The organism is Chitinophaga sp. W2I13 (assembly GCF_050434005.1).
Lineage (GTDB): Bacteria > Bacteroidota > Bacteroidia > Chitinophagales > Chitinophagaceae > Chitinophaga.
The window spans coordinates 1,901,935-1,959,605 of sequence record NZ_JBNPWD010000001.1; the positions used below are offsets into that span (position 1 = coordinate 1,901,935).

Annotated in this window: 46 protein-coding genes; 27 read left to right on the plus strand and 19 right to left on the minus strand. The window is 47.0% G+C overall.

Annotated features, from left to right (window positions below):
• Nucleotides 1-104: 104 nt before the first annotated feature.
• Nucleotides 105-2,093, plus strand: coding sequence for a tetratricopeptide repeat protein (locus QFZ48_RS07610; RefSeq protein ID WP_429061809.1), 1,989 nt, complete (start codon nucleotides 105-107; stop codon nucleotides 2,091-2,093).
• 12 nt (nucleotides 2,094-2,105) lie between these two features.
• Nucleotides 2,106-2,744 (plus strand): response regulator, encoded by a 639-nt coding sequence (locus tag QFZ48_RS07615; protein ID WP_429061811.1) that lies wholly within the window; start codon nucleotides 2,106-2,108, stop codon nucleotides 2,742-2,744.
• A gap of 57 nt (nucleotides 2,745-2,801) precedes the next feature.
• On the opposite strand, the gene eboC is transcribed toward QFZ48_RS07615, so the two are convergent.
• The 6 genes from eboC to QFZ48_RS07645 all read right to left on the minus strand — a co-directional run bounded on the left by eboC (nucleotide 2,802) and on the right by QFZ48_RS07645 (nucleotide 12,815).
• Nucleotides 2,802-3,680, minus strand: coding sequence for a UbiA-like protein EboC (eboC, locus tag QFZ48_RS07620; protein WP_429061813.1), 879 nt, complete (start codon nucleotides 3,678-3,680; stop codon nucleotides 2,802-2,804).
• 96 nt (nucleotides 3,681-3,776) lie between these two features.
• Complete coding sequence (locus tag QFZ48_RS07625; protein WP_089892383.1) at nucleotides 3,777-4,763, minus strand: TatD family hydrolase; 987 nt, start codon at nucleotides 4,761-4,763, stop codon at nucleotides 3,777-3,779.
• Between the two features lie 21 nt (nucleotides 4,764-4,784).
• A complete protein-coding gene (locus QFZ48_RS07630) occupies nucleotides 4,785-5,684 on the minus strand; it encodes an EboA domain-containing protein (RefSeq protein ID WP_429061815.1) in 900 nt (299 codons plus the stop codon).
• A 436-nt stretch (nucleotides 5,685-6,120) separates the two neighbouring features.
• Nucleotides 6,121-7,656: an FG-GAP-like repeat-containing protein gene (locus QFZ48_RS07635; protein WP_429061816.1), complete on the minus strand. Its 1,536-nt coding sequence runs from the start codon at nucleotides 7,654-7,656 to the stop codon at nucleotides 6,121-6,123.
• Between the two features lie 111 nt (nucleotides 7,657-7,767).
• Nucleotides 7,768-9,546 carry a RagB/SusD family nutrient uptake outer membrane protein gene (locus tag QFZ48_RS07640; RefSeq protein WP_429044398.1) on the minus strand — a complete coding sequence of 593 codons (1,779 nt, stop codon included), beginning with the start codon at nucleotides 9,544-9,546 and terminating at the stop codon, nucleotides 7,768-7,770.
• Nucleotides 9,547-9,578: 32 nt separating this feature from the next.
• A complete protein-coding gene (locus QFZ48_RS07645; RefSeq protein WP_429044395.1) occupies nucleotides 9,579-12,815 on the minus strand; it encodes a SusC/RagA family TonB-linked outer membrane protein in 3,237 nt (1,078 codons plus the stop codon).
• A gap of 602 nt (nucleotides 12,816-13,417) precedes the next feature.
• Between QFZ48_RS07645 and QFZ48_RS07650 the strand changes: the two genes are divergently transcribed.
• A complete protein-coding gene (locus tag QFZ48_RS07650) occupies nucleotides 13,418-13,786 on the plus strand; it encodes a transmembrane 220 family protein (RefSeq protein ID WP_429044392.1) in 369 nt (122 codons plus the stop codon).
• Between the two features lie 199 nt (nucleotides 13,787-13,985).
• On the opposite strand, the gene QFZ48_RS07655 is transcribed toward QFZ48_RS07650, so the two are convergent.
• Complete coding sequence (locus tag QFZ48_RS07655; RefSeq protein ID WP_429061817.1) at nucleotides 13,986-16,223, minus strand: alpha-L-rhamnosidase C-terminal domain-containing protein; 2,238 nt, start codon at nucleotides 16,221-16,223, stop codon at nucleotides 13,986-13,988.
• 136 nt (nucleotides 16,224-16,359) lie between these two features.
• On the opposite strand from QFZ48_RS07655, the gene QFZ48_RS07660 reads away from it, so the two are divergent.
• The 5 genes from QFZ48_RS07660 to QFZ48_RS07680 all read left to right on the plus strand — a co-directional run bounded on the left by QFZ48_RS07660 (nucleotide 16,360) and on the right by QFZ48_RS07680 (nucleotide 19,564).
• Nucleotides 16,360-16,899, plus strand: a complete 540-nt coding sequence (locus tag QFZ48_RS07660) for a DinB family protein (RefSeq protein WP_429044387.1) — start codon at nucleotides 16,360-16,362, stop codon at nucleotides 16,897-16,899.
• A gap of 67 nt (nucleotides 16,900-16,966) precedes the next feature.
• The gene (locus tag QFZ48_RS07665; protein WP_429061818.1) at nucleotides 16,967-17,707 is read left to right on the plus strand and encodes a 3-oxoacyl-ACP reductase family protein; all 741 of its coding nucleotides are present in this window, start codon (nucleotides 16,967-16,969) and stop codon (nucleotides 17,705-17,707) included.
• Between the two features lie 290 nt (nucleotides 17,708-17,997).
• Nucleotides 17,998-18,450, plus strand: coding sequence for a MarR family winged helix-turn-helix transcriptional regulator (locus tag QFZ48_RS07670; RefSeq protein WP_429044384.1), 453 nt, complete (start codon nucleotides 17,998-18,000; stop codon nucleotides 18,448-18,450).
• Between the two features lie 61 nt (nucleotides 18,451-18,511).
• Entirely contained in the window at nucleotides 18,512-18,946 is a 435-nt protein-coding gene (locus QFZ48_RS07675; protein WP_370911025.1) for a DoxX family protein, read from the plus strand.
• A gap of 30 nt (nucleotides 18,947-18,976) precedes the next feature.
• Nucleotides 18,977-19,564 (plus strand): YceI family protein, encoded by a 588-nt coding sequence (locus QFZ48_RS07680; protein WP_429044381.1) that lies wholly within the window; start codon nucleotides 18,977-18,979, stop codon nucleotides 19,562-19,564.
• Nucleotides 19,565-19,634: 70 nt separating this feature from the next.
• Here the strand turns inward: QFZ48_RS07680 and QFZ48_RS07685 are convergent, their stop codons facing one another.
• The 4 genes from QFZ48_RS07685 to QFZ48_RS07700 all read right to left on the minus strand — a co-directional run bounded on the left by QFZ48_RS07685 (nucleotide 19,635) and on the right by QFZ48_RS07700 (nucleotide 22,649).
• Nucleotides 19,635-20,159 carry a hypothetical protein gene (locus QFZ48_RS07685; RefSeq protein WP_429044378.1) on the minus strand — a complete coding sequence of 175 codons (525 nt, stop codon included), beginning with the start codon at nucleotides 20,157-20,159 and terminating at the stop codon, nucleotides 19,635-19,637.
• On the minus strand, nucleotides 20,156-20,620 hold the full coding sequence (locus tag QFZ48_RS07690; protein WP_429061819.1) for a hypothetical protein: 465 nt from the start codon (nucleotides 20,618-20,620) through the stop codon (nucleotides 20,156-20,158). Before QFZ48_RS07690 ends, QFZ48_RS07685 begins: the two co-directional genes overlap by 4 nt.
• Before the next feature lie 100 nt (nucleotides 20,621-20,720).
• The gene (locus tag QFZ48_RS07695; RefSeq protein WP_429044374.1) at nucleotides 20,721-22,004 is read right to left on the minus strand and encodes a DEAD/DEAH box helicase; all 1,284 of its coding nucleotides are present in this window, start codon (nucleotides 22,002-22,004) and stop codon (nucleotides 20,721-20,723) included.
• A gap of 120 nt (nucleotides 22,005-22,124) precedes the next feature.
• The gene (locus QFZ48_RS07700; protein WP_429061820.1) at nucleotides 22,125-22,649 is read right to left on the minus strand and encodes a YceI family protein; all 525 of its coding nucleotides are present in this window, start codon (nucleotides 22,647-22,649) and stop codon (nucleotides 22,125-22,127) included.
• Nucleotides 22,650-22,809: 160 nt separating this feature from the next.
• On the opposite strand from QFZ48_RS07700, the gene QFZ48_RS07705 reads away from it, so the two are divergent.
• A complete protein-coding gene (locus QFZ48_RS07705) occupies nucleotides 22,810-23,565 on the plus strand; it encodes a DUF4184 family protein (RefSeq protein WP_429061821.1) in 756 nt (251 codons plus the stop codon).
• Here QFZ48_RS07705 and QFZ48_RS07710 read toward each other — a convergent pair.
• Nucleotides 23,541-24,215 (minus strand): SMI1/KNR4 family protein, encoded by a 675-nt coding sequence (locus QFZ48_RS07710; RefSeq protein WP_429061823.1) that lies wholly within the window; start codon nucleotides 24,213-24,215, stop codon nucleotides 23,541-23,543. The two genes, QFZ48_RS07705 and QFZ48_RS07710, sit on opposite strands and share 25 nt — an antisense overlap.
• Nucleotides 24,216-24,251: 36 nt before the next feature.
• Between QFZ48_RS07710 and QFZ48_RS07715 the strand changes: the two genes are divergently transcribed.
• The 9 genes from QFZ48_RS07715 to QFZ48_RS07755 all read left to right on the plus strand — a co-directional run bounded on the left by QFZ48_RS07715 (nucleotide 24,252) and on the right by QFZ48_RS07755 (nucleotide 39,253).
• Nucleotides 24,252-24,782, plus strand: a complete 531-nt coding sequence (locus tag QFZ48_RS07715; RefSeq protein ID WP_429061824.1) for a DUF1697 domain-containing protein — start codon at nucleotides 24,252-24,254, stop codon at nucleotides 24,780-24,782.
• Nucleotides 24,783-24,854: 72 nt separating this feature from the next.
• Nucleotides 24,855-25,331, plus strand: a complete 477-nt coding sequence (locus tag QFZ48_RS07720) for an RNA polymerase sigma factor (RefSeq protein ID WP_429044363.1) — start codon at nucleotides 24,855-24,857, stop codon at nucleotides 25,329-25,331.
• A gap of 4 nt (nucleotides 25,332-25,335) precedes the next feature.
• Nucleotides 25,336-25,866 (plus strand): hypothetical protein, encoded by a 531-nt coding sequence (locus QFZ48_RS07725; protein ID WP_429061826.1) that lies wholly within the window; start codon nucleotides 25,336-25,338, stop codon nucleotides 25,864-25,866.
• A 61-nt stretch (nucleotides 25,867-25,927) separates the two neighbouring features.
• The gene (locus QFZ48_RS07730; protein ID WP_429061827.1) at nucleotides 25,928-29,977 is read left to right on the plus strand and encodes a hybrid sensor histidine kinase/response regulator; all 4,050 of its coding nucleotides are present in this window, start codon (nucleotides 25,928-25,930) and stop codon (nucleotides 29,975-29,977) included.
• Between the two features lie 223 nt (nucleotides 29,978-30,200).
• Nucleotides 30,201-33,323: a SusC/RagA family TonB-linked outer membrane protein gene (locus tag QFZ48_RS07735; RefSeq protein ID WP_429061829.1), complete on the plus strand. Its 3,123-nt coding sequence runs from the start codon at nucleotides 30,201-30,203 to the stop codon at nucleotides 33,321-33,323.
• An 18-nt stretch (nucleotides 33,324-33,341) separates the two neighbouring features.
• The gene (locus QFZ48_RS07740; RefSeq protein WP_429044355.1) at nucleotides 33,342-35,015 is read left to right on the plus strand and encodes a RagB/SusD family nutrient uptake outer membrane protein; all 1,674 of its coding nucleotides are present in this window, start codon (nucleotides 33,342-33,344) and stop codon (nucleotides 35,013-35,015) included.
• 121 nt (nucleotides 35,016-35,136) lie between these two features.
• A complete protein-coding gene (locus tag QFZ48_RS07745; RefSeq protein ID WP_429044352.1) occupies nucleotides 35,137-36,663 on the plus strand; it encodes a glycoside hydrolase in 1,527 nt (508 codons plus the stop codon).
• A 3-nt stretch (nucleotides 36,664-36,666) separates the two neighbouring features.
• Nucleotides 36,667-38,472, plus strand: coding sequence for a beta-galactosidase (locus QFZ48_RS07750; protein WP_429061831.1), 1,806 nt, complete (start codon nucleotides 36,667-36,669; stop codon nucleotides 38,470-38,472).
• Between the two features lie 97 nt (nucleotides 38,473-38,569).
• Nucleotides 38,570-39,253, plus strand: coding sequence for a hypothetical protein (locus QFZ48_RS07755; RefSeq protein ID WP_429061832.1), 684 nt, complete (start codon nucleotides 38,570-38,572; stop codon nucleotides 39,251-39,253).
• On the opposite strand, the gene QFZ48_RS07760 is transcribed toward QFZ48_RS07755, so the two are convergent.
• Together QFZ48_RS07760 and QFZ48_RS07765 are read right to left on the minus strand one after the other, a co-directional pair.
• Nucleotides 39,231-41,753, minus strand: a complete 2,523-nt coding sequence (locus QFZ48_RS07760; RefSeq protein ID WP_429061834.1) for a TonB-dependent receptor plug domain-containing protein — start codon at nucleotides 41,751-41,753, stop codon at nucleotides 39,231-39,233. The two genes, QFZ48_RS07755 and QFZ48_RS07760, sit on opposite strands and share 23 nt — an antisense overlap.
• A 10-nt stretch (nucleotides 41,754-41,763) precedes the next feature.
• Nucleotides 41,764-42,678, minus strand: coding sequence for an SAM hydrolase/SAM-dependent halogenase family protein (locus QFZ48_RS07765; protein WP_429044342.1), 915 nt, complete (start codon nucleotides 42,676-42,678; stop codon nucleotides 41,764-41,766).
• An 88-nt stretch (nucleotides 42,679-42,766) separates the two neighbouring features.
• Between QFZ48_RS07765 and QFZ48_RS07770 the strand changes: the two genes are divergently transcribed.
• The 3 genes from QFZ48_RS07770 (at nucleotide 42,767) to QFZ48_RS07780 (ending at nucleotide 45,395) form a co-directional block, all read left to right on the plus strand.
• Entirely contained in the window at nucleotides 42,767-43,588 is an 822-nt protein-coding gene (locus QFZ48_RS07770) for a DUF6597 domain-containing transcriptional factor (RefSeq protein WP_429061836.1), read from the plus strand.
• Nucleotides 43,589-43,649: 61 nt separating this feature from the next.
• Nucleotides 43,650-44,192: a GNAT family N-acetyltransferase gene (locus QFZ48_RS07775; protein WP_429061837.1), complete on the plus strand. Its 543-nt coding sequence runs from the start codon at nucleotides 43,650-43,652 to the stop codon at nucleotides 44,190-44,192.
• A gap of 105 nt (nucleotides 44,193-44,297) precedes the next feature.
• Nucleotides 44,298-45,395 (plus strand): acyltransferase family protein, encoded by a 1,098-nt coding sequence (locus QFZ48_RS07780; RefSeq protein WP_429061839.1) that lies wholly within the window; start codon nucleotides 44,298-44,300, stop codon nucleotides 45,393-45,395.
• Nucleotides 45,396-45,407: 12 nt separating this feature from the next.
• On the opposite strand, the gene QFZ48_RS07785 is transcribed toward QFZ48_RS07780, so the two are convergent.
• On the minus strand, nucleotides 45,408-46,304 hold the full coding sequence (locus QFZ48_RS07785; protein ID WP_429061841.1) for an alpha/beta hydrolase: 897 nt from the start codon (nucleotides 46,302-46,304) through the stop codon (nucleotides 45,408-45,410).
• Nucleotides 46,305-46,595: 291 nt separating this feature from the next.
• Between QFZ48_RS07785 and QFZ48_RS07790 the strand changes: the two genes are divergently transcribed.
• The 6 genes from QFZ48_RS07790 to QFZ48_RS07815 all read left to right on the plus strand — a co-directional run bounded on the left by QFZ48_RS07790 (nucleotide 46,596) and on the right by QFZ48_RS07815 (nucleotide 50,121).
• Nucleotides 46,596-47,069 (plus strand): carboxymuconolactone decarboxylase family protein, encoded by a 474-nt coding sequence (locus QFZ48_RS07790; protein ID WP_429061842.1) that lies wholly within the window; start codon nucleotides 46,596-46,598, stop codon nucleotides 47,067-47,069.
• A gap of 36 nt (nucleotides 47,070-47,105) precedes the next feature.
• Nucleotides 47,106-47,444 (plus strand): YciI family protein, encoded by a 339-nt coding sequence (locus tag QFZ48_RS07795; protein ID WP_429044330.1) that lies wholly within the window; start codon nucleotides 47,106-47,108, stop codon nucleotides 47,442-47,444.
• A gap of 61 nt (nucleotides 47,445-47,505) precedes the next feature.
• Entirely contained in the window at nucleotides 47,506-48,756 is a 1,251-nt protein-coding gene (locus QFZ48_RS07800) for an RNA polymerase sigma factor (RefSeq protein WP_429061843.1), read from the plus strand.
• Entirely contained in the window at nucleotides 48,740-49,321 is a 582-nt protein-coding gene (locus tag QFZ48_RS07805; RefSeq protein WP_429044324.1) for a Crp/Fnr family transcriptional regulator, read from the plus strand. The genes QFZ48_RS07800 and QFZ48_RS07805 overlap by 17 nt, the downstream gene beginning before the upstream one ends.
• A 76-nt stretch (nucleotides 49,322-49,397) precedes the next feature.
• Entirely contained in the window at nucleotides 49,398-49,805 is a 408-nt protein-coding gene (locus tag QFZ48_RS07810) for a DUF4267 domain-containing protein (protein ID WP_429044321.1), read from the plus strand.
• Nucleotides 49,795-50,121 carry a hypothetical protein gene (locus tag QFZ48_RS07815; RefSeq protein ID WP_429044318.1) on the plus strand — a complete coding sequence of 109 codons (327 nt, stop codon included), beginning with the start codon at nucleotides 49,795-49,797 and terminating at the stop codon, nucleotides 50,119-50,121. Before QFZ48_RS07810 ends, QFZ48_RS07815 begins: the two co-directional genes overlap by 11 nt.
• Before the next feature lie 52 nt (nucleotides 50,122-50,173).
• Here QFZ48_RS07815 and QFZ48_RS07820 read toward each other — a convergent pair whose 3' ends face one another.
• From QFZ48_RS07820 to QFZ48_RS07835, 4 genes are all read right to left on the minus strand, one after another.
• Entirely contained in the window at nucleotides 50,174-51,928 is a 1,755-nt protein-coding gene (locus QFZ48_RS07820) for a SusD/RagB family nutrient-binding outer membrane lipoprotein (protein ID WP_429044315.1), read from the minus strand.
• A 17-nt stretch (nucleotides 51,929-51,945) separates the two neighbouring features.
• Nucleotides 51,946-55,494 (minus strand): SusC/RagA family TonB-linked outer membrane protein, encoded by a 3,549-nt coding sequence (locus QFZ48_RS07825; protein WP_429061844.1) that lies wholly within the window; start codon nucleotides 55,492-55,494, stop codon nucleotides 51,946-51,948.
• A 315-nt stretch (nucleotides 55,495-55,809) separates the two neighbouring features.
• Nucleotides 55,810-56,961, minus strand: coding sequence for a FecR family protein (locus tag QFZ48_RS07830; RefSeq protein ID WP_429044307.1), 1,152 nt, complete (start codon nucleotides 56,959-56,961; stop codon nucleotides 55,810-55,812).
• Between the two features lie 72 nt (nucleotides 56,962-57,033).
• The gene (locus tag QFZ48_RS07835) at nucleotides 57,034-57,621 is read right to left on the minus strand and encodes an RNA polymerase sigma-70 factor (protein ID WP_429044305.1); all 588 of its coding nucleotides are present in this window, start codon (nucleotides 57,619-57,621) and stop codon (nucleotides 57,034-57,036) included.
• Nucleotides 57,622-57,671: the final 50 nt, after the last annotated feature.

Sequence of the window (57,671 nt, forward strand, 5' to 3'; positions counted from 1 at the left end):
TAGCTTTCCGGCTGTTATCCGCCGGGGCATTCATTGTGCGTAATAACCGGTAACCTTGAATTATTAACAATAACAGCCTTCCGGGCTGTAAAAGTGAATCAGAAATGCTGAGAATATTACTTTTTGTTTGTTGTATTTCGATGGGCAGCGGCGGGGTGCTGCAGGCATCCCCGTTTCCTGCGGATGACAGTGTGTTGCAAACGATTAACCGGCAGCCGGCAGGTGCAAACCAGGTACAGGCGCTGATTGACTATGGCTGCCGGCTTTTTCCTTACCAGCTTGATAAGTCGGCTGCCGTCTTCATGCGTGCCTTGCGGATCAGCAGGCAATTGGGGTACCATAAAGGGGTAGCCGATTTTGCGTGTTACTATATGTATATCCAGGATATGCGGGGGCAGTATTTGCAGTCGCTGTACATGCTGAAGCAGGCGGTGATCATTTATGCTTCCCTAAAAGATACGCTTAGCCAGGTGAGGGCCATCAGCTATTGCGGGATGGAATACCAGCAGATGGCGAATTTCCCGGCAGCTGCGGCGGCTTACCTGGAAGCGCTGAAACTCGCCGATGCGGCGAAAGACAGCGCCAGCACGGGCATGATCATGAACTATTTATCGGATGTTTTTATTTCCCTGGGAGATTATAAGAAGGGGTTTAATTATGCGGTGCAGGCTTATAATCATGGGCGCCGGCTGGGCAGCAATTCGCGCATGGCGGCGGCCCTGCTCAACCTTGGAGAAAGTAAAAGCCGGGAGGGTAACTATACGGCTGCCGGCAGGTATTTCAACCGGGCGCTGGAGCTTGGTAAAAAAGCTGGCGACCAGCTGCTGGTACTGAATGCGCTTACTGCAACCGGGCGGGTATATACTGATCTTTCGCAACATGAGCAATCCTTGCGAACCTTTGAAAAAGCGCTGCTTATTTCCACTGATGATCCCGGGCTTGAAAACCGGATGCAGTTATACATGGGATATGCCAATGCCCTTTACCGGAGCGGGAAGCACCCCGCTGCCGGTATTTATCTACAGAAAACAATTACCCTGGCCAGGCAATATTATGCGGGCGATGAACTAAGGCGGGCTTACCTGGCGGCATCCGACAATGAAGCCGCGCAGCAGCATTACCAGCGGGCCTTTCACCTGCGGAAGGCTTATGAGCAGCTGAATGATTCACTGGTAGGGAATGCCACCAGGCTGAATGTACAGCAGCTGGAAATGCAGTACCAGTCTGAGAAAAAAGACAGGGACCTGGCGGAGAAAAAATTAGAGCTGATCCGGAAAGACCTGCTGTTACAGCGGAAAAACAGGTGGCTTGGTTTCATCTTTGCCGGCGTAATACTGATCCTGGTTGGTTCTTTCCTGATATGGCAGAAATTACTGCACCGGCACCGTTTACAAAAACAGCAGCTTCAAACGTTGGAAGTAGAAAAAACCGTACAGGTGCTGGAGGCAATGATGCAAGGCGAGGAAAAAGAGCGCACGCGCTTGTCGAAAGACCTGCACGACGGCGTTGGCGGGCTGTTATCCGCCGTGAAAATGCATTTCTGGGCGCTCAAATATGAACGTACTTTTCTGCAGCAGGACAAAGGTTTTAACCATGCGCTCAGCATGCTGGACGACGCCATTGGTGAAGTCCGGAAAACTGCCCATAACCTGATGCCTGAAATCCTTTCCAGGATGGGGCTTGCGGGTGCGCTGGAATTATTCTGCCATAATGTGAGTCACTCCCGGAAGCTGCAGATCACGTTCTATACTTCCGGCGACATGCAGCGGTTCAGGGGCAACTTTGAATTATCGGTATACCGGATTGTGCAGGAGCTGATCAATAATGTGATTAAGCATGCCCATGCTACCGAAGCCCTGGTTCAACTTACGCAACATGACCAGTTGCTTACCATTACCGTAGAGGACAATGGCGTTGGCTTTGAAGATATCGCGAAAAGCACGACCGGTATGGGATTAAAGAATCTTCATACGCGGATCAAATCATTAAACGGACACCTAACGCTGACGGCTATACCGGGTTGCGGCACAACGGCATATATAGAATTTAATATTGCCATTATGCAGCTGATGGAAGTGCAGTCATCGTTTTAATTTAAAAAGAAGATGAGTATCAAACTGGCTATCATGGATGATCACCTGCTGGTGATCAGCGGCATCAAGGCGATGCTGACGCCTTACCCGCACATTTGCGTTGTTTATGAAAGCAACCGGCCGGGCGCGCTGATGGAGGCTTTACCCGGTATACAACCCGACGTGTTATTACTGGATATCCAGATGCCTGAAATAGATGGCATAGCGCTTTGCAAGCAGGTGAAGAAAAAGCATCCGTCTGTAAAAGTGATTGCGATCAGCAGTTTTATGGAATCGCATTATGTGAAGCAAATGCTGCGTAATGGCGCCGCCGGCTACCTGTTAAAAGGCACTGATCCGGAAACGCTTATCCGCGCTATTGAGGAGGTGCATGCCGGCGGGCAGTTTCTCGACGACCTAATCAGGAATCAGATAGTGAATGAAGCCATTACCGGTCAAAAGCGCATTAATTACGAGATTCCACTTACGCGCAGGGAAAAGGAAATACTGAAACTGATTGCGGACGAATATTCCAACCAGGAGATTGCAGACCTGTTGTTTATCAGTTTGCGTACGGTGGAAACGCACCGGTTAAATCTTACGCAGAAGCTTGCGGTGAAGAACACCGCCGGGCTGGTAAAAGAAGCGATGAAGCGGGGAATAGCGGAATAGCTATCACCGGAATAATGGTGCCGGTACCCGGCTTGTGGCCGGACACCGGTAATGTGATCAGGTGACGGCAAATATTTTACCCAGTACCAGGGATATCGGTAACAATAATATTACGGCAATTGCGAATGGTATAGTAGCAAAAGCGGCCACCCAGGCGGCATTCATGGCAATCAGTGCGATGATTCCTCCTTTCACTGCCTTTCCTATATTTGGACCCGAAGGGTTTTTCATGGCTTTGAAAAGCGGCACATTGATCATAATAATAAACAGCGCGATAAAAGGCAGTGCCAGCCAGAAGCGGTGGTGCATATATGCCAGGATACCCATTGTAATATATACCAGTGCATAACATACAGCGGTAAAGCGCAGGCTTTTCACGCTTCCACCATGTACTTCTCCCCTGCTGATGTTGGTAACAGCGGCGATATAGAGAATGGGGATGAATCCCATCCACCAGTATATTTCCAGCATTTCCGGTACAATACTGATGCCCAGCAGGAGGTTAAGTCCGCGGCAAAGTCCCATGTTGAGGGGGCCGAGGAAGGAATGATGTTTCCCCCATTTATCATAAACGAGTGCGCTGGCAGCTACGCCGATGGCGAGCCAGCCGGCATAGCCGGTAAGGCGGCCTACGGAAAAAGCGGCCAGGATACCTACCAGGAGCAGGTAGCTACCGAGGATAATGGCCTGTGTTTTTGAGATTACCCCGCTCGGGATGGGCCTTTCCGGGCGTTCTGTACTATCCAGTGTGGCATCAAATACATCATTGAATACCACGCCACCACCATAGAGCCCCATGGTGGCGAGGCACAGGCATACCACCGGCAGCGTAAGATCCAGTGTAACAGTACTGAACGTAACATTTATAAAATAGGCCGACACAGCGACGCCTGCCAATATATCTGCTATTGCAGTTACGATGTTGGCTGGTCGCATCAGGCGTAGGTATCCAAATAATTTGCTAACAATATAACTCACCGCGTAATTAGGTTTTCATGGTTCATTGCCAGCAGGGACGAAGCTGTCAGGCCGTTACCGGATGATGGTTGTGTTTTTATCAATTCGAGGCTGCTGTCCTCCACGTAGTATAGAGCTTCCGTTAAATTTCTCACTTTGATCAATATTTGCTGCTACATCAAAATCTGCTTCATTAATCTGGCCGCTCTGCGCAAAGGCTTTTACAGCATTGGTGTAAGTTACCAAATGAATGTCATTCAAGTCAATACCACTTTCGTGCATTAAAGCGGCGGTTTTGGGAACTGCCAGGGGATCGCTGATTCCCCAGTCCGCAGCGGAATTCACCATAATACGTTCACTTCCATACTGTTTAACCACGGCTACCATGCGTTCATTCCCCATTTTAGTGAATGGATAGATGGTAAACGCAGCCCAGAAGCCACGATCGAGCACTTCTTTGACTGTTTCCTCGTTATTATGGTCTACAATGATCATGTGAGGCTCCAAACCATGTTCCAGTGCAATATCCATACTGCGCTGGGTTCCTTTTTTCTTATCGCGGTGGGGGGTGTGAATTTGTACGGGGAGCCCTGCTTCTTTGGCCAGTTCCAGCTGGGCGCGGTAATATTTTTCTTCCAGGGGGGTTTGGTCATCGAAACCGATTTCGCCCACGCCTACTACGCCTTCTTTATAAATAAACTGCGGTAGTATTTCCATTACTGCTTCTGCGAGCTTTTCGTTATTGGCTTCTTTGGAGTTGAGGCCAATGGTGCAATAGTGTTTGATGCCGAACTGGGAAGCGCGGAAACGCTCCCATCCCAGGAGGCTGCTGAAATAATCGCGGAAGGTATCTACGCCGGTGCGTGGTTGTCCTAACCAGAAAGCGGGTTCAATGATGGCTACTACGCCTGCATCGGCCATTGCCTGGTAGTCGTCGGTAGTACGGGCGGTCATGTGCACATGCGGATCAAAGAAGCGCATGCCTTTTATTTTATTAAGATAAGCGGGGCTATAGGTGAGTGGTTGAAGATCTTTTTCTGTTAAGTCATGAATTCCGCACATATCTGATCAGTTTTAATTTAATTATTTAATTATTTTTTGTGCCAGGGTATCCCAGGAGATAGTACCGGCGTGTATTTCTGCCTGCAGTGCCGGGTCTGTGGCCAGCAATGCTTTAGCGGGTTCGTAATGGCATTGGGCACAAACGAGTGCAGCGGCTTCTTTTTCAGCGCTGTTGACGGAGTGCCAGATGCGGGTAATGTCGGCAAAGTTACCTTCGTTTACAAAATTCACCAGCAGCCGCCACTGCATGGGATCGAGCGTTCTGCCGGCGGCCCATCTTTCATGGGCAAAGTCCACGAGAATGCCGGCCAGTGCAGCATTGGCTCTTTCATCCAGCCCGGTGATCCTGTGTAATGGTTTATCGGTAAAGATGGCTTTCATGACCAGCTGGTTCCAGGCGGGTTCCGGGAGATACTCGGCCGGGTAAGGATTGTGCAGCATAATGGCTTCCTGTACAATACCAATATTGGACCTGATCCCTTCCGACGTGCGGGCGATCCATTCTTCCGGCCAGGGCAACAGCGGGAGTGCGCTGTATAAAGCTGCCAGCTCATTCATTTCCGCGCCATTGAAGAGGTTTTCCAGCACCTCCAGGTACATGGCTTTGTTTGTTACCGGCAACCGGAGCAGCCACCATACCCGTACGAGGCGGTCTAACGTCCATCCATGTACGAATAATGACGGTCGCAGCGCTTGCAACTGTTCATTTTCCGTTGCGGAAAGATGGATCAATTCTTTACCTGTGAAGCGCGGAATAGCTGTGAAAGTTTGATTAAACTGCGGGATGGCACCGGTTTGCTGTTGTAGCTGCAAACGTTGTTGCAGCCAGGTATTCGCTTTTTCGTTTCCGTTGTTCCTGATGATCGTTCCAAGCAGCGTGCTCACTTTATCCTGATCGTATACATATTCAGCCACTGACATATCCTGTTTAAAATAATAATGCTGATTTCCCAATAAAATTAACCAGTAATAATGGGATTTTAAGAATCCGGCCACTTTTTTATGATAGATGGCAAAAAAAGAAGATTAAACCGTTCACATCAATGGTTGAACGATGGGATATGCCCCAAAATAAAAGAGAGGCATTACTGCCTCTCCTTCCGCCATTCTAAAACCTGATTATACATCAGGATATCTTTAGCCACGGTGCCTCTGACGACAGGCACAGCGCAATAAGGTATATGTTGGGAAAACGTTGATCAAGAACGATGGCACTTTAAAGATCTGTAATATATGAGTGCTCTTCCTATAAATTCAGATCCGGCAATAAAGCAAAAATCCATGCAGCAATAAATACGGCCGTAAGATACATATTTCTCCTTTCATTCCAAATAAACAAGTGATTTTTACGTTCCGTTTAATGCACAGCATTGTTCTGCAATACTATAAACGGCTGATACTCTTTCCAGTCAGGCTTATAATCATCAAGTATAATAAAACCCTGCGCATAGTTTCCTAGTACAATATCCTGATCGCCATCGTGATCATAATCTTTCACATCCATGCAGATCCACCTTCCTTCCTTCTCCAGTGGCGGTGAATGGGAAATAAACGTAAGTGGTTTATTTCCACCTTCAAAGAAAATAAATTTCTCTTCCGGGCGGTGTTTAAAATCAGCAAAAAAGGCGATGGAAGCAATATCCAGTTTACCATCACCATTAAAATCCGCTGCCACTGCCTTTGTACAGCCATTCACCGGGTAATGCCATGCTTCTGTATACTTGTTATTTCCGTCATTCAGGTAGACGAATAATCCGTGATAAGGTTTAAGCACCATAGAAAAATCTGCATTGTCACCGCAGGTATATAAAATATCCAGCCTTCCATCTCCGTTAAAATCTGCCAGTTGAAACCCGGTAGAACCATTAACAGGAGGGAATTTCAGCAGGTTGGTAGATACAAAGCCACCTTTCCTGTCGTTTTCAAATAACCAGATCCCTTCATCACCAGCGGCGAACAATACCATAAAGTCCGTATAGCCGTCGTGGTTAAAATCGCCGGTTTCTGCATGGATAGCGCCGGGCACTTCCCATATGGGAAATTGCTGGTACTTGTGGTCTGGTAACTGTTTCAGCCAGTAGAGGCCTCCCTGGTTATGTCCGAATGCGCACACCAGCAGGTCTGGCAGACCATCTTTATCAAAATCTGCCTGCAGGGTTTGTACCGGTCGTTTGAGGAAAGCCATGAGGTCGTGCTGCCTGCTTTCCGCGTCGTTGGGCCGGATGCTGGTAATAATGCCGGCAGGCGCGTCCAATGCGCGCATGTTGCCTATTTCTGTGAGTATGGCCTGTTGTTGTCCTGCAGTATCTTTTACAAAAAGTATATCAACAGCAGGGGAAGGTAAATTCCGGATGTTAACGACTTGTAAATTTTCGTCCCACTGTGTGAGTGTGTTGGTGAGACCATCGCTGGTCATGAGGTGGCCATTGTCCGGATTAAAGGCCACCATGGTGGTAGCTACGGGGACGGTATCTTTCAGTGCCGGGTGTTTCAGGGTAAAGAAGGACCAGTCGCGTTGCAACGGCTGCGGTATTTTTTCTGCCGGCAGTTTATCCGGGGCGGTATGTTCATAGTATGCCACCAGCAGTTCCCAATCCTGGATCGAAATAAGCCCTGGCTTTTCGCCGGGCATTGGCGGGTAATAAGAATGCTCTCCCCACACTTTAATGCCCAATTTGGGGGCCATAGCGGGCAATACATGCTTTGTCCAGGTTTCCTTATCCAAAAGGTCGGAAGACACCGGCAAATGGCAGCCGGAGCAATATTTATCTGCCAGGGCTTTTCCTTTTTCTTCCGGGGTAGGGGTATGACAGCTGATGATGATGACAAGGCAGGTGGTGATTAAAAATAAAGCGGCGAGACAATACCGGTTCCTCATTGGTTGGTTGGTCATCAGTGAATATTTTAACGGGCATTGTAAAGTACTAAAATGTTATATAAAAACGAATGCAGCGAAAAAGATCGCTGCATTCGTTTTGTTTAAAAAGGGCGACAGATATAGCTATTAATAATTCGGGTTCTGATCGAGTACTCTTACTCCGCCCACCATTGTCAGATCGATCTGGCGTTGCGGGATGGGGAAGTATTCATTTTTCCCTTTTGTAAAATGTCCACCTTTCAGGTCGTCGGTGATGGCTGATTCGTATTGAATAAACGCATTCAGCGCCACATCGGCAATGCCCCAGCGAACGAGATCGAAGAAGCGGTGGCCTTCTGTAGCCAGTTCCAGTTTACGTTCAAAATAGATGGCTTTTAATGCCTGGTCTTTACTTGAAAAAGTAGCGGTGTACCTGCCTATTTTATAATTAGCTGCCATTTGTGTTGGATCGAAACCTAACATGGGTTTCGTATTGTCTTTATATTTATGGAGCCAGTTTTCAGGGTGATTGATCATCCTGTCGCGGATCTGGTTTACCAGAGCAGTGGCTCCCGGGAGGTCACCGGTTTGGGCATGGCATTCAGCGGCCATGAGGATAACGTCGGCAAAGCGGATCAGCAGTACGTTGATGGCAGATCCTGGCGCCCAGGAGTGAGCATCTTTGTATTTGTCCTGGTTGAACTGCCAGTACACCATTTTCTTTGGTGCATAAGGGCCGGCATATTTCTGGTCCCTGATCCAGTTAGCACCGGGGTGATTGCCCCAATCGTGATAAGGCAGTCCGCGGCGACCAACGGTCCAGTCGAGGCGTGGATCCAGTGTACCTGTTTCCGGTGTGAATGCAGTGCTGGAAACAATGCCCTGATCGTTTTTCACGGGATTTGCGTTCCAGGTGTCGAGGTTAGGCAGCCCGGTGGCGGGGTCTGTACGGTATGAGTTTACGAGGTCCTGGGTAGGCTGATAGAATCCGCAGCAGCCGAAGGGGCTGTTGTAGGGGAAGTTCAGCATTTCTCCCTGGTTTGCGTTTGCGATGGTATTGGTACCATCGTTTGCGGTCATTTGAATAGCAAATACAGACTCTGAGTTATTCTTCTTGGCGGCATCGAAGTTGTCTTCGAATGCGTTGGTGAGTGCGTATTTAAGGCCATTGGAAGTAACGCCGGAGGCGATTGCCTGGTCGAACAGCGGCATTGCCTCTGTATATTTTTTCTCGTAGAGATAAGTTTTGGCCAGGTAGATCTGTGCAGCCCATTTATTTGCTCTTGCCACATCGCTTTGTGTTGGCGGCAGATTATCTGTTGCAAATTTAAAATCGGCTTCAATAAAAGGCCAGATATCTTTATCATTCTTGATGCGGACTTCCAACGTGGTATCTGTGATATAAGGTACTTTATTGAACAATTTTTTCAGTTCAAAATAATAGTGGCCACGAAGGAAGCGGGCTTCTGCTTCCACTTGTGTTTTTTCGGCGTCACTCATATCTGTTGCCTTTGGAAGTGCTGCCAGTACCGCATTGCAACGGATCACCCCTTCATACACGGCTCTCCATTTGGTGTTGAAGAAACCGTTGCTGGGATCTACCGTAAATTTTGCGATGGGATCGATACCTGGCTGGTCACCACTGAAGCTGCCTTTGTGTGCATCGCCACCGGCCACGCTGCCATAGATCCAGTTGGTAGGAGATGCTTCCCATGGGCCGCCGCCGCCGAGTGCTGCCTGGGCGGTTTGCTGTCCGTCGAGTGAGGCATAGGCGCCTACGAGTAAATAACCGATACCGGATTTATTCGCTACAATTTCATCACTGAGGGAGCCGAGTGGTCCCCGTTCGAGGAAGCTCTTTTTACAAGCACTGATTCCTACTGCTGCCAACGCAAGAATTACACTTAAATATCGTAATGTTTTCATTTTTCTCAATTTTACTTTTCAGGAAAAAATTATCAGAATGTTACATTCACACCAAGCAGGTACTGACGCTGATTAGGATATGCTCCTTCATCCACACCAAAATTGCTGGTACCACCGGTAATTTCAGGATCTATACCTGAGTATTTTGTAATGGTAAACAGGTTTGCAGCCTGGCCATATACCCTGAATTTTGTAATACCCACTCTCTGGAGTATGTTGCTGGGTATGGTGTATCCCAGCATGATATTTTTCGCACGCAGGTAAGAACCATTCTCAACAAAATAGGAGTTCGGCACATTGGAGGTACTGAAGGATGGAGATGTTTCCTGGATAGGTGCTGTTGCGTTCTGACGGGTTGGCAACCAGGAATCATACAGGGCGGTTTTGCTTTTCGCACCTTCGAAGGAAGGATAGAAGTCGGTCCACCATTTCACCTGGTTCCAGATTTTGTTGCCCTGTACTCCATACACGAACATGCTGAAATCCCATGCTTTATAAGTGAGGTTGATATTGAGGCCATAGCTGAACTTCGGATTAGGATTACCGAGGTAAGTACGGTCTGCTTCTGTGATCCTGCCGTCGCCATTCACATCTGCATATTTGAAACGGCCTGGTTTTGTATCTGTCTGGTATACCAGTGAATTATCGTTATACTGTTTCCTGGTAGCTTCGTTTGCAGCATCTATCTGTGCCTGGCTGTTCCAGAATCCATCTACTTTATAACCAAAAAATTCGCTGATGGATTGGCCCACAGCATTACGGATAATAAATGTACCGTTAAACCGGCGTTGTTCCTGGTCGAAGTAAGGAGCAGCGTCTGATATTTTAACGATTTCATTATTATAGGTAGTGATGTTACCGTTCACTTCCAACTTGAGGTCTTTAGTAAGATTCAGGTTGGCGGTAGCAGAAAAGTCGAATCCTTTATTTTTCATTTGTGCCACGTTCACATAAGGAGCGTTGGCTATACCATAAACACCGGGTAATTCGGGGTTATACAGCAGATCTTTTACATCTTTACGGTAGTAGTCTGCGGTAACTTCCAGTGCGCCTTTGAACAGGGTCGCATCGATACCGATGTTAGCGTTTACGTTACTTTCCCATTTTGCATTGGGGTTACCGATGCGTGTGCGGTAGAAGCCCTGCATGATGGAGTTACCGGTGCCTTTCAGGTCATAGAAGGAGTTTCCTTTTTCAAATCCGTAAGCGGTGAAGGAGTTCTGGGGATCTACGTTGATCTGGTTACCCATGATACCATAGCCTCCGCGGATTTTCAGATCTGAGATCCAGCTGACACCTTTCATAAATCCTTCCTGCGACATACGCCAGGCGGCGCTTACAGCGGGGAAGTTACCATACCTGTTGGATGAACCGAACCGGGAAGATCCGTCACGGCGAATCAGGGCGCCCAGGAGGTAACGGTCTTTATAGGAATAATCTACTCTTGCGAACAGTGAGAATAGTCCATCAGAGAAACGGCCGCTATAATTGGTTGGTGTACCGCTACCTGTGCTAAGGTTGGTGAAGTCGGGATCAAAAGTGAAATAATCGAGGTTGCTTCCACCAACGGTGCGTCCCTGGTTATCGAATGCCTCTGTACCCAGCAGTACTTTCAGGTCGTGTACCTGGTTAAAGTTCTGATGGTAAGTGAGGGTGTTGGTCCAGGTCCAGTCGTAACCATTTCCTGCGTTTTCTGTGTACGAGTTCACCTTATTGTTCTCGGCGTTTTCGTATTCAGGCAGCGTAAAGCTGTGGTTATTGAAAGAATAGATTTCACCGCCAAAGCTGGTGCGGAGGGTGAAATGTTTCAGGATGTCTGCTTCTGCAAACACGTTACCTAACAGGCGGTTAGCCAGTGTTTTGGTAGTACCGAAGCGGTCCTGGATGGCTACGGGGTTACGGGCATTACCCAAACCTTTACCGAAGCTGCCTGCATAGTTGCCCTTGATGTCGTGTACCGGGATGATAGGCATTTCGCGGAAAGCCATACCAATACCGCTACCTTCCGTAAGTGCGCCGATCTGTGGGTTATTGATCAGGGAGTATTCCATATTCTGTCCTACACGGATATGATCCGTAACGTTATAAGTGCTGTTAGCGCGAACTGCATAACGTTTGTTATAGGTATTGGTTAATGTACCCTGCTGATTAAAGTAATAGAAGGAGAAAAAGTAGCTGCCGATATCGCCGCCACCTGCTACTGATATATTGTGGCTGGTGATAGGCGCCGGGTTAAATATTTCGTGGAACCAGTCGGTACCTGACTTGTTGGCCTTTACAATGCGGTGAAAAGCATCCACATCACTGGCTACCTTGTAGTTTGGATTTACGAAATAAGTAGATGGATCTGTGCCGGGATCTCCTTCCATTGCGCCCTGCGGCGCGATATAATCCGGCAGGCGTGGTGTGGCGCCGGAGCCATATTGTTCATCATTATATACAGGGTTGGGCGTTGTATTGGCGATGGCCATCCATTTCAGGTTTGCTTGTTCCTGCGGGCTGAGGATATTCCATACATTTCCGCCTTTAGGACGCTGTGTACCATAATACCCATCATAAGAAACCTTTACTTTTCCGGTTCCTCTTTTGGTGGTGATGATGATAACGCCGTTGGCCGCACGGGCACCGTAGATAGAGGCAGCGCCTGCATCTTTCAGTACCTGCATGGTTTGCACATCGTTGGGGTTTATGTCTGTGATGTTAGAGATGGGTACTCCATCTACTACATACAGTGGTGTATTATTTCCGAAGGTATTTACGCCACGGATCTTCACCTGTGGTTCCTGGCCGGGCTGACCGGAGCCGAGGATGGTAACTCCGGAAACCTGTCCCTGCAGCTGGTTAGCTATCTGGGAAGTGGGTTGTTTGGTGAGATTTTCCACTTTTACAATGGACACTGCACCGGTAAGGTCTTTCTTTTTCTGGCTGGCATAACCGGTTACTACTACTTCTTCCAGTGATCCTACTTTCTCGGTGAGAGAAACGTTTACTGGTCCGGTTCCCACTACTGTTTCCTGCGGATCATATCCCACAAAGGAGAATACAAGTGTTTCGCCTGATTTGGCCATGAGGGAAAATGCACCGGAGGGATCTGTGGCAGTACCCCGGTTGGTACCTTTCACAAACACCGTAACGCCTGGCAGCGCATTGCCGGAGGCTTTGTCTGTTACTTTACCCGAGATTTTTGTTTGTGCTGATACAGTGTTGCCGGCCAATAGCAACAAGAGGCCGCATAGAACGGCGAGTGCCTGGTAAAATTGCTTTTTCATAACGTGATTTAAGGGAAACGTTTAAGAAAAAAAATTGTTAGTAAATAAGGATTCCTATCTATTCTATATATGTCACCTTATTGAACAGTCACAACTTTGCATGCAGATTCCTTACCCGCTGCATTTATTTTTTGCGGCAGGTCAATTTTCAATAAATACAAAGCATTAGTTTTTCATCACTGTGCATGATGCGCTACACGGTGTCAAAAAAGAAACAAGTGTCTGTTCAACAGTTAAACGATACCTACTAGTGAATGATGAATTATACTATAAAACAAACACTGATGGTCAAGCTGATTCAGGTCATTTGACTTTGTTTAATTGTTTAATCCGATACGATAATTTAATTAATAATAATGTGAGAATCTTTTGCTCTAGTAACAAACATTTCTAATCTCAGATTTTGGTTCTCACGTGGAACGATGTAATGAACCGAATATATAACATTATTTTAGCCCAAACAAGTAGTCTTTTAACATTTTCTTTAAAAGTGACAAAATTGCAGACTGTCATTCCACTATTCCACACTGCCGGGATAAAATAATACAAGGAATATAGTTTTGAAATTCTTTTGTGTATGTTTAAGTCCTAATTTTTGTGTCATGAAAATATTGAATATTGTGTTTTGCCTGATGTTCGTTTTGTTTGCAGGTTTACAGTACAATGATCCTGATCCTTATATATGGATGCCCATTTATCTTTATTCTGCCTTGTTTTGCTGGTTTGCCGCCCGTAACCGCTTTTACCCGAAGTGGTACATTGCTGGTATACTGGTATACCTGGCTTATGCCATTTATAAGTTTTTTGATCAGAACGGGGTGGAGGACTGGTTCACCAAACACAATGCGGAGAACCTTGCCGAAACCATGAAAGCAACCAAGCCCTGGATTGAAGAAACACGCGAATTCTTTGGATTGTTCATTTGTATCGGCGCATTGGGGATAAATTATTTTTACTCGCGAAGGAAATAGCGCGGATGTTGTCTTTCTCGCTGATTACGCTGATTATACTGATTAGTTTGATTTTTTTTTGGATTTTTTAGATTAATAATAAGGGAGATAAAAGCGGATATATTCGCTTCTATCTCCCTTAATCCTTTATAAAATCCAAAAGTAAAAATCAAACTAATCAGTATAATCAGCGTAATCAGCGAGAAAGACAACATCCGCGTTACAAAGCGATTTCCTGCGGCCCACCGTGCAGCGTGATCTCCTTTCCGCGCCAGCGGAATTTGCCAGTGATACCGAACGGGACCCTAACGGTGCCGGTTACACGATTATTTTTAAATGCAAGGTCTACTTCTATTAAGCCATCAGGGTGTACCATGGTGGCTTTTACCCGCGGCGAGGCGCCGGGATCCGGCGCTATTAATACGGTTCTGAAGCCATAGGAGGAGGATTGGATACCGGCCGTAATGCCCAGCAGGAAAAGATTGGCCACTGAGGCCGTTGCCTGGTAAGCGGCTGCATTGTTCTGTTCCGGCAGCACGGTGAGCGGCTGCAGTTCTGCCGGGAAGGTTTCTGTGATGCCGGTTTCCTGCATTGCTTTGAAGATGTAATACTTTTCACGCAGCGATTCGCCTGGCGCCGGCTTTTCTGCTAATAACCGCTGCATCACGTTTTTTACCTGCCGGGGTGGCACCGCCTGTGCCAGTACAGCCAGGGCATTGGTATAGCGCGAAAAAGTTTTCTTTGCGGCGGTTTCCGCGTACAACCCTTTCCCCGCATCATAACATTGCTGATACCATACTTCCCTTGCTTTATCTGCCGTGCGGGTATAGGCGAGAGAGTCTGCCGGCTTGTCGCAATAGCCCGCAATAACAGCTGCCTGCCGCAGCGCATACAGGTACTGACCTGTGGCGGGCGACAACGTCACGCTATCGTTGTAAGGCATAGTGCCGGGTAAACCGGTAACGGGGTCCTGGTAGCGATCCACCCAATCGAGGATACTGCGTACTCCCGGGAAACATTGTTTCGCCAGTTCTTTATCTGCTTTATAGCACAAATAATCGTGGATAGCGCCTATCCATACCAGCGCATCTGTTACCGATACCAGCCGGTCGTCCGACGGATAACGGGAACGGACAAGGCCCTCTGGAATGCGCGACTGGTCTGTTTGTACCAGCGCATTTCTGAGCAGTTGATCATCTCCCGAAAAAAAACTGATGGCAAGCCCCTGTATGCGGGCATCCTGTATATACTGAAGCTGCTCATTGAACGGATCATTGTACAGGTTATCCTGCGCACCTGTGAGTGCAGCCTTTTTTCCGGCGGCCCAAAGCGAGTCTGCTGCCGCACCGGCGGTGAAGGTTGATTTATCATTCAGCAGGTATTGTGTATATATGTTATAATAGTCGTGTAATGTAACAGGCGATTTGCCGGTTTCAATATCCAGTTGCACATACCGGAAGCTGCGATACCCGGAAGAGATGAACTTACGGCGGGCGCCGCCATCGGGATGAATAACATCCTGTATCACGGTGCTGCTGGTATACGCCGGCTGATAAGTAATTTTGATAGCAGCATCCAGTCCGCCGCTGATCAGCATTTCAGGGAAGCCGATGGTTTGTTGTCCTGCGTCCAGCAGCAGCCTTACTTTTCGTTTAGCCGGAATCGTTAATGGCGCGGTGCCTTTCAGCAGGGCTGCTTCTACAGTAATTCCCTGTTGTGAAGTAATGCCGGCGAACGACTGCCGTTCCTGGTACAAGCGGCCTATGGGAGATGGTGCAAGCAGCGGCCAGTTGTCCGCGCTATTGCCTTGCAGTGCTACGCCATGCCCCGCTGCTGCGGATTCCCAGGCACTGTCGTTATATGCAGGCTGTTCCCAGCCCCAGGGATGGTATTGCGCAATTATGCTATCGCCCGGGAAGGCGCCGTAGAAAGCGTTACCGGTGGTTTTTACGGTAGCCGGATGTACCGACTCATCTTCCATTACTTTCCACAAAGCAGAACCGGTGTTGATAATAGCGGCTTCGCGTGGTGTATGTCCCTGTATGACCAGGCCGGTGCTATTGGTGAACTGGCCGCGCGGCTTACAGGGGCCGAAGTTGATCACTTCTGCGGCAATTACGTTGACTCCATATTTCAGGTAAGGGCTGATATCTATTGTTTCATAGTACCAGTTGGCAGCGTCGGAGCGCGCAGGTCCCATTCCGGCAAAGCGTCCGTTTACATACAAACGGTAACGGTTATCCGCAGAAAGGTGGATGATAAAGGGACCGGAATAATTGAGCAGCTGGAACTGCTTCCTGAAAAGATACACCCCATAGGCGGCCGGGGTGGCATTATTGCCGGAAATCCACCTGGCGTCCCATTGAAAGGGGCTATCAGGGCTCTTCTCCTGCCCTTGCAGGGTGGTGGCAAATCCGATGAGCGCCTGCAGCAGCAGGCCCCGTAACAGATATTTCATAGAAAGAGATTGTAGGTAGTCAGGATATATTACTTACAAATATATTAAATATATTATTAAGATGATATAATAAGGGGAAACGGTCTGCTGCCAGGGGAAAATGTTCGTATATTCAGTTTGCTTTAAAACTCACCAGATGAAAAAAAATGCCATCCACCCTGACCCGGGATATTACTCTACCTATACTAACCTGGTACCAGACGTAGATATCAAAACTGCCCTGGAGCAGTCGTTACACGCACTGAATGAACTTGATGCCGCGCAGCTGGAGCCATTGGGGAACTATGCCTATGGTCCCGGCAAATGGACTATAAAGAATGTACTTCAGCATATTACGGATACCGAGCGGGTGTTTTCTTTCCGCGCCCTGTTATTTGCCCGGAAAGATGCCCAGATACCGCCCACGATGGAACAGGACGACTACGCAGCGAATGCAGAAATAGATGAGCGGAGCGTATCAGAAATCCTTGCGGAACTGAAAGCCGTACGTGCGGCCAGCATTATGCAGTTCAATAATTTCTCGGAAGCGGCACTGTTACGGACAGGAATGTGCTGGAAAACGGAAATGTCGGTACTTGCCCTGGGCTTTGCCATTGCCGGGCATCAGACACACCACCTGAATATACTCCGTGAGAAGTACCTCCAGCCCAATTCTAACATGAAGGTTAGTAGTTAACAATTAGTACTCCTCTTCTTTACACCGGTTAGCCGGGCTAGTTTTGCCAGCATAAAATCATTTATTTATGAAACGTCTGGAGAATAAGATAGCCCTGGTAACAGGAGGTAGTCGTGGTATGGGCGCCGCCATTGTAAAGCGTTTAGCCGGAGAAGGCGCCACCGTGGTGTTCACCTATGTAAAGGGCGCAACGCCGGCAGCAGCGCTGGTTGAAGAATTAACCGCAAAAGGACAGCAAGCTACTGCTGTGGCAGCAGACAGCGCTGATGTGAATGCAGTGCTGGCCGCTGTGGAGCATACGGTTAATAGTTATGGCCGTATAGACATACTCGTTAACAACGCCGGTACCGCCGTAATGAAACCGTTTTCCGATTATACGCTGGAAGACTATGAGCATACCATGGCAGTAAACACCCGTGCCGTATTTGTAGCTACACAGGCAGCCACACGGCATATGGGCAGCGGCGGCAGGATCATTACCATTGGCAGTTGCATGGCCGACCGTGTGGTAGGCCCGCAGGGCACACTGTACAGCATGAGCAAATCTGCACTTACCGCTTTCAACAAAGGATTGGCGCGCGACCTGGGTTCCAGGGGTATTACCACCAACCTGGTACAACCTGGACCAGTAGATACCGATATGAATCCGGCCGATGGCCCTCATGCCGATTATCAACGCCAGCATATCGCACTGGGTCATTACGGTACGGCCACTGATGTAGCCGGCCTGGTGAGCTTCCTGGCGGGTCCTGAAAGCGGTTTTATCAACGGTTCCGCGCTGACGATCGATGGCGGGCTGAATAGCTAGTCCAGCGGATTTTGTCTTTCCCGCTGATTACGCTGATTATACTGATTAGTTTGATTTTTACTTTTTGGATTTTACAAAGGAGTAAGGGAGATAGCAGCGGAGATATCCGCTGCTATCTCCCTTACTTATTTATATAAGTAATCTGAAAATCCAAAAAAATCCAAAAAGCAAAAATCAAACTAATCAGTATAATCAGCGTAATCAGCGGGAAAGACAAAATCCGCATAAAATTTGGCAATATGAAAAATACACTTACCTTTGTTGTATAAACAACAGTTGTAAATGTAATTATGAAACTGGAAGAGGAACTGAAGCAAACCCGATTTAAGGACGAATACCAAAAAGCTATTCTCAATATCATCTTTACTGGTAACTGGCTGGAGGTGGGCGCTTCTCATATGCTAAAGCAGTATGATTTGTCCAGCCAGCAATACAATGTATTACGTATACTTCGTGGAAGCAGTCCTAATCCGTTGAACCTGCTGGATATCCAGGAGCGGATGATGGATAAGATGAGTAATGCCACCCGACTGGTAGAAAAGTTACGCCAGAAGGGATTATTAACGCGGCAGCAGTGCGACAGCAACCGCCGGAAAGTGGAAATTGAGATCACTGACAAAGGACTGGCTTTATTAAAGGAACTGGATCCGGTGATAGAAAATAACCACCAGGAAGTGACCATGAAACTGACCAAAGAAGAGGTGAATACCCTCAACAATTTGCTGGATAAACTACGTAGTTGATTTTTTTTGCCCTAATACTTGTATATACAATAAAAGTTCAAACGCTAATAATTATACCCTTATGTTTAAAAGATTACTTCGCACAGACGATCACCTCACTTCCTTTATTATCCGTATTACCGTAGCACTGGTAATGTTGCCACACGGCGCACAAAAACTACTTGGCATGTTTGGCGGTTATGGATTCAAGGCCACTATGGGTTACTTCACTTCACAGGGTACTCCTTCTATCCTTGCTTTCCTGGTAATATTTACCGAAAGCATCGGTTCACTGTTAATCCTTTTTGGATTCACCACCAGGATATGGGCAGCCATGCTAACTATTATCATGCTGGTAGCTACGAACATTCATTCGGCGAACGGCTTTTTTATGAACTGGGGTGGCACGCAGGCAGGTGAAGGCTTTGAGTATCATTTACTGGTAATTGGAATCAACATTGCATTGATCATCAAGGGCGCCGGACGCTGGTCCGTTGACCGTCAGCTTTCTAAATAAATAACTATCACATTCAATAAAAAAACAATCATGAAGAAAAGTTTCTTTTTTACTACCCTCCTGGTATTAGCCAGCATCGCTACCTTTGCACAGGTAAAATGGAATGCAGATCCTGCACATACCAGCATCATCTTTGGCGTAAAACACTTAGGCCTGAGCTACGTACAAGGTCATTTCACCAAATTCAATGGCACCATTGAAACGGCCGACAGCACCAACTTTCAGAATGCAAAGGTAGAGTTCACGGTAGATGCCACCAGCATTTCCACTGGCGTAGATCAACGTGATGGCCACCTGAAAACAGATGATTTCTTCAACGTTGCGGAATATCCTTCTATTACCCTGAAAAGCGTTTCCTTAAAGAAAGTGACAGGCGATAAATATGTTTTGCTGGCAGATCTCACCATCCGCAATACAACAAAACGTGTAACCTTCGACGTTACATACAACGGTGTGATTAAAGATCCGTGGGGTTTGAGAAGAGCAGGGTTCACTGCTAAAACTACCATCAATCGCCTTGATTTTGGAGTAAAGTATGCAGACAAATTACCTTCCGGTGTATGGGCAGTAGCACCTACTGTTGATATCACTGTAAACGTAGAAGCAGTAAAGCAATAGTTACAGATTTAGATAGTGTTTTTGAGTAGCGGTCCCGGTGTAAGCCGGGACCGTTTTTTAGTTGATGATACTAAATATGGACATTCAGTTTATTCTGTACAAACTGCTTTTCCTTCTTCCTGATAGATTTATCTGTTTTAATAAAATGTTCTTTTTTCTTTTCCACTAGCCGATACCAGTAATCGGCGGGAATGGCCCGGTTAGAGTGCAATTCCAATCTTACTGTCACATAATCAGGCGGATCCCTTTTCAAATTGATTAACTGGCTCAACAAGGTTTCATCAATACTGATTTCTTCTGCAAATACCTTCCGTTTCTTCTCTAACAAGCCAACATATTCACCAAGGAAATATCCGAATGACAAATCAGGATTAAAAGTATTGCCATTTATATAATCTTCGAGCTGAAAACGCAGACTTAATAAGCCGCTGATAAGCTTATCCTTATCTGTTGCAGCCGCCCGTCTTTTTCCCCTGGCCATTGCCAGCTGTACTGCCGCTTCCTTTCTTTGCTTTTCAGAGAGCTTAACCGGGAAGACAAAAGAAGATGCCAACTCATCTGGAGATTTTTCGTTTCTTGATTTCTTCTGTCTCATAAAGTATATTTTGCAACAATGTTATTTAATGCGTCCGTATCGAGATAAAGTTGCCAGCCGGCATCGAGCATACCATATTTTTTCATATAGTGTTTTTTCAATGCAGTTTTTGGAACCAGCGAAACACAAGCATAAGGTCCATACTTAGCGAGCGCTGTGCGGCCGGCAAAGGCTATCATACAACCCGCAATTCCTTCATACGGGCCATTTTTTCCTACATATTGTCTGGAAACTTCCAATAATTTTATTTCTACCCGTTCTTCCACGGCATAATATATCAAACATACTAATCCCAGAATGTTATGATCTGGCAAAACCAGTTTATAAACTTCGCCACCCTTAACCACTTTCTTCCAATCAAATAAAAACCGTTCCCGTGATATCGTTTTAAAATCTTCTTTTTCAATCAATTGAATCAAAACATCTATAGATATCCCGGATGATTTTTCTATGATCTTCATCCTTTAAATTACAGAAAAATTGACAAAATATGCCAACTTAAGCTCAGAAAAAAAGCTATTCCTTCCGGAATAGCTTTTTTCTGAGCTTTTTAAGATCGTTTTATTTCTTCTTCGCTTTTTTCTTCACATTCGCCGCCGCTCTCTTCTTCACTTTTTTCTGCACTTCCTCCATTTCCTTGTTGTGCTCATCCAGCAGGAGTTGCCAGTTGTCATTGGGAATATCTTCAGAGAAGCTGATGGTTTCGCGGTAATCGTCCTTATTGATCTTCATTTCAGTGATTTCCTTACCGAGGAATTTCTGAATTTCATCCAGGATCGGCTTCTCTTCTGTGCTGCAGAAGGAAACGGCCTGACCTTTCTGCACACCACGGCCGGTACGGCCTACACGGTGTACATAATTTTCCGGGACATCAGGCAGGTCGTAGTTTACCACATAGTCGACATTGGGGATATCGATGCCGCGGGCGTTTACATCTGTGGTAACGAGTACTTTTATATCGCCATTTTTGAACTCTGCCATTACATCGAGCCGGTCGCCCTGCTCTTTGCCACCGTGCATGGTGAGGGATTTGATCCCGATACGTGCCATAGCGGCCATTACGCGTTCTGCCCGTACTTTGGTACGAACAAATACAAGGATTTTGCTTTCAGGAAATTCCTTGATCAGTCTTTCCAGGAAGAAACGTTTATCATCCATTTCCACAAAGGCTACTGCGTGGCTCACATTTTTGGCAACGGGATCTTTGGGAGATATTTGTATGCGGATAGGATTATTTACGACAGAATATGCCAGGTCCTTAATGTCTTTATTCAGCGTAGCGGAGAAAAACAGGGTCTGGTGTTCGCGGGGAATGTGTTTGATTACATCGCGGATATCACGGATAAAGCCCAAATCAAGCATATGATCGGCTTCATCGAGTACCAGGGTTTGCACCTGGCTCAGGTCAATATGTCCCTGGTTAATCTGGTCAAACATCCGGCCGGGAGTGGCAATGAGTACATCCACGCCCTTTTCCAGCACCCTGATCTGGGGAGCTTGCTCAACCCCGCCTACAAGGGCCAGGATGCTGAGTTCTGTATATTGGGCGATAGATTGGAAAACTTCTGCTATCTGGATGGCGAGTTCCCGTGTGGGCACCATTACCAGGCACTTCACTTCGTACTTATTTTTCCGGGAGCGGCGGTCCTGCTGTTGCAGGCGGTGCAGGATAGGGATGGCAAAAGCCGCTGTTTTACCGGTACCGGTTTGTGCGATCGCCATTACATCATCCCCGTTGAGGATGGAAGGAATGGCCTTAAACTGTATATCTGTAGGCTTTTTAAAGCCCATTTCTTCTAAACTTTCCTTTATTTCTGAGGAGATATTATATTGTTCAAATTTCATGTGACATCATTGGAAAGCACAAAGATAGCCAATAGCTGTTAGCTTTCCTTTTTTAACAAAATGGCGTGGAGAAGAAGGGAAATCCCTTCTTCTCCACGCCATTATACGTTGCAGGGAAAGCTATTCTTTCACCAGTTGTATTTCCATGTTGAGTTTCACTTCGTCGCTGAGCACAATCCCCCCGGCTTCGGTGGTGGCATTCCAGCGCAGACCATAGTCGGCCCTGTGCAGGCGGCCCCTGAGTGCAAAACCGGCTTTGGTCTGACCGTAAGGATCTACGGTTACGCCCGCATGCACCACATCCAGTTCAATAGGATGTGTTTCGCCTTTAATAGTGAGGTCGCCGAGCAGTTTGTATTTCTCGTCATCAATTTTCTTCACTTTCTTAGAAACGAAGCTGATCTTCGGGTGATTGGAGGCGTCAAAAAATTCGCCGTTGCGCAGGTGCTCATCCCGTTGATGGTTTTGCGTGTCAATACTATCTGCTGCCGCTTCGAAAGAGATCGTAGCATCACGAAAATCATCGCTCTCTGTTTGAATTTTCCCGGTAAACCGTGTAAAATATCCACTCACGTTTGTAATCATGAGATGCTTAACTTTGAATCCTATTTCGCTGTGTGATTCATCAATTTTCCAGTTTGTCATAGCACATTGTTTTTTATGTTTTCAAAGACTTAATAAAAATAAGTGTAAATCACAGCAATGACGTTGGACATTTTACCGGAAATGGTGGACGATTATAACATTAACATTTCCTTACCAGATTTATTAAAATTCAATTAAATTTATTAGACAATTCCCGAAGATGCCATTTACGATATCACATGCAGCGATAGTTGTCCCCTTTGTAAATACCTCCGGCAAATACCTGTCAGCAACCGGTTTAATCATCGGCAGTATGGTACCCGACTTTCTTTACTTCATTTTACTGAATCCGTACTTCAGTGGCGGACATCAGTGGTGGGGAATTTTCGTATATGATATACCGTTAGCCCTGCTGCTCGCGTATGTTTATCATCTCATCGTAAAACCGGTAGTGCTTCCTTACCTGCCGGCGTGGGCCAGCGACCGGCTGCATCTGTTCAGGCCGTTTAACTGGGACACCTACTTCCGCGAACATTATGGCGTAGTGATCTATTCTGTTATACTGGGCATACTCACGCATTTTTTTCTCGATGCGTTTACGCATGAAGAAGGGGGATTTGTGTCATATATACCTTTTTTACAAAAGGATATAACGGTATGGCATCATCCTATGAAGATGTGGTACCTGATGCAATACCTCAGTTCTGTAGCAGGGCTGTTGGTGATGTTATATTTCTTTCTGAAACTGCCGCGGGTGAATAATCTCCCGAAAGTATCACTGCAGCTGAAAGCACGCTTCTGGATTACCGTGGCCGTAATAAGCGGATTAATGTTACTGGTGAATGAGTACTTTCATCATATCGACTGTAAAGGCATGGATTACCTGGCCACCGCGCTGGGCGGCGTTTTCTACGGCATCCTGTTTACCGTGGGATGGTATTGGTGGGTTACTTATTCATCACGGTCTATGCGGTAACTCCATTCCATGTGGAGCGTATCCATAATAGCTTTATACTTTTCTTTCCGGCTGGTACCAATATACACACCATTCGCCTGCCCGTTCTGCTCGGTAGTAAGCACAAGGATATCTTCATAATCATTGGTAAAGAAACGTAGCAGCTGGTTAGAAATACCGGTTTGCTCCTGCCAGTTTGTAGTAACGGCGGCGATGTGTTCCGGCGTGAGGTCTTCTTCCAGGTCGGTGAAGGCCGTGTATGGAAGTCCACCCAGCGCGCCATTCCACCAGGCCATTGATAACAGGAAATGTTCCGTTGTATCGGCGTCGGTAAACCACTCCTGCCGGGCACTGTCGTAGGTACCAAATACCGGCGGATCCGGCAACGCGAGATCTGCTTTGGCAATGCCCCACAGTACCACCGCCTGGTTCTCTTCATAAAAAATCAGGTGATCATCTTCCGAAAAACCAATTTCTCCCAGGGAAGTTAAACGGTTAAAACTATCGTTCACCATTTTGTTTTTACCTATAGCAAGATAGTATTGCCGCAATGCTGCCGGTAATTGAAGCTGTAAGCGGGCTTCCAGCGCGGCTATTTCTGCGGCTGTATAACCGTGATTGGCATCTTCCGGTAAGTTGTATAATTTGTGGATGATTTGTAGATAGTGCATGATAAAACAAACATACAAAGTAAAGTTGAAAACCACATGGCCAGATACGTTGCATTTTTAAGAGCAGTAAACGTTGGAAAACGAACCGTTAAAATGGAAGATCTGCGCCGGCAGCTGGATACCGCAGGCTTCAAAAATGTAAGCACCTATATCCAGAGTGGCAATGTGATGTTTGAATCCGGCAGCAATAATGCGGCGGCGCTGTCTGCAAAAATAGAAAAGCTGCTGCTCACTACTTATGGTTTTGAAGTGCCCACTATTATCCGGTCGGTGCCCGAACTGGAAAACGTGGTGAAACTCACCCCGTTCCCGGGCGTTATCCCGGATAAAACCACGCAGGTGTACATCACCTTCCTCTCTGCCGACGCCGGCGCACATGCCGCATCCGTGATTGCCTCGCTGCAGTCGGCCGCGGAAACCCTGCATATGAACGGCCGCGAAGTGTATACCCTTATACGGAAAGACCTGGAAACCAAACCCCTCGATGTGATTACGCGACTGGAAAAAAAGCTCGGGCTTCCCTGTACTACCCGCAATTGGGCTACGGTGAACAAGGTGATCTGGTAACGGATCAATAATTTCTTTGTGAAAGTGTAAGTTTTTTCCGCATCCTGCAACTAACCCTGATAAATACCCTGCATGGACAAACCCGCATTTCTCGATACCATACAGCAGCACCAGGGCATCCTGCATAAGTTGTGCCGCCTGTACCGCGATAGCCGGGAAGACAGGGAAGACCTGTTCCAGGAGATGATCTATCAGCTTTGGAAATCATATCCTTCTTTTGAAGGCAATGCCCGCATCAGCACCTGGATTTACCGGGTGGCACTCAATACCGCGCTGGCCGACTTCCGCCGGAAGAAACCCGATATTACCTATACCGATAGTTTGCCGGAACTGCCCGACAGCTCTAACAATGCGGCGGCATCAGTACAACAGGAACAGCTTTTTGCAGCACTCAAACAACTGACTGATGCTGAAAAAGCCATCATTGCACTGTATCTGGGAGATATGAGCTACCAGGAAATTGCAGATATTATTGGCATAGATGAAAATTATGTGGGCGTAAAACTTAACAGGATTAAAAGCAAGATCAAAAATATTCTAAAATTATAAACACATGGATCCTCTAAAATCAGCATGGGACAACGCTCCCACCCCTGACCGGGACATTTCCGCTATCATCGGCAAACACACTTCTCCCGTATTAAAAGATATTAGAAAACAGGTGATACTGGAAGCCATCGGATACAGTATTTTCCTGATCGTATACTATGATTTTTTTGACGGCGACAAAAAACCATATTACCTGAACCTGCTGTTGGTGGTATCGATATTATGTATGCTGGCACAAAGTGTTACAGGGTATGTATTGGCCCGCAGTCCTGCGGTGGAATACAACCTGCTGGAGAGCATGCGAAAAAAATTGCACAATATCAGGAAGTACGCGCTGATTACCATCTTCACAAAAATCCTTGCCTTTGCGGGCATCTTTGCATTCTTTCTTGCCAGCATTCGCTGGACGCAGCAAAAGTACCTGACATTGATCCCGCTCGTTATCATTGTTGGTGTACAGGCTTATTTCCAGTGGAAAATATGGAAAGGAAGAATTTACCGGGTAAAGCAAACAGTAGAAGAGTTAAATCAGTAAGAAGATTGATGGTGGTAATCTCTGGCAGAAATAATAGCTTTATGGCTGTTAAAATGAGCCTATGCACCATGTGAGGAAATTTTGTTTTATTTTATTACTGTTAGGAATGGTAACGGGAGATAGCTTCGCTATTGGTTACCCCATCAGATACCTGGGTATAGAGGACGGTCTTTCCAACAATGCCGTTACCAGTGTATACCAGGACCACAAAGGCTTTATGTGGTTTGGTACTTACGACGGACTAAACAGGTTTGACGGCTATAAATTCAGGATCTACCGGAATAAAATTAATGACAGCAGTTCCCTCGTGGATAATGGTGTATACACCCTGGCCGATGACATCCATCACCAGTTATGGGTAGGCGGGCGAAGAGGCGTTTGTGTTTTCAACCCGGTGAGCGAAAAATTCACACTGCCGTGCTACCTGCCCCTTCACAGCAACACTTCCCGGATCATCAGCGAAAATACGCATACCATAAAATCAGATGAAACCGGCAATATTTTAATCGGCACCGAAAAAAGCGGGTTATTGCTGTTTAACAGCCGGCAGTCTGCCGGCAAACAGATTCCTTTAACGATGTACCACGGCGATGTTACCGATTATGAAGTAACTGCCATTGAATTCAGCGGAACTGCAGCCTGGGTATTTGTACAACATGTAGGTTTGTGCAAATATGATATTGCGAGGCAGCAGTTGACCATCATCAACAGGGATATCAGCAGGGGCAATTGCCTTACGGCAGATGGAGCCGGCAACATCTGGCTGGGTACAGATGCCGGGGTATTCCGCTACGTTCCTGCCACCGGCAAATATTCAGAAAATGTACTGCCCGTAAACAGCAAGATCGTTAACCTGTATATCGATAAGGACGGGACAATGTGGAGCGCCTCGGATGGTAATGGTATTTACCTGGTGAATACCGCCAACAGTACCGCCAAATCTTTTACCACCGCTGGCGAACAACAACTGAGCAGCAATGCCGTGTATTCCATTTATGAAGACCGTCAGGGCCGCAAATGGATTGGCACCCTGCGTGGCGGCATCAACATTGTAGAACCCAAACGCAACCCGTTTGAATTTAATATGCCCAACAGGGACCCGGTGGCCCGCGTAGTGGACAATTTTATCTTCTCTTTTTGTGAAGACAACTACAAAAATATCTGGATAGGTACTGATGGCGGAGGGCTTAAATACTGGAACAGGGAAAACAATACCTGGACCACCTATAAACATACCGGCAACAGTAATACGGATATCAGCAGCAACTTTATTACCTCCATTATCCAGGACGCCCGGCAGAACCTGTGGATTTCCACCTGGTTTGGCGGCGTAAACAGGTATAACGCTGCCACCGGCACTTTTGAACACTTTGTATGTTTTAATCCTTACACCCGCACTGCCGAAAACAATGTGTGGACCGTGTATGAAGACCGGCAGCAACAACTTTGGGCCAGCACCACCAACAACGGCACCCTGTACCTGTTTAACCGGCAGCAAAACCGTTTTGAACTTTTCGACAGCAGCCTGGTAAACCTGCAATGCCTGGCAGAAGACAGGGATGGCCAGCTGTGGGGAGGCAATTATTCCACCCTTATCCGGATAGACCGCGACCGGAAACAGCACCGGCGTTTCAACATTGGCTACACGGTGCGCTCCATCCACCAGGACCAGAACGGAACGTTTTGGGTGGGCACCGATGGTGGCGGATTATTGAACTTTGACCGCAAAAGCGGAAATTATACACGATTTACCACCTCAGAAGGACTTCCCAGTAACTCTATACTGCGGATGCTGGAAGATAAAACCGGCAATCTTTGGCTTAGCACATTTAATGGTTTATCGCGGTTTGACCCGAAGAAAAAGAGTTTCCGCAACTTCTCTGCTTCCGATGGACTGCAGAGCAACCAGTTCAGTTTTAATGCCGCCCTGAAATTACAATCCGGGGAATTCCTGTTTGGTGGCATCAAAGGATTCAATATTTTTTACCCGGATAGTATTTATTCTCAAACCACAATTCCCCCGGTTTTATTAACCGCCGTGAGAATTAATAATACTTCCGTGACGGAGCTGGATCAATATGTATCCAAACGAAGCCAGGAAGAGATCAGGGAAATTACCGTGCCTTATGATAAGGCCACCATTGCATTTGACTTTGTAGCACTGGAATATACCTTACCGGATAAAATCAGCTATGCGTACCGCCTGCAGGGGTGGGATAATAACTGGAACTATGTGGGGCAAACCAGAACCGCCAACTATACGCATCTGCAGGAAGGCAGCTATGTTTTTGAGATCAAAGCCAGCAATGCCGACGGCGTGTGGAGCAATGCCATTCACACGGTATCAGTGGTGGTATTGCCGCCCTGGTACCGGACCTGGTGGGCTTATCTCCTGTACATTAGCAGCATTATGGCCGCTATTTATGCCTACACCCGGTATAAGGCGCGGGAAGAAAGGCTGAAATATGAGATCAAGCTGGCGCATCTTGAAAATGAAAAAGAAAAAGAGTTGAATGAGAAGAAATTATCCTTCTTCACCAATATTTCCCATGAGTTCCGGACGCCGCTCACGCTGATCATTACCCCGCTGAAGGAGCTCCTGCAAAATAAAGAATACCCTGATCTCAGCGTGGTATACCGCAATGCCCGGCGCCTGCTTAGCCTGGTGGACCAGCTCCTGCTGTTCCGCAAAGCCGACCGGGAGGGCGATCAGCTGAACATCTCCCGGCTGGATATTGTGCACCTGTGCAACGAAGTATACCAGTGCTTTTCCCAGCAGGCGAGGATGAAACAGATCGACTACCGTTTTGAATGCCGCGATACGCAACTGGAAATATATGGCGATAGTGAGAAACTGGAAATCGCTGTATTTAATCTTCTTTCCAATGCGTTTAAATTCACCCCCGAAAACGGCAGTATCATTTTTGAAGTAACCGGTGATGACGCACAGGTTACGATTGTCATAAAAGACAGTGGCTGTGGTATTGAAGGAAGCGCCGGTAACCGGATCTTCGAAAAATTCCAGCGGGCGCAGGACCGGAAGGAGTCGCTGCAAACAGGCTTTGGTATTGGCCTTTACCTGGTAAAGCGTTTCATCGACAGTCATCATGGCAGTATTACCTACCAAAGTGAGGTCAACAAAGGCACCGCTTTCCATATCACCCTGAAAAAGGGAAGCGGACATTTTGCCGGTGTGCTGCTAAGGGAAAATGCACCTCAGAAATCTGCTTTCCTCGAAGAACTCACCACTGTTGCGGCCTTGCCTCAACCGGAAGTTCCCGAGGCAGAAGGGACGACTACCACGATTACCGAAAAGAAATCGATCCTGCTGATTGATGATCATGATGAAATACGGCAATATCTCCGGCAGCTATTCAAAGACAAATTTATTGTATATGAAGCTGACAATGGTACCAGCGGGTTTGCCGCGGTTCAGAAATTTATGCCCGACCTGGTGATCAGCGACATCCAGATGCAGGGTATGGACGGGGTGGAGCTATGCAGTAAAATCAAACAAACGGACACTGTAAGTCATATCCCTGTGATCCTGCTTACCGGGTCTTCCGCATCGGATACACGGCTCCGCGGCCTGGAAGGCGGGGCAGATGATTATATTACCAAGCCATTTGACAAGGACCTGCTGATGGCCAAGGTGAATAACATCATCAAGAACCGAAACCTGCTGCAGCAGTACTTCTTTGACCGCATCACCCTCAAAAACAGCAATATTAAGGTACCTGCCGAATACCAGGACTTCCTGAAACGGTGCATAGAGATCATTGAAGACAACCTCGAAAACGAGGAGTTCTCCATTAAAAAGTTCACCCTGGAAATCGGGATGAGCCACTCCAGTTTGTATAAAAAGGTAAAATCCATTTCCGGTCAAACCATCAATTCCTTTATCCGGTCCATCCGCCTCCGGAAGGCAGCCGTTTTGCTGCTCAAGGAAAACTACACCATTACGCAGGCAGCCATGCAGGTGGGCATTGGTGATGTAAAATATTTCCGTGAACAGTTTGTAAAACTGTTTGGGATGAACCCTTCCGATTATGTAAAAAAATACCGCCATTCCTTTAACCGGGACTTCAATGTAACCGAAACAGAGGGGTAAATCCCTATAAATAGCCGTGGTTGGCGCTTTCGATATCTTCCGGGCAAGACGCCCGGGGGAAATACCCCTGTAATATTTTACGATTTTACCCCCTTTTTTAAATGATTTACCCCCTCTATGATGTCTGCCCGGCATAGTACATTGCGGGTATCATGAAAAGATGCGCACATCTTCCATGCAACCAAAATGGGTATTCCACTCTTCCAATTTAAATTATTGCGTTATGAAACAACTTCAATCCGGAACGGACCATCAGGTGTTTGTCCTATTACGGCGCCAACCTTTCTTTCAACTTATGCTGGCAATCACCTTATTATTGATGGGAATGAACGTGCAGGCACAACAAACCCCCATTACGGGAAAAGTAACCGATGCCAGTGAGCCTGTTCCCGGTGTTACAGTACGTGTAAAAAATAAAGCTACTGGTACGCTGACAGATGCGGAGGGCAAATTTTCCCTTAACGCCGCACCGGGTGATACCCTGATATTTAACCACATCGCCTATGAAGCGATGACGGTGCCTGTAAAGAACCTGTCTCCCTTAAAAATAGCATTGACATCCCTGAGCAAAAGTGTAAATGAAGTAGTGGTAGTGGGATATGGCACTCAAAAGAAAGCTACGCTGACCGGATCTATTTCCGTGGTAAAAGGAGCTGATATTTTGCAGAGTCCACAGCCGAACGTGTCCAATGCTCTCACTGGCCGCTTTTCCGGGGTTATTGCCAACAACCGCTCCGGCGAGCCGGGAAAGGATGGTTCCCGCATTACTATCCGCGGACTGGCCACTACCGGCAACAATGATGTGCTGATGGTAGTAGATGGCGTACCCGGACAGATAGGTGGTTTGGAACGGCTGGACCCCAATGATATTGAAAGCATATCGATATTGAAGGATGCATCTGCCGCGGTATATGGTAGCAGGGCCGCCAACGGCGTAATGCTGATCACTACTAAACGGGGTAAAACCGGCAAACCGGTGATCAATTACAGCTTTAACCAGGGATTTTCATCTCCCAGCCGGCTGCCCAAAATGGCCGATGCTGCCACTTATGCGCAGATCAGGAATGAAATCCAATATTATAATAATCCAGCTGGTGGTATGAACCAGTTTTATACTGACGAGCAACTCCAGAAATTCCGTGACGGGTCAGACCCGGTGAATTTCCCAAATACCGACTGGCAGGAAGCTACTTTAAAGAAAGTGGCCACCCAAAACCAACATAGTCTTTCTGTAAATGGTGGCAGTGAAAATGTGCGTTATTATGTTTCACTTGGCATGATCAGCCAGGATGGATTGTACAAAAGCGGGGTGACCAAATATAACCAGTATAATTTCCGGTCAAATATTGATGCAGATGTAACGAAGAGATTAAAGGTAAGCCTCTATTTATCGGGCAGGGAGGAAGACCGCCTTTACCCTACTACCAGTGCAGATGACATTTTCCGGGGTATTTACCGTGCTTATCCTACCGTGTTGGACAGGTATCCGAACGGATTGCCTACTACCGGTATTGAAAACAATAACCCGGTGATGCAGGTAACTGACGCCGGTGGTACTGCGCGCAACCCTACACAGGTATTTAATGGTATCCTGAAAGGATCGTATGCCATACCGGGTGTAGAAGGGTTGTCGCTGGACGGATACTTATCGGCTGATAAATCCTGGAGTTCCAATAAAAGCTTCGCCACTCCTTATAAAGAATATACTTATAACCAGACTACACAATCGTACGATAAAACAGTGGTAGGCGGTTCCAACGGACTGGCTTCACTTGCCCAGCAGCAGCGGAACATGACGCTGATCACCAGCAATATTAAGCTGAACTTTGCCCGTCGTTTTGGCCAGCATAATATCACGGCCCTTGTTGGCTATGAGCAAAGCAAAACTGACCAGGATACCTTGGGTGCGATCCGCTTGAACTTCCCAACGCCGCAAACGCCTGAGATGTCGCAGGGAGGATCTGCTGCCACGGATAAAAACAATTCCGGCACCAGTTACAGTTTTACGAGAAAAAGTTATTTCGGCAGAATTGCCTATGACTATATGGAAAAATACCTGCTGGAAGTACAGGCCCGTTACGACGGTTCCTCTATTTTCCCGAAAGGCGAGCAGTATGGCTTTTTCCCTTCCGTATCTGCCGGCTGGCGCGTTTCAAAAGAAGAGTGGTTTAAAAACGTAAGTTTTATTAATGATCTGAAGCTGCGCGGCTCTTATGGTACCCTGGGAAATGACAATGTGGGTTTATTCCAGTATTTCGATAACTACTCCATCGTAAACCAATACGTAACCGGTGGCCAGATCCTTTCTGGCATTGATCTTACCAAACTGGGCAACCCGTATATCACCTGGGAGATTGCGCGGAAAATGGACCTGGGTTTTAATATGGCTTTCCTGCAACATTTCAACCTGGAGTTCATTTACTTCCAGCAGAAGCGTTCCAAGATCCTTACCCAACGGAATGCGTCGCTGCCGCAGACTTCCGGCATTGTGAATCCATTCGATCCTGCTTTCCCGCTGGTACCTGCTGAAAATATCGGTAAGGTAAACAGCAATGGTATAGAAGCGACCCTGGGTTACGACAACACTACCAGCGGCGGTTTTCACTATAACATTTCCGGTAACATCACCTATGCAAAGAACGAAATCAAATTTATAGATGAGGCCCCCGGCACACTGTCTTATCAACGGAAAACCGGTGGTCCTATGAATAATTACCTGTTGTATGATGTGATCGGTATATTCCGGACTGCGGATGACCTGAATAAGAACGTACACCTGTCGGGCGCACAACTGGGAGACCTGATCTACCGCGATGTGAATAATGACGGACAAATTAATGCAGATGACCAGGTAAGAACAAAGTATGGCAACATTCCTGAAATCACCTATGGTATTATACTTGGCGGTGATTACAAAGGATTTGATTTGTCGGTGTTATTAGCCGGACAGTCGCATGTAAGTCAATATGTATTACCTGAATCCGGTACCATTGGTAACTATTACAGCAGCTGGGCAGATAACCGCTGGAGTCCCACCAATACCGGCGGCTCGTATCCAAGAGTAGATGAACGCGCTTCTAATTCTGTAAATGGCGGCCGTTTCCAAAATAATTTCTGGCTCAACAACGCTGCTTTCCTGCGGTTGAAAAATGTATCGCTCGGTTATACGTTCAAACCGGACATTCTGTCCCGCATAAATATTGGCAGTCTGAGAGTGTATGCCAACGCATTTAACCTTTTCACCATTACCAAGGTAAAAGACTACGATCCTGAAGGAAATAATGAAAGGGGACAGTTTTATCCACAGCAGCGGATCATCAATGTGGGGGTAAATGTTAGATTCTAAACCAGAAAAAAAGCAGTCATGAAAACAACGCACTTTATATACAGTTTAACTTTAGTTGCCGCAGGATTATTTTCCTCCTGCAAGCAGGACTTTCTGAATATTACGCCTACCGACCGTATCCTGGCCGACGCCGTACTGGGCGATTCTGCCCTGTTTCAGAATTACGTGATCAACCGGTACACGAGCATCAAATTACAGGATAAAGAAGGAGAAGGTACTAATCCTGGTTTTGGCAGAGGTTTTGAATACGGCCTTTGGAGCTCTATCACCGACGAGTCCATTTATAACAACGACGATAATACCTGGGTGATCCAACAAGGGCAGATTGCACCGGAAAATACCGGCATTGCAGGTACTATCTGGGGAAGAAGCTATCGCAGTATCCGGGAATGTAATTACGCACTGAATAACATCGACAGCGTGGAAATGAGCGCCTCTCTCCGTAAAAAGCTGACCGCAGAGTTGCGCTTTATCCGGGCGTTCCGGTACCATGACCTGATCCGCAATTATGGCGGCGTGGTGCTGATGGGTGATAAAGAGTACCAGCTCACCAGCGACCTTACAGATCCGGCTTTATTTAAAAGGGCCACCCTGCAGGAATCCATGAATTATGCCGTAAGCGAACTCACTGCCGCAGCAGCAGACCTGCCGGTTGACAACGACGGCAGCTGGCAGACCGGCAGGGCTACCCAGGCCGTTGCCATGGCGCTGAAAGCACGCTTATTATTATATGCAGCAAGTCCGTTGTACAACGTTGGCACCTGGCAAGCCGCCGCCGATGCTGCCAAAGCAGTGATGAACCTGTCGAAGTTTTCCCTGGCAGCAGACTACAGCCAATTGTTCCTGAAAGCAGATAACAATGAAATCATTTTTGCACGGCAATACGCCGTAGGCGCCCGCCACGTGTGCCTGGAAATATCCAACGGACCAAACGGTTACGGCGGATGGGCAGGTAATACGCCGCTGCAGAACATGGTAGATGCCTATGAAATGAAAAATGGTAAACTGATCACCGATCCAACATCCGGCTATAACGCCCAACAGCCGTATGCGAACAGGGATGCCCGTTTTTACGCCACTATCCTTTATAATGGCGCACCTTACAGGGGATCTACTGTACAACCATTTTCTCCCGGTGGAAAAGATGGAAAGGATGGCCCTTCCAACTGGAACTCTACTAAAACAGGCTACTATCTTAAAAAATTCATGGACGATAAAAACCCGATCGATAATCCCTGGGACGTAGCCGGATTACAGCCCTGGATCTATTTACGTTATGCAGAAGTATTGCTGAACTATGCAGAGGCACAAAATGAAGCAGCAGGGCCTGACGCCAGCGTATACGCCGCGGTTAACCAGATCCGGCAGCGTGCCAGTGTACAGCAACCGGTGCTTCCGGCTGGCCTGAGTAAAGACCAGATGCGTGAGGCTATTCATCATGAAAGACAGGTAGAACTGGCATTTGAGGAACATCGCTTTTATGATGTACGGCGCTGGAGAACAGCTATTGTAACAGAAAATGTTCCTGCTTACGGCATCAACATCAGCGTTAATAACAGTGGCGTATATACGTATACTAGAAAAGTAGCGCTTGCCGGCCGGTTGTTCGCTGAAAAAAATTACTGGCTGCCGATTCCGAGAACAGAAATTCTGTCTTCCAATGGCCTGTTGGAGCAGAACAAGGGTTATTAAACACTCATCCGCTTCACACAAAGCTGCTATGTTAGCCTGCCGGTTATCATAATTGAAAAATATTTAACGGGCATTTTGCTATTTTCCGGCGGCTTTGTGTGAAGCAAAGCGTTTTAGGAACATGAAAAAAATCATTTGCTCACTGCCGCTGTGCTTTGCGCTGCATACTGCATTATCGCAACAAAGCAACAGCAACATTATCCAGGTAAACATCGACCTACATAAACCGGCGCAAACGATCCGCAACTTCGCGGCTTCGGATGCGTGGGCGGGTCAGTTTACCGGCAACTGGCCGGATAGCAAACGTAACCAGATAGCCGACTGGCTGTTTAGCACCGATACCACCGCCAACGGCCAGCCCAAAGGCATTGGCTTGTCTATGTGGCGTTTTAACATCGGCGCCGGCAGTGCGGAACAAGGCGATAACAGTGGCATCAAAGACGAATGGCGCCGCGCGGAATCCTTTCTGCAGGCGGATCATACCTACAACTGGAAGAAACAATCCGGCCAGTTGTGGTTTTTACAGGCGGCAAAACAACGCGGCGTTACGGATTTCCTGGGTTTCCTGAATAGCCCGCCGGCAGCGTTTACCAGCAACGGCAAAGCCTTTGCTGACAAGGGACAATGCAATCTCTCCCCGGATAAGTACGCTGCTGCCGCTGTTTTCCTGAAAGAGGTAGTGCAGGGAATACGTGTAGCCACGGGCGTTAGTATCAACTATATCAGCCCGGTAAATGAACCGCAGTGGGACTGGAGCGATGGCGGACAGGAAGGCTGCCCTTATAATAATGAACAGATTGCCGGCTTTACCAAAACCATCAGTAAAACTTTCAGCGAAGCAAAACTGCCGGTTAACATACTGATTACAGAAGCAGGAAAAATCAATTACCTCTATGCCCCGGAAGATAAGCCGGACAAAGGCTCACAGATAAATGCCTTCTTTGATCCGCAGAGCCGGACTTACGTGGGCAACCTCCTTAATGTATACAAAGGCATCGCCGCACATAGTTATTTCACTACTTCCCCGGAAGATACGGCCACAGCTATACGAAAACGGCTGCATACCGCCCTGAACGGGCTGGAATTCTGGCAATCGGAATATTGCATACTGGGAGATAACGCGGGAGAAATAAATGGCGCCGGTGTAGACCTGGGCATGGATGCAGCGCTTTATATGGCGCGTGTAATCCACTCCGATCTTACTATTGCAAATGCCGCTGCCTGGCAATGGTGGCTGGCCATTTCGCCGTATAATTATAAAGACGGATTGATTTATATCGATAAAAATAAAACAGACGGGCAACTGCGTGATACCAAAATGATGTGGGTATTAGGTAACTACAGCCGGTTTATAAGACCCGGCGCTACCAGGGTGCAGGCAGTTATGAGCGATAGCGCAGCGTCGAAAAATCTCTATCTGTCTGCTTATAAAAACAAAGATAATACCCTCCGGATAGTAGTGATTAACAACGGCAGCACTGCCGCCAACGCCAACATACACTGCAGGGAGCTAAAAGCAGGCAGTATGCGCAGCTATACCACCAGCGCAAAGGAAAACCTAAAGCCAGGCTATATTTCCGGTAACATTATTCACATTCCGCCACAGTCAGTAGTTACATTGACAGGTAACCTAAGCAATAAACAGTAGATAATGAAAAAACTAAGCGTTGTAATTTTAATGGTATTGTGCAGCATACAGTTGTTTGCACAACACACTTTCCAGCTCGGCGACTCCGCCTTCCTGCTGGACGGCAAACCTTTCCAGATGATTTCAGGAGAGATCCATTACCTGCGCGTGCCGCGTGAAAGCTGGCGTGACCGCCTGAAAATGGCAAAGGCAATGGGACTGAATACCGTAGGCACTTACGTGTTCTGGAACATGCACGAGCCTGAAAAAGGACATTATGATTTTTCCGGCAACAACGATGTAGCCGCCTTTGTAAAAATAGCACAGGAAGAAGGGTTGTGGGTGGTGTTACGCCCTAGTCCGTATGCCTGCGCCGAATGGGAATTTGGCGGATATCCATACTGGCTGCAGAACATAAAGGGTCTCGAAGTACGTAGTAAAGAACCGCAATACCTCGCCGCTTATAATAATTACATCAAGGCAGTTGGAAAACAACTATCGGGCTTGCAGATAAATCACGGCGGCAACATCCTGATGGTGCAGATAGAAAATGAATATGGTTCTTATTCCAATGATAAAAGCTACCTCGACATTAACCGGAAGATGTTTATTGATGCAGGTTTCGACGGGCTGCTTTACACCTGCGATCCCGCAGCCGATGTAGCCAAAGGGCATTTGCCTGGTTTGCTGCCGGCTGTAAACGGCATCGATGATCCGCAAAAAGTAAAGCAGCTGGTGAGAGAAAACCACAATGGCAAAGGGCCGTTTTATATTGCGGAATGGTACCCTGCCTGGTTTGATTCCTGGGGACAAAAGCACCATACCATTCCTTATGAAAACTTCCTCGACCGCCTGGATCGTGTACTCGCAGCCGGCATTTCCATTAACATGTACATGTTTCACGGTGGCACTACCCGTGGCTATATGAATGGCGCAAACTATAATAATAAGAGCCCTTATGAGCCGCAGATCAGCAGTTACGACTATGATGCACCACTGGATGAAGCAGGAAATGCCACGCCAAAATTCATGAAGTTCCGCGAAGTGATAGCCAGGCATCTGCCGGCAGGTGTAACTTTACCTGAAGTTCCCGCAAAGAAACCGGTGATCACCACCCCACAGATCACCTTTGAACGCAGCGCAGCAGTTTTCAGCAAATTGCCCGTGGCCATTAAAAGCGTAGATCCGTTAACGTTTGAAGACCTTAACCAGGCTTATGGATTTGTGCTGTATCGCACTACCGTTCCCGGTGGGCATAGTGGCCTGCTGAAAATAAAAGATCTACGTGATTACGGTATTGTGTTCGTGAATGGCAAAAGAGTGGCTATACTGGACCGCCGTTTGGCGCAGGACAGTGTGGAGGTAATGCTTCCAGCCGGTACTGTTACCCTGGATATCCTGGTAGAAAATCTTGGGCGTATCAATTTTGGCCCCTATCTTCTTAAAAATAAAAAAGGTATTGCCGGCCAGGTATTATTTAATGGCCAGGCTATTCATCAGTGGCTGCAATTTAAACTGCCCTTTGATGTTCAGCCGGCTGTAAAGCCTTCCGCTGCCGGTACGGACGCACCGGTGCTGAAAGAAGGCAGCTTTACGCTTTCCTCTACCGGCGACACCTACCTGGATATGACGCAGTGGGGCAAAGGAGCCGTATGGATCAATGGACACCACCTGGGCAGATACTGGCAGGTAGGTCCGCAACAAACCTTGTATGTACCTGCTGAATGGCTGAAAAAAGGCAGCAATAAAATTACTGTTCTGGAACTGATCAAGCCCGCTGCCAACACCTTGCAGGGCATCGATCATCCGATACTGGACGTATTACAATAACACAAGAGAAGTTTGTAAAAAGCTATTGGGGCGGGTTTCCGTTTCAATAGCTTTTTACTTTACCTTTATACGGTACCTCTAATCCCACTGCTGCCGTATGAAAAAAATTGTTCTGTTAGTAATTGCCTGTATGGCCGGATTACCGGTTTTCTCTCAACGTTTTGTACATGGCATCGGGTTTTCTACATTTATTGATCATACTTCCAGGTACGGCAGCATCGCCAGCTTCAGCCTTTCCTATGCCATCCGTTACAATGTGATGGAAACAGATAAGATGACTGTTTCGGTGGGTATTCCATTATCAGTTGGCGGGTCGGGGGAATCTGACAGCAATATGGAATCGTATTATGATGCGGAGGGTAATATTGTGTATTACTATACCCGTGACGAGGATGATGGTACCAGGACAAAGCCCAGGGGTATGGTCGATATCCCGCTTATTATTAACCTGAACTTCGCCGGATTTTCTTCCCTGGATAATAAAAGCTCCGTAGGTTTCTTTGTGGGAGGCGGGCTGGCCTACCATTACGGCCCTGTAAATGTAAAGTACAAAGACCGTAACGGCGGCAGCTTTACAGATTCTACTACCCAGCATGCTGTGGGGCCGATAGGCAACCTGGGAATGCGGATCGGGCTTGGCAAAAAGAAGAATGGCGCTATTGAAATCAAGGGCTCTTATATGAAGAGCTTAACAAAGCGACAACCTGATATTTACGGTATCAGCTTATTATATATACTTCCTAAAACAGGCAAATACGCTAATTCCTACGGTTTATATTAATCCCCACCCTTGCAAAATAAAATGATCCGACTGTGCCCATCTGCACCGACGCATATTTAAACACGCCGAAATAACTGTTGCCATATACCTGTTCGTCCGGGAAAACATCGAGGATGTTATTGGCGCCCACCGTAATGGTAACGGGTTTCAGGTTATAGCTGAAAGACAGGTCCGTTACCACTTTTCCTTTGTGCACCTGCACTTCTCCAAAGGGGAAACTGTTGCGGGATACTTCTCCGAAATATACATTTCGCAGTAACACACTGAATTTTTTATAACCATAGGTAAGCGATAAATTAGCCTTTACGCGTGGTGTACCATCCGTGATAAGAATACTGTCGTTGGGAGAAAAGAAGATCTGTTCTTGTCCTTTTAAACCGTCGGGAATATGCAGGTTGCCGGTGATCTTATTTTTATTGTAGTTGAATCCCAGCGAGGCATTGAAACTATGGGGACCGGAACGTAAGTTATAGTCGGCCACCACATCAATGCCAGCGGTGCGGGTATCAATACCATTGCTGAAAAAGCGTGCAGAACTGGCGCCCAGCGGATTGATAATCTGCTGGATGGCATCCACCGGATCGCCGTTGGCATCAAAGCCAAAGCTGCCGGTTAATACAATCCTGTTTTTGATGTTAGTGAGATAACCATCTACGGAGATGCTGAAATTATGGGCGGCCTGTGCAGTAAAGCCCAGGCTGTAGTTTACAGATGTTTCCTGTTTCAGCTTTGGGATACCCAATGCTTTTGCCACGGTGCTCTGGTTGGTAAAGAACCCGGATTGACCGAGCGTGTTGTCCGGTAAAATATCTGTGCTCACATAACTGAAATACTGCTGATGCAGGGAGGGCGCCCGGAAACCATTGCTCACGGCGCCACGCACGTTGAGCACATCAGAAATTTTATACCTCGTCGCAAATTTACCACTCAGCGCTGTTCCGAAGTCGCTGTAGTGTTCCAGTCGCGATGCCGCGCTGATCAGCCACCTGGAAGTAACATCCAGTTCGCCATCTATATAAACACCTGTGTTATTCCTGTTTTTATGGATGGCATTATCCGGTGAAAACCCGGTAAACGACTGCGATCCGCCTGCCAGCCCGGAGGGGTTAGATACGGTACCATCCGGGTTTTCCACCAATGCATAATTTTTCCAGGAGGCCTCTTCCCCGGTGCGGATGCGGTAATCATCTACCCTGAACTCCGCGCCAAAGGCCAGGTTAAAGCCAGCAGCCACGCCTGCAAAGCGACGGCTAAAATCGAGGTTGGTAGTGTTCTGTAAAAATTCATGTCCGCCGGCTTTGAAGCTGGTGGGAGATGCATTCTGCAACGAGGCATTTACGGTATGATCTACCTCATAGTCGAAACGGTTATCGCCCAGCGTATTGCTTAAGTCGGCCTGCCATTCACCAAATTTATGTTTCAGTCCTACGGCGATGGAACGGTCGTGGATACGTGAACCAGTAGTAGGCTGAAAACCATCCGGATAAATCGTATATACGTTTACGGTAGGATCGCTTGGTAAGCGTCTGAAGCCGAAGCCTTCGCCCTGGCGGTAACTGTAGCCACCAAAAGAATAGAATTCACTTTGGCTGTTGTTAAAAGGGAGCGATAAATTATAGAATACGCCACCATTCTTTATTTGTGCATCGCCGATCTGGAAATTAAAATCATCTCTTTTTAGTCCTTTCTGCTTCAACATATCGTCGTCGTATTTCCGGGAAGCAGCGGGATCGTTGGTAAAGTCGTACGCGAAATAATTATCGAGGGACGACTGGTCAAAGATGATCAGGTTATTATTTTGCGCGCGGGTAGTTTTACCTCTCTGGTAAGCTTCCCCGGTGATATTGATATAACCGCCCTGTTTGCCGAGGCCGGCGCCGTAGTTGAGGCTCAGCTGGCCAAGACCGCCGTCGCCACGGGAGGTAACGCCGCCGGTTAATGCAGCAAATAGTTGCTGCGTGTTTTGCTTCAGGATGATATTAATCACGCCTGCAATGGCATCGGAGCCGTATTGCGCAGAAGCGCCGTCGCGCAGCACTTCTATGCGTTCAATGGCAGCAGAAGGAATGGCATTGAGATCTGTTCCTACAGAACCGTTGCCAATGGTGCCCTGGTTATTGACCAGCGAGGTAGTATGACGGCGTTTGCCGTTAATCAGTACCAGCAGCTGATCGGGACCTAGCCCGCGGATGCTGGCGGGATCAATATGCTCGCTTCCGTCTGAAGAGGACTGCCGGTTGGAGTTAAAAGATGGGGAAATATACTGCAGGATCTGGTTCAGATCATTTTGCGGTGTGAGTATTTGTATTTTGGAGAGATGAAAAACATCTACGGGCGCCACGGTGTTTAGTCGTGTGCGGCCACTGCTGCGGGTACCTACTGTTACCACTTCATTCAAAGTGCGTATAGCCGGGGCCGGTATAGTATCTGCCGCGGTTTGCGCAGTGGCGGCGCTGCTGATCAATACAAAAATAAAGGCAGGGTATAAAGATCTTATCATCAGTAGCGATTTATTTTTTAGGAGATAAAGTTACTTCCACGCTCCACTCACTACCGCTTCCGATGTGATAGGCAGCGGCAAAGTTGCCCTGGTTGAGCGCAAAAGACAGCTGCAGTAAGCTGTTCAGGTAGCTCAATGGTTTTCCTTCCGGTACTGCGCCAAAAGTTTGACTGTACGGCGCCGCTGTTTGATGTACTTTTTTCCCGTTATGGAAAAATGTGACCTGCAGTACATCGCCGTATTGAGGATGCAGCTGGTTGAGAAGATCGGCGCTGATGTTGGTCCACACATTACCATATTGCACATCCAGGATGGAGATGTTGCCTTTCAGTTTTCCGCCTTCCAGCACGGCCGCCTGGTAAGGTATTTTTACTACCTCTTTGGGCAATACCGGTCCTACCTCTTCAAAGGTGATAGCGCCTGCTGCCAGTCGCGCGCCGGTATAGGCATATACATCCCTGCCATGGAAAGTGTAGGATTTCTGCGAATCCTTACGACGGTTCACGGCTTCATTGATTTCACGTATTTCCGCGATGCCTTCGGAGGCTGCAATGAGGGTGAGGGTGCCGTTGTCTGGTGTTACAATAAAGTGGCCATTGTTTGTTTTGAGCACTACCGATTTACGGCTGGTGCCTACGCCGGGGTCTATTACCGATACGAACACGGTACCTGTTGGCCAGTAGGGAACTGTTTGTTCCAGCCGGTAGGCGGCTTCCCATATATTGTATGCGGGTATTTCGTGGGTGAGGTCATATAGTTTCAGGTCGGGCGATACGCCGGAGGCTACGCCTTTCATGGCAGAAACGGCGCCATCTTTCAAACCGAAATCCGACTGGAAAACAACTATTTTATTTTGTGCAAATCCAATGCTGGTAGCTAGTAATAATGCCAGGCTGGCGATGAAGCGGTGTGTTGCGATGCTCATGGGGGAATGTAATTAGTCTACAAATTTAGTAGATTATTATGAAATCATTAAAAATTATTACCTTGAATATAATTCATCTGCTATTAAAATGAAGTACCAGGAATTATCACCGCCGGCATATCTTAAAAACCACGTCCGTTATTTCTGGACGCTGGAGAGTAATGATGTTGCCCACGTGCCTAAAATTTTCGGGCCAATGGCAGATGGTTGTCCCGGTTTAATTTTCCAGCAGTCGGCCAGCGGTACCTTTTACCAGGAAAACAAAGAGTTGCCTGATTTGTTGTTGTACGGCCAAACCACGAAATATACGGAGCTGCATGTAACCGGCACTATCTGTTCCATTGGGGTGTGCTGTTATCCGCATGCGTTGAAATCTGTTTTTGGTTTGAATGCCGATGAGTTAACCAATTCCTGTTTAGACCTTGATATACTGTCGGCTACCAGGGATTTTTACCTGGCAGAAAGGCTTGGCAACACGCCTTCATTAACAGAGAAGATAGCCGTTATTGCTGCCTTTTTATTTAAGCAGATAAATGAAAACAGCACGCCTGCCGATGAGGTGACGCACTTCGCCTTATCGCAGATCATTGCATCCGGCGGCAGTATTCCGTTAAAGGACTTACAGCAGCAGTTGCAGTTAACGGAAAGAAGTTTCGAGCGCCGGTTTAAACAGGGCGTTGGCATCTCTCCGAAATTATTTTCCCGCATATGCCGTTTTCAAAATTCCCTGAAGCAATTAAAAAGCAACAACTACAGCAAGTTGTCTGATATTGCCTTTGAGCATGATTATGCTGACCAATCCCATTACATCAGGGCCTTCAAAGAGTTTGCGGGCTTCTCTCCTTACCAGTACCAGAAAAAATCGACTGAAGCAGAAACAGGAAGTAATTTCCTGTTGATGACCAGGTAAGTACTCCCAATTTTTGTTCTTATAGATAGTTCCTTTAAATTGGACGGCAAATGACACGTGTATGGAGATTTTCGCATCTACCCCCCGGCTGATTTTAAGGGAACTGATACCTGCTGATGCCGCCGGCATGTTTGAACTGGATTCAGATGAAGCGGTACATTTATACCTGGGTAACAAACCCGTAAGCACCATAGCAGAATCGCGGGAGGCCATTCAGTTTATCCGGCAGCAATACCGGGAGAACGGTATTGGCAGATGGGCGGTGATAGAAAAAGACACCAACCAGTTTGTGGGATGGGCGGGATTAAAACTGATAAAAGAACCTACCAACGGCCATGTTAACTACTACGACCTCGGCTATCGTTTTATAAAAAAATACTGGGGAAAGGGATATGCTACGGAATGTGCGCGGGCCTGCCTGGAATATGGCTTTAACCGGCTCGGGCTGGAAAATATTTATGCCATTACCGATGTAAACAACGATGCGTCGAAGCGCGTTTTAGAGAAGGTGGGCCTGAGCCTGGACGGCACTTTTCACGACGGCGAAACGATGCTTAACTGGTTTACAATCAGCCGGGAAGCATGGAACAGATCGCGTAACTGACAGGAGGATACTGACTGAAGTGTAATTACAGCAGCCCGGTTTAACTTGCTTTACACAAAAGTGACCGGTGTTGCCATCCTTTACCCTCAATCAGTATCCCTTTTTATGAAGATTAACAGCATACAGTTATTAAGGGCAGTAGCAGTTATCCTCGTGGTACATGTACACGCCATCGACTTACAGGAAGCATTCACCGTTTCCCATCAGCAAAAATTTTATTTCCTTGAAAACTTTGGTGCTATTGGCGTAGATCTCTTTTTTGGGATATCGGGGTTTATCATTAGTTATGTAGCCAGTAACTATTTTGGTGCACGTGACGGGGTGGACTTCCTGAAGAAGCGGTTCCTGCGGATCAATCCTATTTATTATGTAGCCAGTGTGTGTTACATGGTATTCTTTTGTTTTTTTGACCAGATGTACCCCATCACGGCTATTCTTTACGGGTGGAGGGATACGATCTTTATGTTACCGGTATTGAACTCGCAGAAGTGGCTGGCGCCTATCCTGGTGGTGGGCTGGTCGCTGAGTTTTGAGTGGTGGTTCTATTTCCTTTTCTTCTTCCTGATCCTGTTCCGTACAAGATACAAAACCTTATTGCTGTTACTTGTTATTCCTGCGCTTGTGGCGGTGGGTCAGTTGCTAAAGCCAGCTGATTTCCGGCTGATATTTTACACTAACCCTATCATGCTGGAGTTTCTCTTCGGGGTGATCATTTTCTGGCTGTACCGGCATGTAAAAGTGGCTGCCGGCATAGCCGGGCTGCTGCTCCTGCTGGGCGTGGGCGGTTATATTTATAACATTGTGTATGGATTTGGAAATATTTCTGAACTGAGCAGTGTGACCGGTGGCACCGGCAGTTTGAAAAGGGTGTTATTGTGGGGGTTGCCCAGTGCGTGTATCCTGGCGGGTTGCATTTTCCTGGAGAGGCAGGGTGTATGGACAAAGCTCTGGAATAACAAATGGGGTTTACTGATAGGCGATGCTTCTTATTCTATTTACCTGACCCACTATACTTTTTATTATTTCATCGCGCAGATATATGCCGCCACCGGCTACTTCCTGAATGCCGATCTTTCCGTTATCATACATATGGTGCTGGCGGTGGCGGTAGGGGTTTTCTTCTACTACAAGGTAGAGCGGCCGCTGATAAAGCTGCTGCATTCCAGGCCCGCTGCGCGACCTGTTCATACGGCTATGCCATGATTTAATATCAGATCAGGGGGTGTTGGGAATCCAGCCCCCTCTTTTCATCCACCACACCATGGGGTCCAGCCATTCGTTTACGGGTAACCGTTGGGTGAAGCCGTGGTTGCCGGTGGGATAGAGATGCAGTTCAGCGGGAATGCCTCCTCTCAGCATGGCCTGGTAAAAGGCGATGCTGTTATTTACATTCACCACGGCATCATCGCTGGTATGCGTGATATAGGCCGGTGGTGTATTATTGTTCACCCACTCTTCGTTGGAAAAGAAGGCAATTTTTTCTTTGGAAGGATCATTTCCTATCAGGTTGATGCTTGATCCCTGGTGTGCCAGGTCCTTGTTCATGCTTATTACGGGGTATACGAGGATCATGAAATCCGGGCGCAGATCGGTGTTTTCCTTATTGGGCACATAACTCCTGGCGCTGTGGGTGCCCAGCGTGGAGGCCACGTGTCCGCCGGCGGAATAGCCTGCAATCCCAATTTTATGCGGGTCCAGCCCCCATTCCGCGGCATTCATGCGTACCAGTTTAATGGCCTGCTGTGCGTCCTGAAGCGGTCCTATGCTTTTATCGCGCATGGTGGCATCTGAGGGCAGCCGGTATTTTACCACGAAGGCGGTGACTCCTTTTGTAATGAATGCTTCTGCGATTTTGGTGCCTTCCTCTGCGAAGGCCAGGAAGGCGTATGCACCGCCGGGGAAGATGATCACCGCCGCCCCGTTGGGCTTTTCCGGCTTATAGATGGTGATGGTGGGGGCATCTGCCGGTGCAGTTTTCCCGATACTGTTGGGAATGGAATCTTTGTACAAAGGTCTTATTTCCTGGGCCTTTACGGATATAGCGGTAAATGGCAGCACAAAAACAAGGAGGGCCAGCATTTTCCCGATGCGGGGATAATTATGTTGAATCATCCGTCAAAAGAAAAAATTCCGGCCCGCCGGAGTGTTTTACAATTGTAAAAACCAGGTGATTAACAAATGACTCACCGGAATGGTAGCGTGGTAGTTTGCGTGTTTTTCTGCAAAGGCATAAGAAAATGGGAACCAATGGTTTTCCCTTACCGGACACATGCTTGGATATCCTTTACCCATCTGCCTAAAAAATATTTTAAAAAAAATTTCCGGAAGATGTCCAATTTCCTTTTTCCCGATCCTTATTGGTGTATAAACGAACAAATTCATCACCAATAAAAATTTAAAACCATGAAACAGAGAATCAATCTGCTGACAAAAGGAGCTAACGCAGTAAAAGCATTATATGGCGTAGGTGCATATCTTGCAAAATCATCCATTGAAAAATCCCTGCAGCATTTAATTTATTTCCGGGTATCCCAGATGAATGGCTGCGCATTTTGCCTGGATATGCACTCCAAAGATGCACGTGCAGAAGGGGAAACGGAGCAGCGCATTTATATGCTGGCGGGCTGGAGAGAAGCTACTGTGTATACCGACCGTGAGCGGGCTGCCTTTGCCTGGGCAGAAGCAGTTACCAGGCTTACCAACGGCGATGTGTCCGATGAAGTATATGACGTAGTTCGTCAGCAGTTTTCAGAGGAAGAGATTGTAGACCTGACAATAGCAGTTACTACCATTAACAGCTATAACCGTCTTAATGTAGCTTTCCGTACCTCAGCAGGAAGTTATACGCCGGGGATGTTTGCCGCCAAAGCAAATTAATTCATATATTTCATCCGTGATTTAAATTATAAAAAGATGAAAGAATTCTTATTGTTATTTCGCCAGTCGGAATATGCGTACCGCGAATTATCGCCGGATGACTTCCAGTCGCTGATGAAGAAGTGGCAGGATTGGGCAGGCGGTATTGCTGCACAGGGCAAACTGGTGAGTAACGGCCGTCGCCTTTCTACGGAAGGGAAAGTATTAAAACCAGGAGGCGTTATTACCGATGGTCCGTTTGTGGAAATCAGGGAACGGCTTGGCGGCTTCCTGGTAGTGCAGGCCGATACGCTGGAAGAAGCTACTACATTGGCTCATGGCTGCCCGGTGCTGGATGCCCAGGGCTGTGTGGAAGTGAGGGAAATAGTCTCGTAACCAGTATCAGGGGAAATAAAGAAAACCACTCTTTCGTTAGAGTGGTTTTTACTGTTTTAGTATGGAAAAGGAACACGAATCACTGAAGGATTTATTTAAGCAGGAATTCTCAAAGATGGTAGCTGTGATCAGCAAACTTTTCGGGTTGCAGCATATTGAGATAGCAGAAGATATTGTGAGTGAAACATTTTTACTCGCGTCGGAAACATGGGGCGTGAAAGGACTCCCTCCCAATCCTGCTGCCTGGCTTTATACCGTAGCCAAACAAAAAGCCATACATCATTTCAGAAGAAATAAAATATTCGACAAAAAAGTACTGCCTGAAATAGTAGCCAGACAGGAACTGGTGGATGATGCCGAAGCGCTGAGTTTCTCGCAGGAGAATATCAAAGACAGCCAGCTGCAAATGCTTTTCGCCATCTGTAATCCGTCTATTGCCAGCGAAGCGCAGATAGGGCTGGCGCTGCGCATCCTTTGTGGTTTCGGGATAGATGAAATTGCAGAAGCTTTTTTGTCCAATAAAGAAACCATTAATAAAAGATTGTTCCGGGCGAAAGAAAAACTGCGCGAAGAAAAGATCAGGATGGAGTTGCCCCCGGAAAATGAAATTCCGCAGCGGCTGGATAATGTATTGCACATTATCTACCTGCTTTTCAGTGAAGGATATTACTCCCAAACACAGAACCAGATCCTGCAACAGGATCTTTGCCTGGAAGCGCTTCGCCTGGGATTAATGCTGACGGCTTACGACAAAACCAACCGGCCCAAAACAAATGCGCTCATTGCCCTCATGTGTTTCCACGCTTCCCGCTTCAATGCCAGGCAGGCCGGCGAAGGCGAGGTGGTGCTGTATGAAGCGCAAAACGAAGCGCTGTGGGACCAGGCATTGATCAACCAGGGCATTTATTTCCTGCAGCTTTCTGCTGAAGGCAATGAAATCAGTTCCTATCACCTGGAAGCCAGGATCGCTTACTGGCATTGCATGAAAGAGGATACGCCGGAAAAATGGGAAGAGATCCTGCAGCTATACAACGCGCTGCTGATGATCAATTACTCCCCCAGTGTAGCGCTAAACCGTACCTTTGCCCTGTATAAAGCAAACGGGCAGCAGGAAGCGCTGGCAGAAGCAGAAAAGTTGAAGCTGGAGAATAATCATTTCTATTATGTGCTGCTGGGAGAACTGTATAAGAATATTGATAATGATAAAGCAAAAGCGAGCTTTCATAGAGCCTGGCAGTTAGCTAAAACAGATACCGAAAAACAAGGCATACAAGTACAAATAAACCGGCTTACCGATGAGCATACACACTAATCTGATCAGGGCTATGGAACATTTCATCCGTATGAATGAAGCCGAGAAGCTATTCATTTCCTCGTTGTTTGTGAGCCGGGAATACCAGAAGAATGATTATTTTCTGCGGGAAGGACAGGTTTGCCGGGAAGCGGGTTTTATTGAGAAGGGATTGATCCGGTACTACAGCATTAAAGACTCCGGGGAGGAGCTGACATTTGATTTTGGAAAGGAAAATGAATTTACCTGTAATTACGAAAGCTTTCTTGATCATTCTGCTTCGCAGCGCAGCATCCAGTGTATTGAGCCAACCACAATACTGGCGATTTCCTATGAAAATCTTCAATTGCTTTACAGCAAAGTAAAAGAAGGGGAAAAATTTGGCCGGTTGATTTGTGAGTACCTGTATTTGAATGCCATAAAAAAAATCACTTCTATTTATAGCGATCAGCCGGAGCAACGTTATCTGCAATTCGTTAACAACTATCCCGACCTGCAGCAGCGCATCCCGCAGTATTATATTTCTTCCTTTGTAGGCGTAAAGCCTCCGTCTTTAAGCCGGATCAGGAAAAGGCTGGCGATGTAGATTTATTAACCTGGGTGAACGAACCCGTGGAAAGCTGTTTTTACCTTTGTTGCATCATCATAAAATAATGCAACAAATGAAAAACACATCTGAAAAAATCGCCTTTTACGCCACCGTATCCATGGGGATATTGCTGGTATTTATCGGGCTTCGCTTCCTCCTCTCCCCGCTGGTGGCGGAAGCTGCTTTTGGCATCCACGTACCTGTAAACGGTAATTTCTCCTTTCATTATATCAAAGGTATCCGCGATCTGTTTACCGGCATTGTTATACTTGGCGTACTATGGACCGGCGAGCGGCGTGCATTGGGAGTGCTATTACTGGCAGGAGCCATTATCCCGGTGGTGGATTTCAGCCTGGTGTTGCAAAATCCCGTATATGAAACCGGCAAACTGATTCCGCACGTGGTAGCTATTGTAATGGCGCTGGTGCTGGGAGGTTATTATCTTTCTTCCACCGCCCAAAAAACATCCCATGCTCTTTAATATTGTGTTGCTTCTGCACTTCGGATGCTTTTTAGGATATCTCGCTATATTGGTGGCGCAGCGGACCGATTACCATACAAAAGTGCGCGACCATAAAGGGCTGATACTGGGCATTGTACTGCTGGTAACCGGTATCATACTGGTGGCGCTGAAATATCCGCATGTCAATTATTACAAAGTGATACCCAAAACCGGCCTGTTCGCGGTGGTAACGTTCATCAATATACGTTTCACAAACAAAGTATTTACAAAGCCGGCTTACTATGCGTTACTGGCGTCAACGCTGGCAGCCGCCTGCATAGCGGTATGGCATTAAAAAAGGGAGCTAACCAATATGGTCAGCTCCCCATCGACATCATTGCTCTCTGCTATTGATAATTATAATTATCCCAGTAAGGATTTTTTGCTCTTGCTGCAGCAGGCACCCAGAAAATCGGGCTGGTTAAATTATTTTCTCCTGCTACTTTCTTGAAGTTATCCGGGTTGTTGGTCAGCTCAATAGTTGGATAACGTACTCTTTCCGGCATTGGTTTCCATACGGAAGTATGCCAGGTGAAGGGTTCCAACTTCGGATGACGGGTCCTTCTCAGTTCTGCCCACAGTTCGTAAGGCTGGTAGAGGTTCAGGTGAATATACTTTTGCTGCATCAGGATTTCCATTTTGTCGTCCAGTGTAGCGGCCAGTGTAAATTTGGCTTTAACCACATCGCCCCATGCGCTCACTACTGCTGCAGATGGTTTCGTAGGGTATACCATGGCTGTTTGCTGAGGTGTCATCTGGGTTTTAGCGTAGCTGCTCAGTTGATTAATGGTGTACCAGAAATCTATCGAGTGTGTTACCTCGTCTTTGATGTGTTCCTCAGCGGATTTGCCAGTATTCGCTAATCCTTTCAGCGCTATTTCCGCCAACAGCAGATCCAGCTCTCCCAATGAACTCATATAAACCGGCATCTTCGCATTCTGGTGGAAGGTAGCATGGTTGTAAGTAGATTTGGCATTGGTAGAAAAAGTAGAAGCGATATTATCTGCATACGGATAATACCTTTCTCCGCTGTTATACAATGCCGTTTGTTCTTCAATATTAGCAGATACACCACGGTAATCCAGGTATTTGGTAGGCATAGCCAGCACGGGCAGGCGTGGATCATCAATCCCTTCCTGGTAAGCAGGTGTGCCGTAGTTCATCCTTTTCATGATGATGTTCGGGATAAAGGAGGCGAAGGTATTTTCATACACCCCACGAATCCATGTGCCGCCACCGGTGGGATCAATATCAAACCAGTAGAACCAGTAAAGATCTGTTTGTGGCAAAGGCTTAGCCAGTGCTGCCTGGATCAGCGGTTTGGCATATGCTTCTTCCACTCCGGCGATTCTTACCAGCAATTTCAGGCGGGTAAAATTGATCAGGGATACCCACTTATTGATATCACCGTGGAAGGCTATATCCTGCTCCGTAAATACGGTTTTGGCATCGGCCGACATCTGTGAATAGGCAGCGGGCAGTTCATCCACAATAGTTCCCAGTTCCTGTATGATAGACTGGTAGATCTCTTTTGGATCATCGTATTTAGGGAAGAGGTATTTAGGTTCTTTTTTTGCTCCCTGGAAAGCATCTGAATAAGGAACCGAATTAAAGAAATCTACCAGCTTGGCGCTTTGGTAACATTTTATAAAGCTAACCAATTTCAGGTATACATCTCCATCCTGTTTCAATTGCCCGGTACGTGCATTCACAGAATCCCTGATCACTTCATAATTCTTCAACCGGGTATAACTGTGTTGAAAGAAAGATTGCCCGTTGATGGGAGAATCATCAAATCCGTTACCGGTGGTTAAATCATTGTATGTGGAGAACCAGTCGTAGCGATAAGATACAAACCGTTGCACCACTTGCTCATAGCCGGTGATACTGGTACCTCCGTTGAGCAGGTAATACCACTCGCCGTAGTCCTGTGCAAATATTTTATTGTTTGTAAGCACGCCGGTAAATAAGCCGGGCACCACATCTATAGTACTGCCGGTGGAGAGCTTGTCTTTGTCGTAGAACCGGTCTTCCAGGTCTTTTTTACAAGCTCCCAGGACGGAAGCAGAAAGCAGGAAAATATATAAGTAAGCTTTTTTCATTTTTTTCAGTTTATACATTAGAAAGCAACATTTAACCCCAGGGAGTAAGTCCTTTGGGAAGGGTAGATGGTATTTTCCACGAAAACATCTGCACCCAGTGCTCCTTCCGGATCAATATTGGGAATAGATTTGTAGAGATAGAACAGGTTACGGGCAGCTGCGGTGACAGTGAGCCTTTGCATTCTTATCCTTTTGGAAATTTCCGCGGGTAATGTATAGGAAAGCGCTACTTCTCTCACTTTGATGTAATTGTTTTTGAATACGCGATCCGGTGGGAAAGAGGTAGCCAGGTCGTTTGCATAGCTTCCATAATAAGAAGAAGCACTGGTGATGATATCATTGGTTACATACTTCCCATTATCATCAATTTTCACACCGGGCAGGACCAGACCATCGTGATACACCTTACCATCCGCAGACTGAGCAGGCGCTGGCTGTGAATGCTGCCACGGCACGTTCTGTTCGTTAGAATTAATATAATAGGCCAAACCGCCGTTTTCTTCATCGCGGTATTTCATGGTATTTTCTAACTGCCCAACACCTGTTAAACGGTTGTTGGTGTAGCTGAAAATAGTACCGCCGTATTTGTAATCCAGCCCGATACGGAAGTTGAAGTTCTTATACTGGAAGTCGGAAATAAACCCGCCGTATACTTTTGGCATTACATTGCCGGCTACGGTTGATTTCTGATCATCGAGTATATAGATACCCTGGTTGTTGACTACTTTATTGCCAGCTTCATCACGTTTATAATCGTTCATTACAATTTCACCATACGGGCGACCTTCATCTGCATGAATAGATGCAGCAGCGCCATTAATCAGGTTACTGAAAGGATAATTGGTAACGCCCGGATACAGGTCTATTACTTTTGATGCCTGGCTGGCGGCATTCAGGGTGAGGCTCCAGCGGTAGTTTTTACCTACCAGCGGCACGCCTGTTAAGGCCAGTTCAAAACCCCAGGCTTTTACATCACCCGCGTTCACGATCATACCAGTTGAACTGGAGGCAGAAGAAATAGGTAAGCTGATGATCTGGTTGTAGCGGTGGTTGGTATAGAAAGAGAAATCGAGGATCACCCTGTCTTGTGGTAGGAAGGTGTTGTTGATACCAATTTCAAATTCCCTTTTACGTTCTGGTTTCAGGGCGCCCGGTAATAATTTGTCGGGAGGTGAAACGGAATTGGCGCCTGTACTTGGCAGGCGGCTGTATCCATACAGGTTATTGGCAAAATAACGGGTAGTACCATTACCTACGTCAGCCCAGGATACTCTCAGCTGTCCGCTGTTTACGCCGGCGAGCCGGTAACGTTCTGTATAATTCCAGGTAAGTGCGGCGCCCGGATAAAAGTATTTGTTGTTTTCCGGAGGAAGGGTAGAGTTCCAGTCCTGACGCCCCTGTAGTTCCAACGTAAATTCATTTTTCCAGGACAATGCTGCTGATGCCAGCAAGCTGTATAATACGTCCGATCCCCTTGTGTAATTTCTAAGCAGATACGCATTGTCGGCGTTTGGTGTACCCAGCTGATTAGAGAAAGAATACCAATCCGGGAAGGTGAGTCCACCAACGGTGTTGGTACCCAGGTAATCAACGTTACGCAGCCGGTATACACCACCTCCAAATGCAAACAAACGGAGATCGTTGTTCAGGAATGATTTATTATAGTTCAGTAACGCCTGGTAAGTTTGAGTGGTAGAATTTTCCTTTGCCACGCCGAAGCTTCCTTCAGCTACAGTTGGTAGCACTCTTGTTACGCTTACCTGCGTATTGTAATTGGTGTTATCATAATCCAACCCTGCCTGTCCTACGAGGAAAATATTCTTCGTGAAGTTCAGTGTTACTTTGGCAGAGGTGATCATGTGGATATTTTCATCCTTATAACGGTTCATTTTGGTATTCCACAGGTAACTGCCGAGTCGTGTAAACGCGTCAGATACGCGGGCATTGGAAAGATCTCTTTTATAACCGGTGGCATCTGTGTAGTAGGGATATATCAGGTTATAATCATAGTCAACCGGGTATCCCCATGCTACCGGTCCATCGTTCTGGGAACGGCGGTTTTGGGTAGAGATGCTGTAAATGTTGGAGATCACTTCAAAGGAAGCCAGTTCGGATGCTTTGATATTACCATTGAAGCTAAAGGAGTTCCTTTTCTGCCAGGAATTATCACCGGCAATATCCTGGTAATTATAGTTGGTATAAGAAGCCCTGATACTACCCTTTTCATTGCTGCCCGCAATTGCTACGTTGGCAGAAGTAGAATGACCGTTCTGGAAGAGTGACATAAAGTTATTCGCGTGTGGCGAATTCTTCACCATGGAACTATCGTAGAACATCACATTGGCACCATCGAAAGCAGGACCGAAGCTGAAGCGCTTATTGGGCAGCATCCTGGTTTTTACGCCATTGATGGTTTCATAGGTCGTATCATAAAGGTTGTCGCCCAGCCCATATTTGGTTTGCAGCTTCAGGTAAGATACCGGTTGTTCTATGGTGTGTTGTATGTTACCGGTCATACCAAATCCTTTCACATTACGGCCGTTTTTGGTAGTAATGATCATTACACCGTTGGCGGCATCGCTACCATACAATACGGTAGCTTTTGCCCCTTTCAGGATATCGATTGATTCGATATCGTCCGGGTTAATGTCATTGATACCGGCGCCATAGTCGAATCCTTGTCCCACATCACCGCCTATCTGTGTTTTACGGTCGCTCAGGATCACGCCGTCTACCACGAACAGGGGTCTTACGTTCTGATCGGGGTTCATACTGGCTGCGCCGCGGATGTTAATCCTAACGCCGCCCTGCGGACCGGATGCGCCCACGTTTACGCCTACACCGGCTGCTTTACCATACAGGGCGAGGAATGGGTTCATGGTTGAACCGGCCTTGGTAAGTTCATCACCTTTGATGGTGCTGATCGCGTATCCGAGTGTTCCCTTCGGGCGTTTGATACCGAGAGCGGTAACCACCATTTCATTCAACCCGCTGGAGGCAATGGAAAGTGTTACGTTCAGGAATGTGGAGGTGCCGAGGGTAACTGATTTTGATTCATATCCTACAGAGGTGAATACCAGTACTACATTGCCTTCCGGCACATCAAGACTAAACCGGCCCTGTACATCTGTGGTGGCGCCGTTTTTAGTGCCTTTGATGAGAATAGTGACGCCGGGGATGGGTGTTCCGGTACTGTCTTTTACCAAACCGCTTATTTTACGGAGTACTACTTCCGGTATGGCGATGAAGGGAGTGGCATTTTCCAGCCTGATATCTTTCTCTTTTACAGCGATGATTTTGCCGATCACTTCATAACTGAAGGGTTGGTTTCTGAAAAGCAGTGCCAGTACATCTTCCAGCGAACCATTCCGGATGGAGATATCTACCGGCTTGCTTTTCGTGAGCATAGCATCTTCATACCAGAACCTATAGCCGGATTGCTTTTTTATTTCTTCAAATACCTTTTGGATCGGTGCGTTCTTTTGCGACAAGGTTATCTGTTGCGACAGAGATTTGGCGCTGATCTGCAAACAAACTACCGTTAAGAGGATAGCCGTAATCTTCATTTGCTTAATCAGTTGTTTTTTTATCCTCAGATGGGCACCTGATTTTCGGAATGTCAGGACGCGATCTTTGATGGTTGATAATAGCCCAGGTACAAAGACGGGCTTTGCATGACAATTAGATTGCATACATTTGTGGTGTTTGGGTTGAGATAAATCTTGATTTCTGATAAGTATTGATGTCAGGTACCAGACCCAGGCTCTTTTCCAGGGGCGGGTGAGATCGCTCCTGGTTTTTTATGCCGGTTCTTACCACACGTCATTCAGGGACCTTTGTTCATGGTAATAGCAATTTGGTTGATATAATGAATAAGATACTTACGGCATAACGATCAGCCTGCGTTGTTCCATTTTAAAATGGATCCTGCTGATTTCCAGTAATCGCAATAATTCTGACAAGTTCGCGTCTCTCGGAATATCTCCTGTGAAGCTGCGGACGGGTATTGCGCCGCTATATACTACTTCCACATCGTACCATCTTTCCACCTGCCGCATGATTGTTTTGATGTCTGCACTTTTAAAAGAAGTAAGTCCGTTTTTCCATGCTACTGCCAGGCTTACGTCAGCATTTTCTATTACTTTCATTTTGCCATTTGGCTCCAGCAATGATTGTTCTCCCGGCTTTAATACACTGGAAGCATTTGCCTGGCTTACTTTTACGGCGCCTTCCAGCAGGGTAGTTCTCATGGCAGCTTCATCGGCGTAAGCCATTACATTGAAGCTGGTGCCCAATACCGCGATACTGGCGTTATTAACGGATACAAAAAATGGCTGGCTGGCATTCCTGGCTACTTCAAAGTAGGCTTCCCCGTTTAGTTCCACCCGGCGTTCCTTTCCAACAAAGGCAGTTGGAAATTTCAGGGAAGAGGCGGCATTCAGCCACACTTTTGAGCCATCCGGCAGTTCCAGCTGATACTGTCCCCCTTTAGGGGTTTTTAATATGTTATAGGCTATACTATTGGCAGCTGTCTGCTTGTTTTGGTCGTATTTCAGCATTCCCGGGCTCACATGTAAATTCACATCCCCTTGTTTCGCCAGTGTGCCCTTCAGTGAGCTATCCAGCGCTATCACATTCCCGTTTGCCAGTGTGAGCATGGCTTTTGTTCCGCCCGGTTTCACATCTTTTTTTATATTTTCTGTTACCACAGCTGGTAACTTATCTGCTTTCCGTGTTTTGGTGACCAGCAGCAAGATGCTGGTGGCGACGATCAATAATAATACAGCAGCGGCCCAACGCTGCCAGTAAACCCATTTAAGCGGCTGCCGCGCCGGTACCTGGTTTAGCTGGGGCGAGGGAAAAAACATGTCATCTTCCTCACCGGACTGTATCCAGGCTTCTTCGATCAGCAATTCCAGCTGCGTTTGATTATCTGCCGCATTTAAAAAATCACTTAACTCGGATTGTTCCGCCTGGGTGATTGTTTTACCCGCATATCGGCTAAGCAGGTAGCGCAACCTGGTATTATCCATCAGCATAGATTGATTCTACCCTATAAGACAGCAACAAGTATAAAAAAGAGGTAATGGTGTAAGAAAAAAAATTTACCCCCTGAAAGGTGTGGCCAGAATAAGCATCAGCAAATTAATTTCCGGATGCGTCATTGCATAACTCCGGATGGAACGCAGGGCCAGTACCATGTGCTTCTTAACTGTTTCCAGTGAAATGGCCATGCGCTCGGCAATTTCAGCCTGGCGGAGACCTTCATCCCGGCTTAAAAGATATACTTTCTGACGCTGGGCCGGCAGCTCTGAAATGGCCTGGTCTATGATGCGGCGGTAATTCCGGATAACAGTATCATCTTCCTGGTCGTGAGTAGCCGCTATACTGGTTTCCCATGCCTGTTTCCTGGCCAGTTCCCGGCCAAGCTTTTTCAGGAAGGATATGCTATAGTTCCTGGCTACTGCATACAGGTAAGGATGAAAATGTTCTACCTGCCTTAACTTCTCCCGTTTTTCCCAAATCCGGATAAATATTTCCTGTACAATCTCTTCGGCCAGCGGTTTGGACCCCGTCAGCTGCATAACAAATGCTCCCAGCCTGTTTTGGTAGGTATGAAATAAATGTGCAAAGGCAGCCTCATCGCCCTGCGACACCCTGAATAGTAAATCTGGTTCACTATTTAATTGCACGGTATTCAAAATAAATGTAAGTGCTTCCCCCGAAGCTAATCTGGTTGATA

Coding starts and splice junctions, on each gene's coding strand:
- QFZ48_RS07665 (WP_429061818.1), top strand. CDS start 16,967: ATGAAACGTCTGGAGAATAAGATAGCCCTGGTAACAGGAGGTAGTCGT.
- QFZ48_RS07695 (WP_429044374.1), bottom strand. CDS start 22,004: ATGAAATTTGAACAATATAATATCTCCTCAGAAATAAAGGAAAGTTTA.
- QFZ48_RS07625 (WP_089892383.1), bottom strand. CDS start 4,763: ATGTGCGGAATTCATGACTTAACAGAAAAAGATCTTCAACCACTCACC.
- QFZ48_RS07660 (WP_429044387.1), top strand. CDS start 16,360: ATGAAAAAAAATGCCATCCACCCTGACCCGGGATATTACTCTACCTAT.
- QFZ48_RS07610 (WP_429061809.1), top strand. CDS start 105: ATGCTGAGAATATTACTTTTTGTTTGTTGTATTTCGATGGGCAGCGGC.
- QFZ48_RS07645 (WP_429044395.1), bottom strand. CDS start 12,815: ATGAAAAAGCAATTTTACCAGGCACTCGCCGTTCTATGCGGCCTCTTG.
- QFZ48_RS07785 (WP_429061841.1), bottom strand. CDS start 46,304: ATGATTCAACATAATTATCCCCGCATCGGGAAAATGCTGGCCCTCCTT.
- QFZ48_RS07755 (WP_429061832.1), top strand. CDS start 38,570: ATGAAAAAAATTGTTCTGTTAGTAATTGCCTGTATGGCCGGATTACCG.
- QFZ48_RS07735 (WP_429061829.1), top strand. CDS start 30,201: ATGAAACAACTTCAATCCGGAACGGACCATCAGGTGTTTGTCCTATTA.
- QFZ48_RS07745 (WP_429044352.1), top strand. CDS start 35,137: ATGAAAAAAATCATTTGCTCACTGCCGCTGTGCTTTGCGCTGCATACT.
- QFZ48_RS07700 (WP_429061820.1), bottom strand. CDS start 22,649: ATGACAAACTGGAAAATTGATGAATCACACAGCGAAATAGGATTCAAA.
- QFZ48_RS07800 (WP_429061843.1), top strand. CDS start 47,506: ATGGAAAAGGAACACGAATCACTGAAGGATTTATTTAAGCAGGAATTC.
- QFZ48_RS07790 (WP_429061842.1), top strand. CDS start 46,596: ATGAAACAGAGAATCAATCTGCTGACAAAAGGAGCTAACGCAGTAAAA.
- QFZ48_RS07805 (WP_429044324.1), top strand. CDS start 48,740: ATGAGCATACACACTAATCTGATCAGGGCTATGGAACATTTCATCCGT.
- QFZ48_RS07635 (WP_429061816.1), bottom strand. CDS start 7,656: ATGACCAACCAACCAATGAGGAACCGGTATTGTCTCGCCGCTTTATTT.
- QFZ48_RS07680 (WP_429044381.1), top strand. CDS start 18,977: ATGAAGAAAAGTTTCTTTTTTACTACCCTCCTGGTATTAGCCAGCATC.
- QFZ48_RS07690 (WP_429061819.1), bottom strand. CDS start 20,620: ATGAAGATCATAGAAAAATCATCCGGGATATCTATAGATGTTTTGATT.
- QFZ48_RS07765 (WP_429044342.1), bottom strand. CDS start 42,678: ATGAGCATCGCAACACACCGCTTCATCGCCAGCCTGGCATTATTACTA.
- eboC (WP_429061813.1), bottom strand. CDS start 3,680: ATGCGACCAGCCAACATCGTAACTGCAATAGCAGATATATTGGCAGGC.
- QFZ48_RS07670 (WP_429044384.1), top strand. CDS start 17,998: ATGAAACTGGAAGAGGAACTGAAGCAAACCCGATTTAAGGACGAATAC.
- QFZ48_RS07710 (WP_429061823.1), bottom strand. CDS start 24,215: ATGCACTATCTACAAATCATCCACAAATTATACAACTTACCGGAAGAT.
- QFZ48_RS07775 (WP_429061837.1), top strand. CDS start 43,650: ATGGAGATTTTCGCATCTACCCCCCGGCTGATTTTAAGGGAACTGATA.
- QFZ48_RS07655 (WP_429061817.1), bottom strand. CDS start 16,223: ATGAAATATCTGTTACGGGGCCTGCTGCTGCAGGCGCTCATCGGATTT.
- QFZ48_RS07715 (WP_429061824.1), top strand. CDS start 24,252: ATGGCCAGATACGTTGCATTTTTAAGAGCAGTAAACGTTGGAAAACGA.
- QFZ48_RS07780 (WP_429061839.1), top strand. CDS start 44,298: ATGAAGATTAACAGCATACAGTTATTAAGGGCAGTAGCAGTTATCCTC.
- QFZ48_RS07725 (WP_429061826.1), top strand. CDS start 25,336: ATGGATCCTCTAAAATCAGCATGGGACAACGCTCCCACCCCTGACCGG.
- QFZ48_RS07795 (WP_429044330.1), top strand. CDS start 47,106: ATGAAAGAATTCTTATTGTTATTTCGCCAGTCGGAATATGCGTACCGC.
- QFZ48_RS07770 (WP_429061836.1), top strand. CDS start 42,767: ATGAAGTACCAGGAATTATCACCGCCGGCATATCTTAAAAACCACGTC.
- QFZ48_RS07740 (WP_429044355.1), top strand. CDS start 33,342: ATGAAAACAACGCACTTTATATACAGTTTAACTTTAGTTGCCGCAGGA.
- QFZ48_RS07750 (WP_429061831.1), top strand. CDS start 36,667: ATGAAAAAACTAAGCGTTGTAATTTTAATGGTATTGTGCAGCATACAG.
- QFZ48_RS07650 (WP_429044392.1), top strand. CDS start 13,418: ATGAAAATATTGAATATTGTGTTTTGCCTGATGTTCGTTTTGTTTGCA.
- QFZ48_RS07810 (WP_429044321.1), top strand. CDS start 49,398: ATGAAAAACACATCTGAAAAAATCGCCTTTTACGCCACCGTATCCATG.
- QFZ48_RS07730 (WP_429061827.1), top strand. CDS start 25,928: ATGCACCATGTGAGGAAATTTTGTTTTATTTTATTACTGTTAGGAATG.
- QFZ48_RS07760 (WP_429061834.1), bottom strand. CDS start 41,753: ATGATAAGATCTTTATACCCTGCCTTTATTTTTGTATTGATCAGCAGC.
- QFZ48_RS07720 (WP_429044363.1), top strand. CDS start 24,855: ATGGACAAACCCGCATTTCTCGATACCATACAGCAGCACCAGGGCATC.
- QFZ48_RS07830 (WP_429044307.1), bottom strand. CDS start 56,961: ATGGATAATACCAGGTTGCGCTACCTGCTTAGCCGATATGCGGGTAAA.
- QFZ48_RS07675 (WP_370911025.1), top strand. CDS start 18,512: ATGTTTAAAAGATTACTTCGCACAGACGATCACCTCACTTCCTTTATT.
- QFZ48_RS07825 (WP_429061844.1), bottom strand. CDS start 55,494: ATGAAGATTACGGCTATCCTCTTAACGGTAGTTTGTTTGCAGATCAGC.
- QFZ48_RS07685 (WP_429044378.1), bottom strand. CDS start 20,159: ATGAGACAGAAGAAATCAAGAAACGAAAAATCTCCAGATGAGTTGGCA.
- QFZ48_RS07815 (WP_429044318.1), top strand. CDS start 49,795: ATGCTCTTTAATATTGTGTTGCTTCTGCACTTCGGATGCTTTTTAGGA.
- QFZ48_RS07630 (WP_429061815.1), bottom strand. CDS start 5,684: ATGTCAGTGGCTGAATATGTATACGATCAGGATAAAGTGAGCACGCTG.
- QFZ48_RS07820 (WP_429044315.1), bottom strand. CDS start 51,928: ATGAAAAAAGCTTACTTATATATTTTCCTGCTTTCTGCTTCCGTCCTG.
- QFZ48_RS07705 (WP_429061821.1), top strand. CDS start 22,810: ATGCCATTTACGATATCACATGCAGCGATAGTTGTCCCCTTTGTAAAT.
- QFZ48_RS07640 (WP_429044398.1), bottom strand. CDS start 9,546: ATGAAAACATTACGATATTTAAGTGTAATTCTTGCGTTGGCAGCAGTA.
- QFZ48_RS07615 (WP_429061811.1), top strand. CDS start 2,106: ATGAGTATCAAACTGGCTATCATGGATGATCACCTGCTGGTGATCAGC.